53 protein-coding genes (2 of these 53 running past the window's edge) are annotated in these 57,671 nt (G+C 38.7%); 16 read left to right on the top strand and 37 right to left on the bottom strand.

Annotated features, from left to right (window positions below):
- The 3 genes from fdhF to ACFSGI_RS05035 form a co-directional block, all read left to right on the top strand.
- Positions 1-2,590 carry the 3' portion of a formate dehydrogenase subunit alpha gene (gene fdhF / locus ACFSGI_RS05045; RefSeq protein WP_204823097.1) on the top strand. It extends 350 nt beyond the left edge of the window, so the window shows 2,590 of its 2,940 coding nt (coding positions 351-2,940); its start codon lies off the left edge, out of view; the stop codon is at positions 2,588-2,590.
- Between the two features lie 417 nt (positions 2,591-3,007).
- Positions 3,008-3,502 carry a helical membrane plugin domain-containing protein gene (locus tag ACFSGI_RS05040; RefSeq protein ID WP_204823096.1) on the top strand — a complete coding sequence of 165 codons (495 nt, stop codon included), beginning with the start codon at positions 3,008-3,010 and terminating at the stop codon, positions 3,500-3,502.
- A 185-nt stretch (positions 3,503-3,687) separates the two neighbouring features.
- Positions 3,688-4,407: a stalk domain-containing protein gene (locus ACFSGI_RS05035; RefSeq protein WP_204823095.1), complete on the top strand. Its 720-nt coding sequence runs from the start codon at positions 3,688-3,690 to the stop codon at positions 4,405-4,407.
- 185 nt (positions 4,408-4,592) lie between these two features.
- Here the strand turns inward: ACFSGI_RS05035 and lpdD are convergent, their stop codons facing one another.
- Complete coding sequence (lpdD, locus tag ACFSGI_RS05030; RefSeq protein WP_204823094.1) at positions 4,593-4,937, bottom strand: prenylated flavin chaperone LpdD; 345 nt, start codon at positions 4,935-4,937, stop codon at positions 4,593-4,595.
- A gap of 231 nt (positions 4,938-5,168) precedes the next feature.
- On the bottom strand, positions 5,169-5,603 hold the full coding sequence (locus tag ACFSGI_RS05025; protein WP_204823093.1) for a LysM peptidoglycan-binding domain-containing protein: 435 nt from the start codon (positions 5,601-5,603) through the stop codon (positions 5,169-5,171).
- 335 nt (positions 5,604-5,938) lie between these two features.
- Between ACFSGI_RS05025 and fabV the strand changes: the two genes are divergently transcribed.
- Entirely contained in the window at positions 5,939-7,135 is a 1,197-nt protein-coding gene (fabV, locus tag ACFSGI_RS05020; protein ID WP_204823092.1) for an enoyl-ACP reductase FabV, read from the top strand.
- Positions 7,136-7,232: 97 nt separating this feature from the next.
- Here the strand turns inward: fabV and ACFSGI_RS05015 are convergent, their stop codons facing one another.
- The 10 genes from ACFSGI_RS05015 to ACFSGI_RS04970 all read right to left on the bottom strand — a co-directional run bounded on the left by ACFSGI_RS05015 (position 7,233) and on the right by ACFSGI_RS04970 (position 19,359).
- Positions 7,233-8,033, bottom strand: coding sequence for a hypothetical protein (locus ACFSGI_RS05015; RefSeq protein ID WP_204823091.1), 801 nt, complete (start codon positions 8,031-8,033; stop codon positions 7,233-7,235).
- A 35-nt stretch (positions 8,034-8,068) separates the two neighbouring features.
- Complete coding sequence (locus ACFSGI_RS05010) at positions 8,069-8,488, bottom strand: hypothetical protein (RefSeq protein WP_204823090.1); 420 nt, start codon at positions 8,486-8,488, stop codon at positions 8,069-8,071.
- 265 nt (positions 8,489-8,753) lie between these two features.
- Positions 8,754-10,034 (bottom strand): helix-turn-helix domain-containing protein, encoded by a 1,281-nt coding sequence (locus ACFSGI_RS05005; RefSeq protein ID WP_204823089.1) that lies wholly within the window; start codon positions 10,032-10,034, stop codon positions 8,754-8,756.
- Between the two features lie 133 nt (positions 10,035-10,167).
- Positions 10,168-11,853, bottom strand: coding sequence for a methyl-accepting chemotaxis protein (locus ACFSGI_RS05000; RefSeq protein ID WP_204823088.1), 1,686 nt, complete (start codon positions 11,851-11,853; stop codon positions 10,168-10,170).
- 188 nt (positions 11,854-12,041) lie between these two features.
- Complete coding sequence (locus ACFSGI_RS04995) at positions 12,042-13,811, bottom strand: helix-turn-helix domain-containing protein (RefSeq protein ID WP_204823087.1); 1,770 nt, start codon at positions 13,809-13,811, stop codon at positions 12,042-12,044.
- Between the two features lie 55 nt (positions 13,812-13,866).
- Entirely contained in the window at positions 13,867-15,129 is a 1,263-nt protein-coding gene (locus ACFSGI_RS04990; protein WP_204823086.1) for an amidohydrolase, read from the bottom strand.
- Between the two features lie 4 nt (positions 15,130-15,133).
- Complete coding sequence (locus tag ACFSGI_RS04985) at positions 15,134-15,853, bottom strand: DUF1028 domain-containing protein (protein WP_204823085.1); 720 nt, start codon at positions 15,851-15,853, stop codon at positions 15,134-15,136.
- A gap of 29 nt (positions 15,854-15,882) precedes the next feature.
- Complete coding sequence (locus tag ACFSGI_RS04980) at positions 15,883-16,713, bottom strand: ABC transporter permease (RefSeq protein ID WP_204823084.1); 831 nt, start codon at positions 16,711-16,713, stop codon at positions 15,883-15,885.
- Positions 16,714-16,725: 12 nt separating this feature from the next.
- Entirely contained in the window at positions 16,726-17,667 is a 942-nt protein-coding gene (locus ACFSGI_RS04975; RefSeq protein ID WP_204823083.1) for an ABC transporter permease, read from the bottom strand.
- A gap of 90 nt (positions 17,668-17,757) precedes the next feature.
- Positions 17,758-19,359: an ABC transporter substrate-binding protein gene (locus tag ACFSGI_RS04970; protein ID WP_379282593.1), complete on the bottom strand. Its 1,602-nt coding sequence runs from the start codon at positions 19,357-19,359 to the stop codon at positions 17,758-17,760.
- A 346-nt stretch (positions 19,360-19,705) separates the two neighbouring features.
- Here ACFSGI_RS04970 and ACFSGI_RS04965 point away from each other — a divergent pair, with 346 nt between their 5' ends.
- Both ACFSGI_RS04965 and ACFSGI_RS04960 read left to right on the top strand, forming a co-directional pair.
- On the top strand, positions 19,706-20,029 hold the full coding sequence (locus ACFSGI_RS04965) for a DUF3817 domain-containing protein (protein ID WP_204823081.1): 324 nt from the start codon (positions 19,706-19,708) through the stop codon (positions 20,027-20,029).
- Between the two features lie 167 nt (positions 20,030-20,196).
- Positions 20,197-21,504, top strand: coding sequence for an MFS transporter (locus ACFSGI_RS04960; protein WP_204823080.1), 1,308 nt, complete (start codon positions 20,197-20,199; stop codon positions 21,502-21,504).
- Here ACFSGI_RS04960 and ACFSGI_RS04955 read toward each other — a convergent pair.
- The gene (locus tag ACFSGI_RS04955; RefSeq protein ID WP_379282590.1) at positions 21,488-21,757 is read right to left on the bottom strand and encodes a hypothetical protein; all 270 of its coding nucleotides are present in this window, start codon (positions 21,755-21,757) and stop codon (positions 21,488-21,490) included. The two genes, ACFSGI_RS04960 and ACFSGI_RS04955, sit on opposite strands and share 17 nt — an antisense overlap.
- Positions 21,758-22,085: 328 nt before the next feature.
- Between ACFSGI_RS04955 and dctA the strand changes: the two genes are divergently transcribed.
- On the top strand, positions 22,086-23,453 hold the full coding sequence (dctA, locus tag ACFSGI_RS04950) for a C4-dicarboxylate transporter DctA (protein WP_204823079.1): 1,368 nt from the start codon (positions 22,086-22,088) through the stop codon (positions 23,451-23,453).
- Positions 23,454-23,601: 148 nt separating this feature from the next.
- Here dctA and ACFSGI_RS04945 read toward each other — a convergent pair whose 3' ends face one another.
- The 6 genes from ACFSGI_RS04945 to ACFSGI_RS04920 form a co-directional block, all read right to left on the bottom strand.
- On the bottom strand, positions 23,602-24,630 hold the full coding sequence (locus ACFSGI_RS04945) for a Gfo/Idh/MocA family protein (RefSeq protein ID WP_204823073.1): 1,029 nt from the start codon (positions 24,628-24,630) through the stop codon (positions 23,602-23,604).
- A 337-nt stretch (positions 24,631-24,967) separates the two neighbouring features.
- A complete protein-coding gene (locus ACFSGI_RS04940) occupies positions 24,968-25,705 on the bottom strand; it encodes an MORN repeat-containing protein (RefSeq protein ID WP_204823071.1) in 738 nt (245 codons plus the stop codon).
- Between the two features lie 138 nt (positions 25,706-25,843).
- A complete protein-coding gene (locus ACFSGI_RS04935) occupies positions 25,844-26,596 on the bottom strand; it encodes an amino acid ABC transporter ATP-binding protein (RefSeq protein WP_204824910.1) in 753 nt (250 codons plus the stop codon).
- Between the two features lie 49 nt (positions 26,597-26,645).
- A complete protein-coding gene (locus ACFSGI_RS04930; RefSeq protein WP_204823070.1) occupies positions 26,646-27,314 on the bottom strand; it encodes an amino acid ABC transporter permease in 669 nt (222 codons plus the stop codon).
- A 154-nt stretch (positions 27,315-27,468) separates the two neighbouring features.
- Entirely contained in the window at positions 27,469-28,320 is an 852-nt protein-coding gene (locus ACFSGI_RS04925; RefSeq protein ID WP_204823065.1) for an amino acid ABC transporter substrate-binding protein, read from the bottom strand.
- A 340-nt stretch (positions 28,321-28,660) separates the two neighbouring features.
- On the bottom strand, positions 28,661-29,278 hold the full coding sequence (locus tag ACFSGI_RS04920; RefSeq protein WP_204823064.1) for a hypothetical protein: 618 nt from the start codon (positions 29,276-29,278) through the stop codon (positions 28,661-28,663).
- 401 nt (positions 29,279-29,679) lie between these two features.
- Between ACFSGI_RS04920 and ACFSGI_RS04915 the strand changes: the two genes are divergently transcribed.
- The gene (locus ACFSGI_RS04915; protein WP_204823063.1) at positions 29,680-29,913 is read left to right on the top strand and encodes a hypothetical protein; all 234 of its coding nucleotides are present in this window, start codon (positions 29,680-29,682) and stop codon (positions 29,911-29,913) included.
- 2 nt (positions 29,914-29,915) lie between these two features.
- Here ACFSGI_RS04915 and ACFSGI_RS04910 read toward each other — a convergent pair whose 3' ends face one another.
- The 7 genes from ACFSGI_RS04910 to deoC all read right to left on the bottom strand — a co-directional run bounded on the left by ACFSGI_RS04910 (position 29,916) and on the right by deoC (position 36,770).
- Positions 29,916-30,098: a Spo0E family sporulation regulatory protein-aspartic acid phosphatase gene (locus ACFSGI_RS04910; protein WP_204823062.1), complete on the bottom strand. Its 183-nt coding sequence runs from the start codon at positions 30,096-30,098 to the stop codon at positions 29,916-29,918.
- A gap of 308 nt (positions 30,099-30,406) precedes the next feature.
- Positions 30,407-31,708: a pyrimidine-nucleoside phosphorylase gene (locus ACFSGI_RS04905; RefSeq protein ID WP_204823061.1), complete on the bottom strand. Its 1,302-nt coding sequence runs from the start codon at positions 31,706-31,708 to the stop codon at positions 30,407-30,409.
- Positions 31,709-31,732: 24 nt separating this feature from the next.
- Positions 31,733-32,446, bottom strand: coding sequence for a purine-nucleoside phosphorylase (gene deoD, locus ACFSGI_RS04900; RefSeq protein WP_069329260.1), 714 nt, complete (start codon positions 32,444-32,446; stop codon positions 31,733-31,735).
- A 366-nt stretch (positions 32,447-32,812) separates the two neighbouring features.
- The gene (gene deoB / locus ACFSGI_RS04895) at positions 32,813-33,994 is read right to left on the bottom strand and encodes a phosphopentomutase (RefSeq protein WP_204823060.1); all 1,182 of its coding nucleotides are present in this window, start codon (positions 33,992-33,994) and stop codon (positions 32,813-32,815) included.
- A gap of 246 nt (positions 33,995-34,240) precedes the next feature.
- On the bottom strand, positions 34,241-35,422 hold the full coding sequence (locus tag ACFSGI_RS04890) for a NupC/NupG family nucleoside CNT transporter (RefSeq protein ID WP_204823059.1): 1,182 nt from the start codon (positions 35,420-35,422) through the stop codon (positions 34,241-34,243).
- Between the two features lie 154 nt (positions 35,423-35,576).
- Positions 35,577-35,984, bottom strand: a complete 408-nt coding sequence (locus ACFSGI_RS04885) for a cytidine deaminase (protein WP_204823058.1) — start codon at positions 35,982-35,984, stop codon at positions 35,577-35,579.
- A 120-nt stretch (positions 35,985-36,104) separates the two neighbouring features.
- Positions 36,105-36,770 carry a deoxyribose-phosphate aldolase gene (deoC, locus tag ACFSGI_RS04880; protein WP_069329256.1) on the bottom strand — a complete coding sequence of 222 codons (666 nt, stop codon included), beginning with the start codon at positions 36,768-36,770 and terminating at the stop codon, positions 36,105-36,107.
- Positions 36,771-37,034: 264 nt separating this feature from the next.
- Here deoC and ACFSGI_RS04875 point away from each other — a divergent pair, with 264 nt between their 5' ends.
- Entirely contained in the window at positions 37,035-38,042 is a 1,008-nt protein-coding gene (locus ACFSGI_RS04875; protein WP_204823057.1) for a formylglycine-generating enzyme family protein, read from the top strand.
- Between the two features lie 97 nt (positions 38,043-38,139).
- Here the strand turns inward: ACFSGI_RS04875 and ACFSGI_RS04870 are convergent, their stop codons facing one another.
- From ACFSGI_RS04870 to ACFSGI_RS04860, 3 genes are all read right to left on the bottom strand, one after another.
- The gene (locus ACFSGI_RS04870) at positions 38,140-39,474 is read right to left on the bottom strand and encodes an MFS transporter (protein ID WP_204824909.1); all 1,335 of its coding nucleotides are present in this window, start codon (positions 39,472-39,474) and stop codon (positions 38,140-38,142) included.
- Between the two features lie 81 nt (positions 39,475-39,555).
- Positions 39,556-40,026: a MarR family winged helix-turn-helix transcriptional regulator gene (locus ACFSGI_RS04865; protein ID WP_379282582.1), complete on the bottom strand. Its 471-nt coding sequence runs from the start codon at positions 40,024-40,026 to the stop codon at positions 39,556-39,558.
- 175 nt (positions 40,027-40,201) lie between these two features.
- On the bottom strand, positions 40,202-41,137 hold the full coding sequence (locus ACFSGI_RS04860) for a sugar-binding transcriptional regulator (RefSeq protein ID WP_204823056.1): 936 nt from the start codon (positions 41,135-41,137) through the stop codon (positions 40,202-40,204).
- A gap of 348 nt (positions 41,138-41,485) precedes the next feature.
- On the opposite strand from ACFSGI_RS04860, the gene ACFSGI_RS04855 reads away from it, so the two are divergent.
- The 3 genes from ACFSGI_RS04855 to ACFSGI_RS04845 all read left to right on the top strand — a co-directional run bounded on the left by ACFSGI_RS04855 (position 41,486) and on the right by ACFSGI_RS04845 (position 44,151).
- Positions 41,486-42,388 carry a manganese catalase family protein gene (locus tag ACFSGI_RS04855; protein ID WP_204823055.1) on the top strand — a complete coding sequence of 301 codons (903 nt, stop codon included), beginning with the start codon at positions 41,486-41,488 and terminating at the stop codon, positions 42,386-42,388.
- 265 nt (positions 42,389-42,653) lie between these two features.
- On the top strand, positions 42,654-42,911 hold the full coding sequence (locus ACFSGI_RS04850) for a GlsB/YeaQ/YmgE family stress response membrane protein (RefSeq protein ID WP_069329254.1): 258 nt from the start codon (positions 42,654-42,656) through the stop codon (positions 42,909-42,911).
- Positions 42,912-43,071: 160 nt separating this feature from the next.
- Positions 43,072-44,151 (top strand): mechanosensitive ion channel family protein, encoded by a 1,080-nt coding sequence (locus ACFSGI_RS04845; protein WP_379282578.1) that lies wholly within the window; start codon positions 43,072-43,074, stop codon positions 44,149-44,151.
- A 119-nt stretch (positions 44,152-44,270) separates the two neighbouring features.
- On the opposite strand, the gene ACFSGI_RS04840 is transcribed toward ACFSGI_RS04845, so the two are convergent.
- Together ACFSGI_RS04840 and ACFSGI_RS04835 are read right to left on the bottom strand one after the other, a co-directional pair.
- Complete coding sequence (locus ACFSGI_RS04840) at positions 44,271-45,062, bottom strand: alpha/beta hydrolase (protein WP_204823053.1); 792 nt, start codon at positions 45,060-45,062, stop codon at positions 44,271-44,273.
- 252 nt (positions 45,063-45,314) lie between these two features.
- Positions 45,315-45,461 (bottom strand): hypothetical protein, encoded by a 147-nt coding sequence (locus ACFSGI_RS04835; RefSeq protein WP_274172105.1) that lies wholly within the window; start codon positions 45,459-45,461, stop codon positions 45,315-45,317.
- Positions 45,462-45,862: 401 nt separating this feature from the next.
- On the opposite strand from ACFSGI_RS04835, the gene ACFSGI_RS04830 reads away from it, so the two are divergent.
- Entirely contained in the window at positions 45,863-46,585 is a 723-nt protein-coding gene (locus tag ACFSGI_RS04830) for an S-layer homology domain-containing protein (RefSeq protein ID WP_204823052.1), read from the top strand.
- A 194-nt stretch (positions 46,586-46,779) separates the two neighbouring features.
- Here ACFSGI_RS04830 and ACFSGI_RS04825 read toward each other — a convergent pair whose 3' ends face one another.
- The 6 genes from ACFSGI_RS04825 to ACFSGI_RS04800 form a co-directional block, all read right to left on the bottom strand.
- Positions 46,780-47,316: a GNAT family N-acetyltransferase gene (locus ACFSGI_RS04825; protein ID WP_204823051.1), complete on the bottom strand. Its 537-nt coding sequence runs from the start codon at positions 47,314-47,316 to the stop codon at positions 46,780-46,782.
- A gap of 51 nt (positions 47,317-47,367) precedes the next feature.
- Positions 47,368-49,395, bottom strand: a complete 2,028-nt coding sequence (locus ACFSGI_RS04820) for an alpha/beta hydrolase family protein (RefSeq protein ID WP_204823050.1) — start codon at positions 49,393-49,395, stop codon at positions 47,368-47,370.
- Between the two features lie 141 nt (positions 49,396-49,536).
- Positions 49,537-50,496 (bottom strand): DNA-3-methyladenine glycosylase family protein, encoded by a 960-nt coding sequence (locus tag ACFSGI_RS04815; protein ID WP_204823049.1) that lies wholly within the window; start codon positions 50,494-50,496, stop codon positions 49,537-49,539.
- A gap of 194 nt (positions 50,497-50,690) precedes the next feature.
- A complete protein-coding gene (locus tag ACFSGI_RS04810; protein ID WP_204823048.1) occupies positions 50,691-51,737 on the bottom strand; it encodes an HD-GYP domain-containing protein in 1,047 nt (348 codons plus the stop codon).
- A 394-nt stretch (positions 51,738-52,131) separates the two neighbouring features.
- On the bottom strand, positions 52,132-53,601 hold the full coding sequence (locus tag ACFSGI_RS04805) for a carboxylesterase/lipase family protein (protein ID WP_204823047.1): 1,470 nt from the start codon (positions 53,599-53,601) through the stop codon (positions 52,132-52,134).
- Positions 53,602-53,859: 258 nt separating this feature from the next.
- A complete protein-coding gene (locus ACFSGI_RS04800) occupies positions 53,860-54,747 on the bottom strand; it encodes a LysR family transcriptional regulator (RefSeq protein WP_204823046.1) in 888 nt (295 codons plus the stop codon).
- Positions 54,748-54,919: 172 nt separating this feature from the next.
- Here ACFSGI_RS04800 and ACFSGI_RS04795 point away from each other — a divergent pair, with 172 nt between their 5' ends.
- The 3 genes from ACFSGI_RS04795 to ACFSGI_RS04785 all read left to right on the top strand — a co-directional run.
- The gene (locus tag ACFSGI_RS04795; protein WP_204823045.1) at positions 54,920-55,666 is read left to right on the top strand and encodes an acetoacetate decarboxylase; all 747 of its coding nucleotides are present in this window, start codon (positions 54,920-54,922) and stop codon (positions 55,664-55,666) included.
- 11 nt (positions 55,667-55,677) lie between these two features.
- Positions 55,678-56,712: a ketopantoate reductase family protein gene (locus ACFSGI_RS04790; RefSeq protein ID WP_204823044.1), complete on the top strand. Its 1,035-nt coding sequence runs from the start codon at positions 55,678-55,680 to the stop codon at positions 56,710-56,712.
- A gap of 90 nt (positions 56,713-56,802) precedes the next feature.
- On the top strand, positions 56,803-57,671 hold the 5' portion of the coding sequence (locus ACFSGI_RS04785; RefSeq protein WP_204823043.1) for an alpha/beta hydrolase fold domain-containing protein. It continues 55 nt past the right edge of the window; only the first 869 of its 924 coding nucleotides appear in the window; it begins with the start codon at positions 56,803-56,805; its stop codon lies off the right edge, out of view.

Raw genomic sequence — 57,671 nt, 5'->3', positions numbered from 1 at the left:
AGCTATGGGTATCGAACATCAAAAATACCCTTTCCAACCTAAAGTTCCTGCAAGCGAAGTGGATATGTCTCATCCATTCTATCGCTATGATCCTAATCAATGTATCGCTTGTGGTCAATGTGTAGAGGTATGTCAGAACTTGCAAGTCAATGAGACGTTATCGATCAATTGGGAAGCAGAACGTCCATACGTGATGTGGGATGAAGGTGTTCCTATTAATGAATCTTCCTGTGTTAGTTGCGGACAATGTGTCACGATCTGTCCATGTAATGCTTTGATGGAGAAATCGATGCTAGGTGAAGCTGGATTTATGTCCAGGATTGGCGAAGAAATGCTTAATCCAATGATCGATCTCATCAAAGATGTAGAACCAGGATACAGCGGTATTTTTGCTATTTCTGAGATTGAAGCAGCTATGCGTGATACACGAACTCGCAAAACCAAAACCGTCTGTACCTTCTGCGGTGTCGGTTGTTCGTTTGAAGTATGGACAAAAGGTCGTGAGATTCTGAAAGTTCAGCCTTCTCACGATGCACCGGTGAATGCTATTTCTACTTGTGTGAAAGGTAAATTCGGTTGGGACTTTGTAAACAGTGACCAACGTTTAACCACTCCACTGATCCGTCGCAACGGGGAATTTGTAGAAGCATCATGGGATGAAGCTTTGGATCTTGTAGCGGAAAAAATGTCAGCGATTCGCAAAGAACATGGCAGTGATAAATTAGGCTTTATTTCATCTTCCAAAATCACCAATGAAGAAAACTATGTGATCCAAAAATTAGCTCGTCAAGTTTTTGAAACCAACAATGTCGATAACTGTTCTCGTTATTGCCAATCCCCTGCTTCGGATGGTCTGATGTCTACAGTAGGTATTGGTGGAGATGCAGGTACGATCAAAGATATTGCTTCCGCAGGTCTGGTGATTCTGATCGGTTGTTCTCCTGCTGAAGGGCATCCTGTTCTAGCTACTCGTATCAAACGAGCACACAAATTGCATGGTCAACAATTAGTCGTAGCCGATCTACGCAAACATGAAATGGCGGAACGTGCAGATTTATTTATTCGTCCACAACAAGGAACAGACTTTGTCTGGATTACAGCGATTATGAACTACATGGTTGAACAAGGCTGGCATGCAGCAGACTTTATTCAACAAAATGTGAATCAATTTGACGAATACCTCAAAGCTTCTGAACCGTATACGCTTGCTTATGCAGAAGAAGTCACTGGAATTGCTCAAGCGGAATTAATCCGCATTGCTGAAATGATTCGTGATGCAGACGGTACTGTGATTTGTTGGGGTATGGGAGTGACGCAAAATATTGCTGGATCACATACTTCTGCGGCTATTTCCAATCTATTATTAGCGACAGGTAACTATATGCGTCCAGGCGCAGGTGCTTATCCACTTCGTGGTCATAACAATGTACAAGGTGCTTGTGATATGGGTACTTTACCACCGTGGTTGCCAGGTTATCAGCATGTCTCTAATGATGAAGCACGCGCTAAATTTGAAAAAGCATATGGCGTACCGATCTCTCCTGCTCCGGGTAAAGATAATATCGCAATGGTTGATGATATTGCTCGCGGCGAACTTAAAGCGATGTATCTTGTCGGCGAAGATATGGCATGGGTCGATTCCAATGTAAATCATGTACATGAAATGCTTGCTCAACTTGAGTTTTTCGTTGTTCAAGATGTCTTTTTGTCCAAAACAGCTCAATTTGCAGATGTAGTCTTACCTGCGGCTCCATCACTTGAAAAAGACGGTACATTCTCAAATACAGAGCGTCGTGTACAGCGTCTATATCAAGTTCTTGAACCTTTGGGTGATTCCAAGCCAGACTGGTGGATTACTACACAACTTGCCAAACGTTTAGGATTCGATTGGGGTTACACGCATCCTTCTGATATTTTTGATGAAATGGCAAGTCTGACTCCTTTCTTCTCTGGTTGTAATTATGAGGTGTTGGAAGGTTGGGGAAGCTTCTTATGGGGTTCTGATACAGGCGAAAGTACACCTTTGCTCTACACCGACGGTTTCCATTTCCCTGATAAAAAAGCTCGCTTCTCTCTTGTACAATATGTACCTGCGGTAGAGTTCCCTGCTGAATTCGATCTAGTGCTCAATAATGGACGTTTGCTTGAACATTTCCATGAAGGCAATATGACCAACAAGTCTACAGGAATTAATCGTAAATTACCGGAAGTGTTTGTTGAAGTCTCGCCTGAATTGGCAGTAGAACGCGGTGTCGAAGATGGTACACTGGTTCGTCTAGAGTCTCCATATGGAGCAATTAAATTAAGAGCAGTTGTGACTGATCGAGTACGTGGTAATGAAATCTATGTGCCAATGCATTCTACCAGTCATGAGACCGCCGTCAATTTGTTAACAGGTTCTGCTGTAGATGTACGTACACATACCCCTGCTTACAAACAAGCCAAAGTACGTATGATGGTCTTGAATGTGAAAGGAATAAATCCATTACCTTCATCCAATCCCCGTAACAAAAAACGCCATCCGCAAAATGGTGTTGAGGTGCAACGCAAATGGAATCGGGATGATTATGTTTCGTTAGTGGATATGTAGGTGGATGAAAGGTGCTGGCGCTTCGGGAGTGAATTGTTCTTGTCGTCGCTGGTGTAACGGAATCCCCTGATTTACCGCTTAGCGGTAGGGATTTCGTTACAAAGGCGAGCGCTTCGCTCTTTCAGAACAATTTCACTCCCTTCGCTGGTGCAACTTTGGGGGTTGGGGCAGTGGAAAAGCATTTAAGACCTTTAACCTTTAATAAATTTTAAATATTTAATGCTTTGCTCTTAATGTTTTATTATTTGTAAAGATGTAATAACTTAGTTCTTTAATATTGGAAGGTGTAATGCTTTTCATAATTTTGAGTGGTAGTAGTTATGTTTTTGATAGTGTTTTTTGATAGAGATTGATATCTAGTGCATATGACCATATATCTGAACTAATCTTTATACAGAAGAAAGGAGAATGAATGTTATGGCGACTCCGATTACTACGATTCGTAAGCGGGTGCTTACGGAAGAAGAGCAACAACAGCAGACGATTGATGAATTGAAAAAGGAATTGGCGGAATCGAATGCAGCGTTAGCGCGGTCAATGTCGATATTGCGTGAGTTGAATGATAGTGGGATTTTGGAAGCGGCGGAATCAATGCTCAAAGCCAAAGCACATATTGCCGAAATTGCGTTAGGGCAAATCTCGCGTAAAGAAATTACCAATCTTATTAATAACGGTATGGCGGCAGCTGGTGCCTTAACTACAGTTGATCCAGCGCAAACGACTCAATTAATGAATAGTGTTACCAAAGGATTAGGAGAAGCAGGTAAAGAAGATAACACTAAAATAGGTGTATTTTCGCTGATGAAAGCATTGAAAGACCCTGATATCAATCGAGCAATTCGATTTGGTATGCGATTTATGAAGGGACTTGGTCAAGGATTGAACGAAAAAAATCCTGCTGATCACTCTTAATTCATCGTATTATATATACCAGACAGTACAAAGCCTATTCGCTTTGTGCTGTTTTTTTATATCTAATTAGTCATATTACAAATATCAAATCATACATATTCTACGATGTAAAAAACTTGACAATTGGTTGTTAATCGTTTATTTATAGTAGTGATTGTTACTTTATAACTCAGGAGGGATATTTAATGAACAAAAAGGTTGGTTTGGGGATTCTAGCAGCTACATTGACATTTGGCATAGGGACAGGTGCTCTGGCAGCAACAGGATTAGAACCTATCAAAGCTTATTTGAACAGTACGATTTCTCTGAAAATGAATGGCACTACAGTTACTCCTAAAGATGCGAATGGCAAAGCTGTTCTCCCTATTACTTACAATGGTACTACTTACTTACCTGTACGTGCAGTTGGTACTCTAATGGGAACTTCCATTACTTACGATCCCACTTCTTCTTCTGTTATTATTGGTAGTTCAGGTAACACAGGAACACCTACCACCCCTATCGAAAATAGCTCTCAATCCCTTAGTACACTAGGCACTAAAGTATTAGGTAGCTCTGATTGGCATACCAAAGATCCAAGCAGTACTGTTTACAAAGATAAAGATTACAAAGATGTTTTCCTCTATACAGGTGTAAATAATCAAAGTAAAAGCTTTCAAATCATGACAGAAAACAAATATTCTAAATTACATTTAGAGCTAGCTTCACTTAGTGGTAATCAAAAAATAGTTATTATGAATCAAGATAATACAACACTCAAAACGTTATCTGTTACTCCTGCTAATGGCATGGTTAGTGTTGACGTAGATGTTACTAATACCAAAGCCGTTTATCTTGAAATCACTGATGCTGATAATGATTCCAAATTATTTGTGCCACTCACCACTTCTTCACTAACTAAATAAGCAAGAATTGACTTGATTTGTAGACAAACGAGATCATTGTGTTAACGATAGATATCCTATTCGTTGATCGATCATCTCGTTCTTTTTTTGTATACCTGCACCTTTATTTATATATTTACTTTATTTGAATAGTTGATCCTGACCTTTACTATCACTTTATCTGCTTTCTATTGTCCTATCTATTTCTATTTCTGCAAATATAGTGTCAATTCGTTCCCCATCTCTATGACCATTTCGATCAGTTGGTTAATTTCTTCGCGATTAATCTGATCGATATGAATCCCTCCACAGATCGCAAAATTCCCATGCCATTGTTTTCGTAAAGATATGGCGATTTCCTCAGTGATATAAAATTCTTGATGTTGCTGAAATTGAATCGTTTGCAACGGTTGATTTTGAGTACCTGCGGTAATTGTTCCTAAATGAGGTCGATCGCCTCCACTGATTAAGATCACTATATCTTCTGTACCCATATGGTAAGCATCCATTTGGATATAAATTCTTCCTCTATTTTTATGGATATGAATCATAGTCTCTCCTCGCTTTCTTCCTTCATTAAAAGCGAATACATAGTATGACACAATGAACTTTATAACAGTGGTCTTGATCTATGTCGTTATCAAACAAAACAAAAAAAGCCAACGCTCGGGGGAACGTCAGCTTTTTTATATATAAACTACGCTATAAGCATTTGGCAGATACTTATAGGTAGATAATATTTTGGCCGATCAGATGGCAGTTGATCGAAAATGTCTAAATTCTTATTTTTGAGGAATAGTCAATTGGTATCCAGCAGGTAGAAGGTTGTTGGCAGCAACCAATTCGTCTACAGTTACACCATATTGAGCAGCGATTTCAGTAAGGCTAGCACCTTGTGGAAGAACTACAGTAATTTTGTTGTTTGTTACTGGCTCAGTTGTTTTTGTAGGCTCAGTAGTTGTGTTGTCTGTTGGTGTAGTAGGTTCAGTTGTTTCGTTAGCTGTTCCGAACATAGAATTGATTTGTGCACTTACAGAATCTACATAAGCTTGGTTGTTAGCGCGTTGTTCTGCTTTGTCTTTGTTTTTCTCGTGGTTGCTTTGATCGTTAGAAGCGGCAGATACTTGATTAGCTCCGATTGGTGCTACAACTGCTACTGCTCCAAGACCTAGTGCTAAAGTAGTTGACAATAAAACTTTTTGAAATTTGGTATTCATGATTAATTTCTCCTTTGGGATGTTAGCTGTTTTTTGGTAACTAATTTTCTCTTAGTAACCTTATGAATTAATAATAACATTAATTAAAGAATATTGCAATACTATTTAAAAATATTTTATTATATTTTGTGCAATTATTCTTCGATACTATTTATTAACCAACCTATCTAAATTTTAAACAGCATTTTGTGACTATTTGCGTACTATTTTCACTTTCTAATCACGCTTCTATTCCCTCTTACTGGAAGCGATAGTAAGGGATACAGTGTACTCATTCACAAAAAATGCTACAATACGAAAGATGATGTAAAAAGTGAAAGCGAGGAATCCTCTCTATGATTATTAAACCTAGAACACGGGGCTTTATTTGCACGACCGCTCATCCTATTGGCTGTGCACGTCAAGTTCAAGAACAAATTGAATATGTACAATCTCAACCGAAAATTAGTGGCCCGCGCAATGTACTTGTGATTGGTGCTTCTACTGGATACGGATTGGCTTCTCGCATTGTAGCAGCGTTCGGTGCAGGTGCTAATACAATTGGTGTTTATCGCGATGGTAGTTCTGTTAAAGGACGCACTGCTTCTGCCGGTTGGTATAACTCGGCTGCTTTTGAACAAGAAGCTCAAAAAGCAGGTCTGAAATCTTGCAGTGTTATTGGTGATGCTTTTACAAACGAAATTAAAGCAAAAACGATCGAAGCGATTCGCAAAGAATTCGGTCAAGTTGATACAGTGATCTATAGTGTGGCGGCTCCACGTCGTACTGATCCACAAACAGGTGAAACATTCAGTTCTGTTCTTAAACCGATCGGTGCTGAATATACGAATAAAACAGTTAACTTCCATAATGGCGAAGTCACTCCTATTACAATCGAGCCTGCTTCTGAGCAAGAAGTACAAGATACAGTCAAAGTCATGGGCGGTGAAGATTGGAAATTATGGATGGATCAATTACAAGAAGCCGGTGTATTAACTGAAGATGTCACTACAGTGGCGTATTCTTATATCGGCTCCGATATTACACAAGCGATCTATCGTCAAGGTTCAATCGGACAAGCGAAAGATCATTTGGAACGCACAGCACAGGAAATGAATGATCAATTAAGCGCTACAGGTGGACGTGCTTTTGTATCTGTTAGTAAAGGATTGGTGACTCAATCGAGTTCAGCGATTCCTGTGGTTCCTCTGTATATCTCAGCACTGTACAAAGTTATGAAAGAAAAAGGCATTCACGAAGGTTGTATTGAACAAATGTATCGTCTATTTGCAGATCGTTTGTATACAGATGGCCCTGCTCCTGTCGATGAGAAAAATCGGATTCGTATCGATGACTGGGAATTGCGCGAAGATGTTCAAGCAGAAGTTGCTGAAATCTGGGATAACTTAACGTCTGAAAATATTTATGAACTGACAGACTTAGAAGGCTATCGTCGTGAATTCTTCCAATTGTTCGGTTTTGAGACAGATCATGTTGATTATGAAGCTGATGTAGAACCCGATGTAAAAATTGCTCATCTTTATTCTGAATAAGCTTTCTATAGCAAAAAGCACATACCTATATGATGTAGGATGTGCTTTTTGTGTATCGATATAACATACGTATGCAAATGGGTCATCTCTATATATCTCATCGACTGGCTCCAAAAACATGTTGTAGATCAGCAGAATCGGATTGCAGTGATAACACTAACTTGGATGGATCTTCAGGTAAATAGACAACACGAATAATCTGCCCTTGTTGAACTTGAGAAAGACTGCTTTTAAAAATCTCTTTTTGCACATCTACAGTAATTACCTCTCCTGACGGTTCAGTAATACCAAGTGTAAGTTGAAGACTTATTTTGTGTGCGTCTATTTCTCCTAGAGGGACAACATCTATTATTTTAGCGTATGCTTGTTGACCCTGTGTAGCGATATTCATCATTTCTGGTGATACGCCTTGTTTGATCATTTGCTCATTTAGTAATTGCTGTGCTTCCGCTTGAGAGACCTGCCCTTTCCAATCGATCCCTACTTTAGATGGATCTTTAGAAGAAACCAGTAGTGGAATAAGTGCACCCGGTTGAAATTGAGCTAGCGATGTCAGTGGCACTACCGCTCGCAATTCAGCAGGATATGAATCTTCACCCTGACAGGTCACGATAACTTTACATAGAATCTGTGGTTGCTCATTAATATAAGTGCCTGTTTGTTGAACCGATTCAATAAGACCGATTGCTGACTTTCCAGATTTGACTGTTTTGAGACTGAATACAGTTGATAGGATCGTCGGTACAAAGATAAGCGCCATTCCGATATAAATCAACGGATGATACCAGCGTTGATCGATCACTTCCAGCACATCTCCCCCGGTCAGATTCAAGTACATTGGTAATCCCCATACGGTTACTAGGCATAGTATACCTATTGTTATCAGAATTTTCCTCATAATGATTACTCCTTATTTGTTGAATAGATAGCTGGTTATGAAGAAGAAATGATCCCCATATAAATAAAGTCAGCAGGTGAAGATGGATGAACTCCTAATCCTATACAATCACCTGAACGTGGAATATGCATTTTGGATACCAGTGTTTCTAATGTTTTCTGATATCGGGTTCCACTGTTCTCTGTTACATCCAACACCAGAACAATAATCGGATCGAAATTTACTAGCTTGCCTGTATCTTGAACAGAAATAACCTGTGCGGTAGCTGTAATTGGAATTTGTCCACTTGCAGATGATTGCGCTTGGCGTGCCATTTCTAAGCTAGCATTGATCTGATCTCGCTGTTCTTTAGGAACTATACTTTTCATAAATAATCCGCTTAATCCTTTGTTAACGACTTGATCTGCCTGCTCGATATGATCTTGCTCTTTTTTATTTCGTTTAAAAAATCCCATACGTGTATGCTCCTTTATTGAGGTGTATTGTGGTTCTGCTTTTATTATATAAATGCCGTTGCCACACAACAATACATACAAGCACATACAAAAAAAGCAGACAAATCGTCTGCTTAATCTGCTTTTTATATCAAAACATTGCTCGATTCAGTAAGTATTCACAAACATGATATGCAAATCTTTGCTTTAATTCGTTTTCTATTTGATCTATTTGTGATTAAATCGTTATTTTTATCTTATTTACATAGATAGCTGTACACAAAAATTAAGATGTACGTAATAAATAGACTAATTTTCGATAATAATGAGTGGCTTCTTTGTATCGCCGTTGATCTTCTGATACGACTGCTAATGCTTCATATAATATACTGAGTCGTGTCGATTGGTGGATTGATTCAAAATAAGGCAAACACATCAACGCTTTTTCGATAAAACGTTCAGACTGTCCTTGAGACAAAGCTATCTGACTTTCATAAAAAGTTACAGCCATCTGTTGATCATGATGTAGGCTAAGAACATTCAATTGTTCGATATAATCTATTACTAACGCCCAATCTTTGGTGGCAAGTGCCAGCTCACAACGGTAGATTAGTAACACAGGCAACATATTTTGCTTGGTTTCTTCAGGTTGATTATCTACAATCTCTTCAAACCGTACAATTTCTGCTTCTGCTTGTTCCAGTTGTTCTGTCATCGTTAACATTATAATCCGATTATTCATAATTGCACTTAACATATCACTTTGATGTTCCGCATAGACCAGATGAGCTTCTGCCATAGATAGAGCCGTTAGCGATTCCTGAACAAATTTCATCGAAAAGCAATATCCACTATAGATAATATAAAGACCGGATAATCGGTGAAACCATCGCTGTTCATACACTTGCTTCGTAATCTGTTCAAATGTCTTTTTAGCTTCTTCAAATTGTTTGGTATGTACATAGGCTTCCATCCGAATATGTTGCGCAGTCAGCCAGGTTTCGCTACCGGTCTGAAGTAGTGCAATCCAGCGTTCCACTTGATGCAGTACATCGTAATATTGATGTTTGGAGCGGAAATGTTGAATTTTATAAAACCCTAAAGCTTTGAGTAGCGGAATAGGCAATAGAATATCATCCGGTCGTCCAAACTTATCCAGATAAAAATTCAAATACGATTGATGCACATAATCATAAGCATGATGATCATTCAATTGTTGAAAATAGGTCGCTTTCATCAAAGCCGTCGTCAATTCTATCGTTAACGTATCATCACGATCGGGCAAGTCGTTGACTTCTTGTTCAGGAATACTCGAAGCCTGCATCGATAAACGTTCAAAAATCTGTTCCGCACGTTGTAAGGTGGCCAGATCATCAGCCGCTGTGCGCTCCAAATAAACCGCTGTGACACCTAGCCGTTCTGCAATCTGCTCTGCCAGATCTTCTGGTAATGGATAGCGTTCTGCTAAAATATTAGCGAAATGAGCTTGAGTGACTAATCCTTCGACCAAGTCTTTACGAGCAATATTCTTTTTTTTACACAAATAATCAATACGTTCTTTTAGCATCTGATGACCTCCTTGAACGATTATGATAGACAAGTAGCTACTGCCTATTTTAATCAAAAACAACCTGATGGTCACCTATTCTGTTTGTTTATTCACAGAACACGTATGATCATCAGGTTGTTACGGAGATAGATTAGATTTTGAAGCGACTTACTAATGCTTGTAAATCTTCTGCAAGACTTGTTAAGGCTACCGCAGAATGTAGAATTTCTTCACTGGAAGCCAATTGCTCTTCGGTTGCCGCTGCAATTTCCTGTGTACTATCGGATATTTCTTGCGTACCTTTAGTCATTGTTTGCATCGAATCGGCAGAATTGGCAAATGAATCGTTAACCTGTGAAGCATTGGTAGCAATACTTTCCGTTTTGGCAGAAATTTCTTCAACTGCATGTAAAATATCATGGAATTGCTGTACTGTTTCTTTAGTCATCTGATTACCTGTTGCGACATCTATTTGGACAGTTTGAATAGCCGACATTGTAGATTGTGTCTCTAACTGAATATGACTAACCAGTTCTTTGATCTGTCTACCTGCATTAGCTGATTGTTCCGCCAATTTTCTCACTTCTTCTGCTACAACTGCGAATCCACGTCCATGTTCTCCCGAACGAGCTGCTTCTATAGAAGCATTTAAAGCAAGTAAGTTGGTTTGAGAAGAAATTTCATTGATTAATGTGGTCACCGTATCAATCTTGGTCGCATGCCCTGCAAGTACACCCACACTTTGATCTGCACGAGACACTGAATGTTGAATCGAAGTCATTTGCTCGCCTACACGTTCTATAGACTCTGTGCCTTTTTCAGATTGCTGTTTCATCAATTGAGAGAAAGTAGCCATCTGAGCTGTATTTGCTGAAATTTCAGACAATTTGTGGAATGAATTTTGTAACGATGTAGATTGATAACCCAATTGTTTGGCTTGTCCGCCTGTCTGATCGGCAATCACCTGCATCGATTCAGCAACCTGTTGCGAAGTAGACTTGGATTGCTCTGCACTTGCTGAAAATTCTTCTGCTGAAGCTGCAACCATATCGGATGATACCCCAATCTGACTAACAATCGAATGTAATGTAGCAACAAAAAGATTAAAGCTAGCAGCCAGTGTACCAAATTCATCTTTTTGCTTCAATACAATCGTTTGAGTCAAATCTGCTTCGCCTTGAGCAATCTCTAACATTTGGCGATTTAATAAACGTAATGGTTTGAGAATAGCACGCAATAAAAGAAGACCTAGAATAATACCGATTAAAGAAGAAACAATAATAACCACAATAATAACTGTTTTACTAATATATGCTTGTTTTTCATTTTGTGCTTGTAATTGAGTGACTTCTTGATCGAGTTTTGTAACGACATCGTTTACAACCGGTGTCAAAGCTGTTTTGCGAAGTGTACGTTCTTCGCCGAAATGATATTGACTCGCAGCGGTTGGATTTTCGCTTTGTAATTTGACTACATTGGCATTCAAGTCAACTACTTTTGCAAAAGTAGTACTGATTTCTTGCAAAGACGTTTTGTAAGGCACGCCTGCGGATGATTGTTGCAATGATTGCAATACACTGTTGATTTCAGTGATTTTTTTCTGCATTTCTGTTACGTATTCTTGTTCACCCGTAAGTAAGTAACCACGTTCATCATTTGAAAGTCCTGCTAATCTAAAATTGATTTGTTTCATATTTTTTTGCATTTCCATTTTGGATTGCAATAAGGCACTCTGTTCAATCGTATTCGAGATTGTGACAAAAGATAATATTCCACTCCCCAAAATAGTAATAATCAACAAGCTAATAGTGGTAATCAATCGTGCTCTGACTGTCATGATGTATCTGCCTCCGGTTATTCTGGTATAAAACTATTAGTTAATAAGACCTATTATTATTATCGAATTTTGTCATATTATGTATTAGCTTTTTTTGAAATTTTTACACTGTGTTAACAAATAAAAAAACTTTATCTCTGTTTCGATAAAGTTTTGTGTGTAATAGATATGTTTTTTGCATATTTCGGTTAGTCTTCATACAAATACAAGTAAATTTGACAAGCCATACGCACGTTAAACCATTCATCTCCATGATCAAATGAGTAACCTAATAATTCTTGAATCCGTCCCAGACGATAATATAGCGTATTGTGATGAATACGTAACGATTGAGTAGTATTTTTGAGATTACGGTCATATTTTACAAAAGAAACTAATGTGTTCATTAGATTGGCCTTTTTTTGCTGATCATACTGAATAATCGGTTCTAAGACATCATTCAAATATTCTTCTAATTCTTCCCGTGATTGTTGCATAAAAAAGCGAATTACACCCAGATCGCCAAAATAGATCAACCGCTGTTGATTGCCTTCTTTAAGTAGCAACTGCATACATTGTTCTGCATCTTTGTAAGATCGATTTACTTTATCTAACCCCTGATACATTCTACCGATACCCGAGGACAATTGACGATCTCGACGAAGCTCACGTAACAATAATTGAAATTGGTTGTGTCGTTCTTCTCTTTTCAGATTCCCTGCCATATTAACAATAACAATTGTACGATGATGCCGTTCGACCAATAAATAATGAATAGGTAGCTGACTCATAATAGCTTCAAATGAATGTCTTGCACTCTTTGGCAGAGGTTGCATCAATATCACTATATAATGATCTTCCTGTTCAAATCCAAGTACACGAGCCTGTTCTTGTAAAGACATATTCATTTCACCGGATAGAATACTTTCAACAAAAGCATCTTTGGCACGCATCTGAGATTGTTGAACAGCTTCTTTTTTTACCCAATCTAATGCAAGTACAGTCGCACTATATTCAAAAATCATTTTATTCGTACTCATAAATTCCTGACTTCCTGTCCATGCACACAAATAACCGAGCAATCGATCTGTACCTACAATTGGAGTGACAATAATCGATTGAGAAGCATCTTCTTCCAAGACAATCCGTTGCCACTTTTTGCTACGTTGTACCCACTGCATCGCAGGATGTTGGAGAAAATGATCAGGTAAATGAGGTTTTACTTCAGCAGGCAAATAATCGATCGGTGTTAGCAGTAGATCGAATACAGCGATAGGCATTTTAACATTACGATATAGAGCAGATAGAATTTCAGGGGTTCCATATCCTTTGGCTGCCAAGTTATTAATCTGATTATGAAAATCCATTGTGACTTGTAAACGTTCATGTTCTTGACGTAACGCATCATGGGTCAAAAACAGTTCATGATTCTGCTCTTGAACCTGCCGAAATAAACGATGATGCTCAATCGCCATCGTTGCTAGATCACAATAGATTTGTAGCGATTGAAGATCATCTTCAGTCAATGCTTGGGCATCGGTAAAATTATCAAGCGTCACTACACCGATACAACGATCTTCTGACAATAAAGGTACTGAAATACAACAACAAGGGATTTCTCCTTGAGTCGATGATTCTACATAGTATTTGTAATTAAAAGCACTCATATTATCCATCGCCGTTTGTAAAGCAAGAGGATTGTTTATCCGAATAGGATTACGTTCTGCAAAAACTTTGCCTGATATCCCTTCACCTGAAGATAAGCGGGTCATCATCATCACTGCTGGAAGATAGCCTACAGTGGCTTGAATAATTAATTTATTGATTAATGGATCATGCAAAAATAAAAATCCTGCTTCTGCGGTTGGAATACTCTCCATCGCTGTCTGCAAAATCAGTTGAAGCATTTGTTCTTCATGAACAGGAGACATAATCGTCTTCATGAAGCGCATAAGAGACTGAATCGGGGGATGCTCCATCGGTTACGCCTCCTTTAAGTTCACTTTGTGCTATATATAGGTATTTCTTTTCTGTCTATAGTTGTGATTCAGACTGCTCAAATGTAATTTGACCACCTGCTATCGTTAGTGCCACTTCGCCTGAATCTGTTAGTGGATGTGTATTCCAGATCACGATATCAGCATCTTTGCCTACTTTTAATGAACCGGTAGAATCTGCTAGATGCAAATGACGAGCCGCTTGAATCGTCAACGCTTCCCATGCGACATCCAGTGGTAATCCTGCTTGAATAGCCATTTTGGCAGACGTTGGTAAATATTGAATAGGTAAAACCGGATGATCGGTTGTGATCGATATCGGCACTCCTGCTTGATACAAAGCAGGATACGTTTCCCATGAAAGGTTACGCAGTTCTACTTTACTACGTGAAGATAAAGTGGGGCCTATGCTGCAATATCGACCAGATACTGCTAATTCTTGAGCGATCTTAATCCCATCGGTTGTATGTTCAATCGTAATATCCAATTCAAATTCTTGCCCCAATCGTAGTGCTGTAGCAATATCATCGGCGCGATGTGCATGAAAACGTACCGGGATTTTCTTTTCTAAAGCAAGACCTAGAGCTTCCATACGTAAATTGCGTGGATATAGAGCTTGGCTTGCTTTGTTGGATTGTTGCTGTGCTAAATAGTGCTGTGCTTGTACTAATTGTTCACGAATGATACCAGCTATGCCCATACGAGTCAATGGTGCACGACCACTAGCTGCTCCATGATATTTTTTAGGATTTTCGCCTAATGCCATTTTCAGACCTGATGGATGAAGTACCGTCATCTGCTCTACGGTTGATCCTGGAAGAACTTTGAGACAACACATTAAGCCTCCAATCACATTAGCACTACCCGGTAAGATTTGAACAGTAGTCACGCCTGTTCTAGCGGCATCGACAAATCCTTCATCATACGGATTGATTCCATCTAACGCACGTAAATGAGGAGTCACAGCTTCAGATGTCTCATTATAATCTGCACCTTCCCAACCGATACCTTCTTCATCTATTCCGATATGTGTATGAGGGTCGATCAAGCCGGGAGAAACTAAGCGATTCTGTGCATCAATCATTCGAATACTGGATATATTATTTACTTGTTGCTTATAAGCTTCCCATTCGTCATTATGCCCTAAACCGGCAATTTTGTTATCTACGATATGAATCCAACCTGAATTTATCGTTGATCCTTCCATCGTTAACAGATTTGCATTTGTAATCAGGATCGAAGATGTGTTAGCAGATTGTACTGTAGTTAAAGAAGGTTCATTTTCCGGAAAATAACTCATCGACTCAACCTTTCTTTTCGAGGGGAATACCTTTCATAACGGTATCCACCCAGTCGTAGTATTGTTCAATTAGTACAGAGCGATTGCTATAATAAATTCGTTCTAATTCAAGAATAGGTTCAGGATGGTCATCTACACGAAAATCGACATAAGGGAATCCTGGTGTAGCTGCTACTTTGAGTACCGATGCTTGTTTGCCGCGACGATCTCCACCTGCATCTGAGCCTGCTTTGAGAGCAGCAAGTAGACGTTCTGCTAGCTCCAAATCTGCACTCTGTTCAAAAGCTTGTTCCATAGCAGGCAATACGTCCTCATTCGCAAGTAGATTGCCAGATAGACAAAATTGATCACCGATCAAATGCCCTTTGACATCATCATTTTCACTACCTGTAAAAGCAGCACAATGACCAAAGCGATCAATCACAGCAACCTGTCTCAAATCTCGACCGGGATCTTCCATCAGTAGATCATCCAGTACTTTATTAGCGGTAAGCCCTTGTCGTAACAATTCAATACCACGAGGCCCAAGTGCTGGATTCATCCATCCCTGAGTAGCCACCACACCGTATTCAGGATCAACACAAGGAGAGAATGCGCCCACACCTGGAAATTTAGAAGCTGCTGCTGCGCCAAACCGCTTGGTTTGGGGACAACGAGCAATAATAGCAAATGTATTACACTTAGAATCAGCTAAAGGTCGATCTGTTGGATAAAAAATAGGCATCAAACAGCACTCCTTTCTTCTAAGATGATTTAATGTTTATTGGATTTGGGATCAAGTGCATCGCGCAGACCATCTCCCAAAATATTAAAACTTAATACAGCAATTGTAATCGCCAGACCGGGAAATACAGCGATCCACCATGCCGATTCCATCCAGTCTTTGCCTTCATTAAGCATTGTTCCCCATGATGGAGTATCTGGCTCTGCGCCCAATCCCAGAAAGCTAAGAGCGGCTTCTGCTAGAATCGCAAATGCAAAAGATAAAGTAATCTGTACAATCAATGGAGCCATGATATTAGGTAATACATGTTTGAACATGATTCGAATATGCCCTACACCGATCGAGCGAGCGGCTTCAATATAAAGCGAACTTTTGATCGATAATACAGCGCTACGAGCAATACGGGCAAATATCGGCGTATATACAATACCGATCGCGATCATTAAGTTTGTTGTACTTGCCCCTAGAATCGCCATAATCGATAATGCTAACAAAATATCAGGAATCGAAAACAGCACATCAGTAATGCGTGAAATGATCGCATCGACCCATTTGCCAAAATAACCTGCAAGGATACCCATCGTTGCGCCAATAAGCAAAGCAACCCCAACAGCAATAACACCTACTCGCAATGATATCCTTGCTCCATAAATAATGCGAGAAAGAATATCACGCCCTAACTGATCTGTACCTAGCCAGTGATGAATACTGGGTTTACCCAACATTTCGGTTCCCAGTGCATAAGGATCAAATGGAGCTATCCAGCCTGCACCCAATGCAATCAGCACAAAACAACTAATAAATAGGAGACCCGTCATGGCGAGTTTGTTTTTGCTAAAACGATACCAAATCTCTTTCATGCAGAGCTCCTCCTAATAACGAATTTTGGGATTTAAAATCGAATACAGAATATCTACAATCAGATTAATGACAACAAAACAAAAGCCTACAAACAATATCGTTCCTTGCATCAAAGCATAATCTCGATTCGTAATCGCTTGTAATGCTAATCGCCCAATTCCGGGTAACGAAAAGATTTGCTCAATCACAACCGATCCACCGATCAAATAACCAATCTGGATACCGAGCACTGTAATAATAGGAATCATCGCATTTTTGAGTGCGTGTCTTATCAGTAATCGCAAAGGCGACATTCCTTTGGCGCGCGCCATTTTCATATAATCTTCACTCAGCACTTCAAGCATCGTAGAACGTGTCATCCGCATAACGACTGCTGAGACTGCGGCTCCAAGCGCAATACCTGGCATCCACATATGATGTAAGTTTTCCAATGGATTTTCCCAGAAAGAGATATATCCGCTGGAAGGAGCCCAACCTAACTTCAATGCAAATAACAAAATAAAGATCGTACCCAACCAGAATCCTGGAATCGAAATTCCCAATAGACCTACAACTGTTGCCATATAATCAGGTAATCGATTATGACGATACGCTGCCCATATACCGAGTGGAATCCCTACGAGACTGGCAATTAATACACTGATTAATGTTAATTCTAGAGTTACAGGTAAGCGTTCGATAATCGATTGCATCACCGAATCTCCGCTAAATGAAGAACGTCCTAGATCACCACGTAGTACATTTCCAATCCAGATTAAATATTGAATATAAAGAGGCTTATCAAGCCCGTAATAAGCTTTCAATTGTACGGCTTGTTCTTCGCTATAACGCGTTCCCAATAGAGCGGTAACTGTATCTCCGGGCACTAAGCGAATCATAAAAAAAGTAACGATTGAGATTCCGAATAACACAGGAATAGAAACCAGAATCCGCCGGACAATATAGTTCAACATCGTATCCCTCCTTTAACCAAACAGGAACTGATAAGGACAAGCCCTTCAGTTCCTACATGTATCTCTAGTAAATACACTCTACACTTGAATCTACTCTACTTTGGTTTGTTTTAAGAAAATAGAAGTGACTGTCGGCTCTACGATAAAGCCTGTAACATTATTACGATAAGCGGCTGCACGTTCATTCATATACAGAAATACCATCGGTGCTTCATCAGCTACAGTAGTCTCAATTTGTTTGTAAATGTCTTTACGAGCGGCTTCATCCGCAGTCGTGCGACCTTTTTCAAGTAAAGCATCTACTTCTGGATTGGAGTAACCTTGTTGGTTATACGCTTCACCGGTATGGAACAGGTTATACGTGTATTCGTCTGGATCTACGAATCCTTGCCAACCGACAACTGCCATCTGGAAATCACCTTTACCCAAAGCATCAAAAAAGACGCTAGATTCTTGAGATTCTACTTTAACTGTAATACCTACTTCGGCTAATTGTTGCTTAATCACTTGAGCGGCTTGTACCTGATAATCGTATTCAGAACCAACTTTAAGCGTGAGCGAAATAGCTGGACTTCCTGCTGCTTGCAACAATTGTTTGGCTTTTTCGACATTACGCTGAGCATATGGATGAATATCAGGATATGCCCAGTGATTCGGAGGAATATTGCCACCATCAAGCACTGTTGCTTTGCCTAACTTCACCAATTGATTGATTTGATTGCGATCTACCGCATTCGCAATCGCTTGACGAACACGAACATCACGTAATGCAGGGTCTTTAACATTTAGACCGATATATTCCCAGAATGTACCCGGTTCTGACTTCAAGGTAATTCCTTCGACATTTTCTAATACTTTATTTTCTTTTTCTGTCGTTTCTAAAATTAGATCGATCTCATTGTTACGAAGAGCGGTTGTACGAGCAGTTGCATCTGCAATTGGCTTGAAGTCCACTTCATCCAGATACGGTAATCCTTTTTCATAATAATCAGGGTTCTTCTTCAACGTGAGCTGTTGATCTTTATCCCATTTGACCAATTCAAAAGGCCCTGTTCCTGCATCTACATTATCCAGACTGTTGTTATTGGCTTTTACAATATCGCTATCTACAATGCCATTCATCGGGTTCGCTAGATAGGTCAGAAACGGAGACATCGGTTGTTTTAAATGAAATACAACTGTATATGGATCAGTTGCCTCTATACTTTTGACTGCGGTAAATTGATTAGCTCGTACTCCTTTATCAATAATCCGTTCAATAGAATATTTCACATCGGCTGAAGTCATTTCTTTACCAGAACTGTGAAACTTCACCCCTTGATGTAGCTTAAATGTATAGGTAAGTAGATCATCCGAAACGGTATATGATTCAGCAAGTCCGGGTTCAATTTCACCGTATTTGCCATTATATTGCATCAATGTACTGTACATATTTTCGATATAATGCATTGAGCCTGCATCTGTAGCAGTATGAGGATCAAGCGTTTTGCCATCCGACTGCACTGCTACTCTAATCACATTTGAAGCTGTTGATGGATCGGCACTTGTGGAAGAAGGGGCTGTTGTCGCCGTATTTGGAGCTGAACTAGAACATGCTGTCAACATAATTAACATTACAATCAAAACTGCACCTGTAATTTTTCTCAATATACTCACCTCATCATATAATTTCTTGTGTTTGATGTTTTTCATGTTAACAATGTTCACTTTTTAAACATACGTTAAATCTACTGAAATGAGAGAGTTCTATTTGGGATAATTACCAAACAAACTATTGACCGATGTCTAAATAAACTATTTTACAGCCAAAATATATGTATTCTTATCCAATAGAATCTATTTATTGATTGTTAGTATGAAGAAAATCATTCTTAGATGTATGATTATTTGTCAGCTAAGTTATCATATGTACTTATTATGTATATAATCACTTATTAAAGCGTACTTTCGATATTTTGTAACTTTTTATCATACTTTTAACAGAAGATTTACGTTATATTTGAATTATTAAAATTGTAATAAAGGAGATTGTATCGATATGATCAAAAATGCGTTAAGCATGTTACGTGTGATCGGTAACGTGGAAGCGGTATCTTATCTTGCTCTAGTACTGATTGCGATGCCTCTTAAATATTTTGCAGATATGCCTCTTGCAGTAACTTATGTAGGAATGATTCATGGTGTACTGTTTGTAGCTTATGTAGCCGCGATCGGATTAACATTGATTTTGCGTAAAATATCGTTCAAGCAAGCTGTGTTGGGATTGATTGCTTCGGTTCTTCCTTTTGGCCCATTTGTATTTGATCGTTATTTGCACCGTCAACATCAACGTGATGAGGTAGAACAGACTCAAATTTCCTAATGATTAACCAGATCATCATGAGTGAATATACATAAAAAGAGATAGATTATCTTTATTTTAGAAAAGACAATTCTTTGAAGAGAATTGTCTTTTTTGTATAGTATGTTATATAGAAGATGAACGAACTTAAATACAAAGATAACTTTCGCAAAAAGGAGATATGTACTATGCAACTGGAGCAAGAATCTCAAGACTCTGCAATAAGGCGCTTTCTTTCACCTGTACGTCAATCCAGAGCATTTACATATCTGTGGTTAGGTCAGTTGATAGCGATGCTAGGTAGCTCGGTCACTATGATTATTTTACCGATTCTAGTCTACAGCTTAACCGGTTCTTCTACGATCATGGGTCTTGCGATGACGATCTATATGTTGCCGATCGTTATTATTTTACCGATATCCGGTTGGATTGTAGATCATACCGATCGTGTACGCTTGATTTTAGTGACCAATAGTGTTCGATTTGTATTGATGCTTAGTGGAGCGATTTTGATTTTTACAGACCATCTATCTTTATCTGTATTGTATGTAGGGCTGGCTCTGTATGGATTGATGGAAGGTATATTTCAACCTGCTTACTCTGCTTTGCGTGCAGAAATATTTACACCTGATATTCGAAATGCGGCAAATGCTCTTACTCAAGTCAGTATCCAATTTGTGCGTTTATTAGGCCCAACGTTGGGAGGAATCCTTGTTACAGTTGCTTCTCCTGGAAGCGGATTTGCGCTTGATTCACTTACATATCTATGTTCATTGCTTTGTTTTACATTACTTAGTAAGCACTTTATATCTCAACGTCAACAGCGACGGGCAAATCAACAGACTGCCACCAATACAGATAGTTCAGATTCTCTACCCCCTGCTGTCAAAACATCAGTCTGGCACGAGTTTACCGCAGGCTTTGTCATTTTGAAAAAACAACCGTGGTTATGGATTACGATTGTAATTTTCTCGCTACTAAATATTTGTTATGTTGGAATTACAAGCGTTCTGATTCCCTGGCTTTTCAAAATCCATCATCAATTAGACCCTGTTGTCTATGGACTGGCTATGACATCTGCTGGAGTCGGTGCTATTATTGGAGCCGTTTTATTTGGCAGTCGAAAGCACTGGCGCAAACGAGGTTGGATTGGCTATGGTGGAGCTTTGTTAAGCGGGATCGCTTTATTTCTATTATCTGTGATTACATGGCCACCGGGTATGGTAATGATTATGGCTTTGGAAGGATTCGGCTTGATGATGTTCTCACTTGTATGGGAAACAAGTCTGCAAGAATTAGTCCCTGTCGAAAGTTTTGGTCGGGTCGCTAGTCTGGATATGTTTGGTTCGTTTGCTTTTTTACCTATTGGGTTTCTAATTATTGGTTGGTTAGCAGATCAAATTGGAGGGCTGATTACGATTAGCTTGTTTTCGGGGATTGGGATGTTACTGGTTATTATCGGATTATGTGTACCTGCGATCAGGCGATTTGACTAAACATAGTTTTCGCTCTCATACGATCTTCAATCGCGTTCATTGTTATAACTAAAAGACACAAAAAAGAAGCATCATCGTGTATGATATGCTTCTTGTGTTTTACTTTTTGTAATCGTTCTTGTTTGGTAGATGTAAGGCGAGTATGTTGAGAAATTGCAGCATAATCTTCGTTTGCTTTGCGATTATACTCTGGAATCCAACTGCCACTGCGTGTTGCTTTGCGAATTGCTTTTTGAGTCTGGGTACGTGCCATAAATCATTCACTCTCCTGAATATAAATAATATTGTTCTTCCATAGTATACCATATTTCTCCAAATAGAATAAGCAGTTGAATAAGCGAATGATATGTTAAGTATTTTTACATATTATTCGCTTATTTTTGTATAAAACTCAAAATTTGACGTTCTGAATTGTGAAATATACAAAAAAGAATAAAATCTATAGTATCCACTTTATTCAAATGTTATAAAATGCTACATAAGATAATTGCAGATTAGCGATAACAACACAACGTATTATTCTTTTTTTATGCAATGATAACGTATGGTAGCCAAGCATTTGAATATCAAGGAGGTTTATTATGAATTTTTTTAAATCGTTGTTTTTTCAAATTATTGTAGCTGTGGTCATCGGTATTGGTGTAGGAATAGCCTTCCCCAACTTCGGAGAACAGTTACAACCGCTTGGAACTGGATTTATCAAACTAATCAAAATGTTAATTGCCCCTTTAATCTTCTTCGTTGTAGTAGCCGGTATTGCCAAAGCGGGCGATCTCAAAGCAGTCGGTCGGATCGGGCTTAAAGCGATTCTCTGGTTTGAACTTGCCACAACGGTAGCCTTGATGCTCGGTCTGGTCGCTGCTCGTGTGTTACGTCCGGGAGATGGAATGAATATCAATGCCAGTACACTTGACCCTAATGCAGTCGCAGCCAAAACAGGTGGTGCAGAACTTCCACATACTGTAGACTTCATTCTCAATATTATCCCTACCAGTGCTGTCGATGCTTTTGCTCAAAATGCACTGTTGCAAGTTCTATTGCTTGCTTGTCTATTTGGAACAGCGCTGGCTGCAAGTGAAAGTAAATTAAAAGATAACGTATTAACACTGGTTGATCAGATTATGGAACTTATTTTCAAAGTAGTCGGTTATATTATGAAATTAGCACCTCTTGGAGCGTTCGGGGCGATAGCTTATACTGTAGGCGCTTATGGCGCAGCTACTCTGGCCTCTTACGGGATGCTGATTGTTGCCTGCTATCTATCGGCAATCTTATTCCTAGTGTGTCTGGGACTTGCTGCATGGTGGATTACCGGTATGAATCTATTGCAATTTATTAAATACACTCGTTCAGAAATTATGCTTGCTATCGGAACAGCTTCATCCGAAGTGGTAATGCCGCGTATGATGGAAAAGCTTAATAAAGCGGGTTGCGATAAAGCAGTTGTCGGATTAGTCGTCCCTACAGGATATTCATTCAATCTCGATGGAGCTTCAATCTACTTATCACTTGCTACCGTTTTTCTTGCTCAAGCTGTAGGTATCGATCTAACATTAGGACAAGAGATTACAATCTTAGCTGTATTGATGCTTAGTTCAAAAGGAATGGCAGGTGTACCAGGTTCCGCATTTCTAGCACTATCTGCTACAGCCGCAGCACTTAATGCTTTCCCTGTAGCAGTGGTCGCGTTATTGCTTGGTGCCGATCGATTTATGGATACTATGCGCGTCTTTACCAATCTTATGGGGAATTGTGTAGCTGCTTTTGTTGTAGCAAAATGGGAAGGAATGTTAGATATATCGAAAATGAAAGCTGTACTTTCAGGAGAATGGACAGAAGAAGAAAGTGAACCTATGGCAACTACCAAACCTACGAAGTCACCAGAACCGATCCACTCTCCACTCGGTCATCCGTTGGCTCAATCGTATAACGTCTACGATAAAACATAAATGGATTGATATATTCAAGCATTCATTGATTATGTATTTGAAAATAACCACTAACTTAATCTTCAACCCATACCAAAAAGCTGTTCCTTTTTAATACAGGGTAACAGCTTTTTGGTGTAATCATTTTATAGTAATCCGGGTACAACTTTTACTTATGATCTAAAGAAATGGTTTTGTTATCCGCTTGCGATTGGAAAGCAGACAAAATCACTGATAATGATTTTTTACCTTCTTCTCCTGAAATAGATGGTGGTGTATTCGTCACGATCGATTCGATAAATGCGTCTACCACACCGCTTACTTCTTGTTTCTCATTGGTTGAAATCGCGCCAACACGATATTTCTCTACTGTACCATCACGAAGTTCTACAATTACTTGATCATCAGGATCGGTACCAATTTTCATAATACCATTCTCGCACCACAAGTAAGTGCCGTTATCTTCTCCGCGATAAGCTGTCCAGCTCGCTACCAGTGTACCGATTGCACCACTCTTCATACGAAGCAAGCAGATCGCATTATCATCTACATCGGTATCTTTTTTATCTAACGTACCGATAAATGCACTCACATCAACCACTTCATCATCTAGCAACCAGCGAATCATATCTGACTTATGTACGCCTAGATCACCCATCGCGCCCATGATTGCTTCATTTTTGCGGAAAAACCAGCTTTCTTTACCATCGATACTCCAAAATTCTGGACCACCATGACTAAAAGCCGTACGGAACGTCAATACACGTCCTAATTTGCCTGTTTGTAATACTTCTTTCGCTTTTACATGCGGTGGCATAAGGCGTTGATTATGACCTACCATCAAATACACATTATTCTTTTTCGCTGCATCAATCATCGCTTGTGCTTCTTCTTCCGACACAGCCATTGGTTTTTCAACCAATACATGTGCACCAGCATTTGCAGCCGCAATCGACATTTCAGCATGGAAAATATTCGGAGTGCACACGCTTACAGCATCGAACCCACCAGCTGCTAATAATTCTTTGTAATCACTATATGCTTTGGCATCGAAACGTTTCGCATAACCTTCAGCACGTTCTATAATTGGGTCAGCAAACGCTACCAATTCTACATTCGGATGTTCTGCATACTCTGGAATATGGCGACGTTCCGCGATACTTCCACAACCTATAACTGCTACTCTGACTTTAGTCATCGTTACATTCCTCCTGAAAGTTGAAGTTAAGTGTTCCACAGCTATCTTATAGTAATCCGCTCAAATTATCTACCTCTTGTGATTAAGATTCTGCTTTTTGAGCGCCATAAAACAGATTTTTTCTGGAAAAAAGTAACCCCCTATCTACTATATATAGAATGATTTCATTTTTACGTTCCAAATATAGGTCGAATATTTAGAGTATTTCGACAAAAAAATCTGTATATTTATTTTCAAATGTACCACTATTTGCAGACAAAAACGACAAAAATGTAGCTCAATCCTGCTATAGTACAGACAGGTCGAACTACATTTTTATAATCGTTTATATCTCTATTTACTTGGAAGCGATCGGTACTTTGGTCGATAATGTTTGGAATGTTTTGAGATAAGTAGCAACTTGAGGTTGGATTTTTTTGAAATATTTCAAATTCGCTTGATTTTCTACTTTTTTTGTAGCATTATTTTCAGGGAAAATGGAGTATTCTTTATCTATTTTTCCTTTACGATACTGAATTTGAACCAACTTTCCGGTAGCCCAGTATTCAGCTAGATTCTGGTTATCTCCATAAATCTGCAACGAGGTATCTTTATCTTTGTAATTAAAACTAAACGGAGGATCTGCTAATGCTTGAGTAACAGTATAACCGGTTTGAAAAATATCATTTTCATATTGACCTTGTTGGATCAAATTCGCTTCTGTCTGACCGGCTTTATTTTTAATAATTTGTCTGACTTCGCCCAGACCATTGCGTTGATCTTTGCTCCATTCGCCTTTGTAAGTAACGACAAATGTCCGTCCTTTGACTGTATATTTGTTGACGTATTTTCCTGTACCTTGACGGATTCCATCGACCCATTGCCCAGCGTAAGATTTGGAATCGCCCCAGCGAATCGTACCTGTCCCATTCGGCTTTCCATTTTCCACCTGCCCGTAGTAAGAAGCACGTCCTGAAAGCTGAATAGATTCTTTCTCCGTAGCCGCATATGTTGTTGGCACAAATAGTCCTATCGAAGTTGCAATCATCATTGAAGTTAACATGATCTTTGTATATGTATGTAATCGTGTTGCCATTGCGTTATCCCCTTTCGCGTCTCTAATGATAGAAAAAAAGAAAACCATACATATTCGTCTGTACGATTTTCTTCTTTCTCAAGCAAGTGACCTTTATGCTATTTTATACCCTGAACAAGTCATTTATAATCTAGCCAATTAGATATCTTCACCAGTCAGACGATTAAGAAACTGCTTAGCACGATCGCTTTGTGGGTTGTTGAGTACATCTTTGGGATGTCCTTGTTCTATAATATATCCGCCGTCCATCAGAAGCACATGGTCAGCCACATCTGCGGCAAATTTCATTTCATGGGTGACAATCACCATTGTTCTGCCTTCGATCGCTAATTGCTTGATAACTTTAAGCACTTCACTAACCAATTCAGGATCAAGTGCAGATGTAGGCTCATCAAAAAGCAGTACATCAGGCTCAACAGCCATCGCACGCGCAATACCGACACGTTGTTGTTGTCCACCGGATAATTGATGTGGATATGAATTGCCGCGGTCGCCTAAGCCTACTTTGGTAAGTAATTCCTGGCTGGACTTGCGAGCTTCTTCTTTACTTTTTTTCTGTACGGTAATTTGAGCTTCCATTACGTTCTCGATCACTGTTTTATGAGGAAACAGATTGTACGATTGAAAAACCATCCCTGTCCGTTTGCGAAGTTCGGTCACTTCTTTGCTAGACACTTTACGACCTTTTTGAAAATCTAATGAACGATCGCTTAACTTGATGGTTCCTTGATCTGGAGTCTCTAATAGATTCATACAGCGAAGTAATGTCGTTTTACCTGAACCGGATGGCCCAATAATCACCAGCACTTTTCCTTTGTCTAAGCTTACATCGATACCTTTAAGTACTTCCAATGCACCGAATGACTTGTGCAAATTACGAATCTCAATCATCATCGGCTAATCTCTCCTTTACTTCTTCAATGGCTACCCTGTATGATAGTTAGTCCGCTGACGAGCGACCTAATCTTTTTTCTAATTTATTTTGGAAAAACGATAAAATTGAAGTGAATACAAGATATATCACTGCTGCTTCGGAATATACTAACAAATATTCATACGTAGTTGCTACGATTTCTTCAGACTTACGAAATAATTCTACATAAGTAACTGTTCCTGCTAGAGATGTATCTTTTACCAAGCTAATAAATGAATTAGATAATGGTGGTAAGGATACACGTGCTGCTTGAGGAAGAATAATTCGGCGTAACGCTTGTCCACGCGTCATTCCTAGAGAATAAGCTGCTTCCCATTGACCTTTATGAATCGATTGAATCGCTGCGCGTACAATCTCAGAACCATATGCCCCTACACTTAAGGAGAAACCTATCAATGCTGCTGGAAAAGGATCTAACTCAATCCCGATCGTAGGCAATCCGTAAAAAATGATCGCTAACTGCACAATTAAAGGAGTTCCACGTATAATCCAAATATAAAAACGTGCAATAAAATCTAAAATTTTCACACCGGATAATCGAGCTAAAGCTGTTAATACAGCTAAAATCAAACCAATAATAAATGAAAAAATAGCTAATGGAATCGTGAATCGTATCCCTGCTTCAAGCATAGGCCAAAAAGAATTCACAAGTATCTCTATTTGACGATCGTCCATATTCTAACATCCTTTATTTCAACAATTTGGATTTGTACAACATATACACTGAGTACATATCTTAGAAAGGCTTACAACGAACAAATATCTTGACGAGTATTTATTCGTCAAGATATCGTTATCGTTGCATATATACAAAATCAAACTAAACGTATTATTTAGATACATCTTCTCCAAAATATTTCTCAGAGATTTTCAAATAAGTTCCGTCATCTACCATATCTTTTAACGCTTTATTTACAGCTTGAACCAAATCTTCTCCGCCTTTATTGAAAATAGCTCCACTTTGCGAAGCATTTGCTTCTTCAGCTACAACTTTGATCGGTGCATCTGGTTGTTGTTTTTTCAAATCAAGATAAGATAAGTTGTCGTTAATTGTAGCTTGAGCACGATTGGAAGTTAACAATCCTATCGCTTGTGTAAAGCCGTCTACTGAAACGATTTCTGCTCCATTGTCTTTAGCAATTTGTGCAAGGTTACTTGTTAAAGATTGAGCCGATTTTTTACCTTTTAAGTCAGCAAACGATTTAATATCTGTATTATCATCACGTACAATTAATACTGCTTTAGAAGCGATGTATGGATCAGAGAATAAAAATGTTTTTTGACGTTCTTCAGTAATACCTACTTCATTAAAAACGGTATCAAAACGTTTGGATTCCAAACCACCGAGTAAGCTATCCCAAGCTGCTTCAGTAAATTCAGGTTCTACACCAAGACGTTTGCTTACTTCTGTTGCGATGTCTACATCAAAACCAGTCAATTTACCACTTGCATCATGAAATGTAAACGGCGCATACGTTCCTTCTGTACCGATACGTAGTTTACCGCTTGCTTTGACAGACTCTAATGTAGCTACTTTCCCAGAAGAAGCTGTATTGTCTGTTGTAGCCGCTCCTGATGTATCTGTACTGCCTGTCGTTGCTGTATTAGAACTGTTACCACATGCTGCAAGAACAAGCATGGTCAGTATCATAACCAGTGTAAAAGAACCCCATTTTTTCATTTAAAAAGACCCCTCTCAGATGTTGGTGAGTACGCTTATCGTTGGTGATTCACTACTTATTAATAACGTACTGCAAATTGTATAGTACACTGTCTTTCAACCCACGTCAACTCTTTTTCCGATAAAAATACTTGGTTTTATTAAATGGGATATAATTCCGCCATATTTCTTACCCTTTATACGTTGATTTGAATACTATTGCGATCTTTTAAGACCATCTATACACTGCAAAATACACATAAAAAAGCATCTTGCTATTGTCAAAGATTGAACATGTGCTGTGTTCAGTTCTATGAGCAAGATGCTTTTGGTATATCATCATTTTGAAATATCCAGTTCATCAAAAGTTCTGCTTTAATTGATCAAATTGATGGCGTATTCGATCTCGTACATCATCTGACCCATTTTTGAAATAAGCCTGACGCTGGTTATTCATTCTTTGTCTAGCTTCACGTTGCAATTCACGTTCTACTTCATACGATTGATCAATCTCTGCTTCTACATCGATCACATCATAGCGACAAACGAATTGAGAACCTAATTGACTCAATACGTAGTTGAATACGCTTACATTATTTTCTTGTACAATACTGATCAAAGCCATTTGTCCTTCATCCAGTGAATAAAGTGTAGATTGAATCAGTCCCATCTCTTGTTCTGCTACTTCGTGGGTAAATGGCATACTAATAATCGAATCAATACTACGTTCCAATAACACACCCAAAGGCCCTGCAAAAATACCGATCATTGATCCTAACAAGCCACCTGTCGTCCATTCCCCTGCAAGCGATCCCTGTGTACCAAATCCATCCCAAAATACGACTTTGCCTTTCTCGCGTGCTACAATAGCAGCTTCCAGTACAGCATATCCTTCGGTGATGCGACTATGCCGAAGTGTAGATAACGCTCGATAGGCTTTACACTCATCTGTAAAAATAACGGACACTACATTTTCCATAGGACACCCACTTTCTTTTGCTTATCAAGTTGTAAACGTTCTCAATTATAGTGAAATAGCTAGAGTTAGAAGTTGGAATAGAGATCGTCAAAGTATCGTTTCTTTTATATTATTCTATTTTACCATGAAAGCAACTTATTTTATTGTGAAATAGTAAGAATAACGATAAATTGAAATATATTTCATTTTTAGTATATTATTTAATATAAAGGAGGGAATACAATGTTACAAGGTGTAGGTATATACGGGCTTATTTTATCGATTATTGTATTGATTGCTTTTGTGCTTGCGGTACGTTGGTTAGTTGCGAAGGTATTTCGAAAAAGCTCTTAGTCGATTAGCTTGATCATTATAAGATACGTAGTTTACATATTCGATAGATAAGAACGGAGTGAACAAAAATGACACAACCTCATCATCCATCTGCTGACTCAAGATCGACCGTAGAAGTGAACCCTGATTCTTCTTTTAATAGTGTGACCGAGTACAATCATACGATTCTAGGTGTTCCCCGTACTGGAAATATCGAAAATATTTCCGATATGCCTGCTCCTATACGTTGGTTTGGCTATATTGCTTTTGGCGCTATTGCTGTAGGCGGTGTAGCTATTCTGGCTATTGGATTATTGATGTAGTGTTAGAATATATTCATATGTGTTCTTTGATAGAGAATAGCATATTGATTATATTCATTTAGAGTTACGTCTAATTGTTGCGATTTGTCTAACACACGATCATCTGAGAAACCATACATTTCAGCTAATTGATGCATCTCTTGACGTTGTTGTTCTATTTTCTGTAGGCATTGGTGTAAGTTCAAGGTGCCACTCTACTCCCTCTCATTTTTTTAATGTATACATGATCTCTCTGGTCTTGTGTTATTTCGTTTTTTTTAAAATGCAATCTATAGTAGGCATATGACAATCGATTATTCTTTTTTCTATATACTTTATATCGAGCCATTTCGGTCGCTATGTGAATAGTTCCGAAGTCCACTTTATTCGACATTATAATCAGAACTTCGATTAACTTCGTATCCTTAAACCCCAAAAACCCCCGACTATAGTGAACGCAATGTTCAATAGTCGAGGGTTTTATTTATGTTACGCTATTCGGAAAGTATATCTATTATTCAGTAACTGTTCCGTATACCAATGTTGGAGCGTCTGCATGATCTGCGATACGAATACTTTCGTATAGTTTTTTCAATACATCGTCTACATTTTCACGATTGGCATGGATCGTTACCAAAGAGTCGCCCACTTTAACAGCGTCGCCTACTTTTTTGTTTAACATTAGACCTACAGCAAGATCGATTTCGGATTCTTTTGTTGCACGACCAGCGCCTAACAACATTGCTGCTGTACCGATCTCATCTGCTACCAATTCAGCAACAAATCCATCTTCTTTAGCAGGTACTTCGATCAAGAATTTCGCTTGTGGCAAACGTTCTGGTTGATCGACAACAGATGCATCTCCACCTTGGCTTGCAAGGAATAATTTGAATTTCTCCAACGCTTTACCGTTAGCGATAACTTCTTTCAATTTTTCTCTTGCTTCGTCAAGTGAACTTGCTTTACCTGCAAGGTATACCATTTGGCTTCCAAGTGCCAAGCACAATTCTTCCAAATCCGCAGGGCCTTCACCTTTTAGTGTATCGATTGCTTCTTTCACTTCCAGAGAGTTACCGATTGCTAGACCTAGTGGTTGGCTCATATCAGAAATAACAGCCATTGTTTTACGTCCTACGTTGTTACCGATACTTACCATTGCATGAGCCAATTCTTTCGCATCTTCTGCTGTTTTCATAAATGCGCCAGCACCTGTTTTAACATCCAATACGATAGCGTCTGATCCAGCAGCGATTTTTTTACTCATAATAGAACTTGCAATCAATGGAATCGAGTTCACTGTTGCTGTTACATCACGCAAACCGTATAGCTTTTTATCAGCAGGTGTTAAGTTACCACTTTGTCCGATAACAGCGATTTTGTTTTCATTCACTAATTTGATAAATTCTTCGTTGGTGATTTCTACGTGGAAACCTTCTACTGCTTCTAATTTATCGACTGTACCACCAGTGTGACCTAGACCACGACCGGACATTTTAGCAACTGGAATATCCAACGCTGCTACAAGAGGAGCCAATACCAATGTTGTTGTATCGCCTACGCCGCCTGTGGAGTGCTTATCGACTTTGATACCTTCGATAGCAGATAGATCGATCGTATCACCAGAGTTCACCATAGCCATTGTCAGGTCTGCACGTTCGCGTTCAGTCATGTCTTTGAAAAAGACAGCCATTGCAAATGCACTCATTTGGTAATCTGGAATTTCGTCATGTGTGTAGCCATTAATAATAAAGTTAATTTCTTCTGTTGTTAGTTCTTTACCATCACGTTTTTTTTCAATAAGGTCTACCATTCTCATAATTATTCTAGCTCCTTGTACGTTTTATTTTTGGAAAGAGATTGCTGCGTCTAAAGCAACTTCCATCATTTCGTTAAATGTCGATTGTCTTTCTTCAGACGTTGTTTCTTCCCCTGTTAGCAAGTGATCACTTACTGTCAGAATCGTCAAAGCATTCACACCGAACTTCGCTGCTAATGTGTACAATGCGCTTGTTTCCATTTCAACGCCTAGTACGCCGTATTGCATCAATAATCCTGTTACTGTTTTGTCGTCGCGGTAGAATGAATCTGAACTGAATACGTTACCGACATGCAAGTTCAAACCTTTTTCTACACCACGATCATAAGCAGCTTTGAGTAAAGGGAAACTAGCTACAGGTGAGAAATCGTATCCGCCGAAAATATGACGGTTCATACTGGAATCTGTACAACATGCTTGTGCCAAAATAACGTCACGAACACGTACATTTTCTTGCATTCCACCACATGTACCGACACGGATCAAGTTTTTAACGCCGTATTCGCTGATCAATTCGTTGACATAGATGCTGATGGATGGCAAGCCCATTCCTGTACCTTGTACAGAGATACGGTTGCCTTTGTATGTTCCTGTAAATCCAAGCATACCGCGCACCTGGTTATAGCAGACAACATCTTCAAGATACGTATCTGCAATGTATTTAGCACGTAATGGATCGCCTGGTAGAAGGATCGTTTCAGCGATTTCGCCAGCTTTTGCTTCAATATGAACGCTCATTTTATAAAAACCTCCAAGTGTGTTTTTAGATGGTGTTTGCTTGGGTGTACCGCTACGGCTAAGGGATTGGGTTCCGCTCTCTGGTAAGGATAGATATCTTGAAAGACTGCTGGTGCAGTCGATATCTATCCTTACGAGGAGAGACTACACTCCAATCACTTAGCCTTCGCTCTGTGCGGATGCAATAGTATACCAAACAAAAAGATTGGGGGTCAGCGCTGGGGACTCGCTTGACCGGGAAAATGAAATTATTAAATATTTAACAGTAAGAATAAGTTTTTTATAGAAATGGGTTTAGGTTATCGTTCAACCTTAGGATTTCTATAATCTCTAGCATTTCTTAACAACTTAATCCATGTTTTGATATTACTTGAGATCAGACAGGAAGCTTGTTCCGTATTCTGGGCTTTTTACACCAAAGTTTTCGGCTACTGTAGCAGCGATGTCTGAGAATGTTGTGCGTAATGGCAATTCTTTACCACCGTTAGCAAAACGTTTGGAATAGACAAGTAATGGTACATATTCACGAGTATGATCTGTTCCTGTGTAGGTTGGATCGTTACCATGATCGGCTGTAATGATCAATAGATCATCTTCTTCCATACCTGCAAATACTTCTGGTAAGCGAGCATCGTATTCTTCCAGTGCGTCAGCATATCCTTTAGGATCGCGGCGGTGCCCGAATAGTGCATCGAAGTCAACCAGATTCAAGAAACTTAGTCCGTGGAAAGGCTTCGCTAGAACGTTTACCAGTTGATCCATACCGTCCATATTGGACTTGGTGCGAATCGATTCTGTTACACCTTCGCCATCGTAGATATCAGCAATTTTGCCGATAGCGATAACATCTAGACCTGCATCTTGCAAAGCGTTCATTGTCGTCGGTTGGAACGGTTTGAGTGCATAGTCATGACGATTAGATGTGCGTTGGAAGTTACCGACTTCGCCGATAAATGGACGAGCGATAATGCGTCCCAACATGTACGGATCTTCAAGTGTGATCTCACGACAGAACTCACAGATTTCATACAATTCTTTTAAAGGAACTACATCTTCATGTGCTGCAATCTGCAATACTGAATCTGCGGAAGTATAGATGATTAATGCGCCTGTTTTCACATGTTCTTCGCCTAGCTCATCCATAATTTCAGTTCCACTTGCAGGTTTGTTACCAATGACTTTACGACCTGTTTTTTCTTCAATACGCTGAATCAATTCATCCGGGAATCCGTCTGGAAATACACGAAAAGGTGTATCGATATACAAGCCCATGATCTCCCAGTGTCCTGTCATCGTATCTTTACCGCGGGATGCTTCTTGCATTTTAGTGTAATAAGCAAGCGGTTGATCGGCTACAGGTACTCCTTGAATTTCGCTGATATTTGATAATCCTAGACTTGCCATATGTGGCATGTTGAGACCGCCATTTTCACGTGCAATATGTCCGAATGTATCAACATCAACATCTCCAAATTCAGCCGCATCCGGTGCTTCTCCGATACCTACTGAATCCATAACTACTAGATGAATACGTTTAAATTCGCTCATTTGTATTACCCCTTTCAACTTTGTACAGATTCTATTGTGCTCGTTGCTCATATACAATGCCATATCCAAAATGCGCAGTAGAGCATTTGGCTGCTATCATGCTTATGCAAAAATAGTGTACCAAATGCTCTATGTTATACCTATATCTGCTTTTTGAAAAGTCGGTTCATGATATGAAGATGTAACATTGCTCCTCTAATTATAAACCAAACTGTATTGATGGTAACAACTGTAGAGACATCTTACTTATTTTAAGAACAAACCTGTAATTGTAGCAGAAAGCACACTTACCAGTGTAGCACCATATAATAGTTTCAGTCCAAAACGAGCTACCACGTTACCTTGTTTCTCGTGTAGACCTTTCACAGCACCAGCAATAATACCGATTGAAGAGAAGTTAGCGAAAGATACTAAGAATACAGAAACGATACCTAGTGTACGTGAGCTAAGTTCTGTGTGTTTTACAAGATCTAGCATCGCTACGAATTCATTCGATACCAGTTTGGTTGCCATAATACTACCTGCTGTTACTGCTTCACTCCAAGGCACACCCATCATGAATGCAAATGGTGAGAAGATATAACCTAGAATTTGTTGGAACGTAATACCGAAGATTAATCCGAATACACCATTAATCATACCGATCAAAGCAACAAATCCGATCAACATAGCAGCTACAATAATCGCAACTTTGAATCCATCTAGAATATATTCGCCCAACATTTCGAAGAAGGATTGTTTCTCTTCTTCTTGGACTTCTAAAATATCTTCTTCTGGAGTTACAACGTAAGGGTTGATGATAGAAGCAATAATGAAACCACCGAATAAGTTAAGCACTAATGCAGTTACAACATATTCAGGTTTAAGCATTTGCATATATGCACCTACGATAGACATCGATACGGTAGACATTGCAGATGCACAAAGTGTATACAGACGGTTTTTAGGAAGTGCACCGATTTGTTTTTTTACAGAGATAAATACTTCAGATTGACCTAAGATCGCAGATGCAACCGCATTGTATGATTCAAGTCTACCCATACCATTCACTTTACTTAATACAAGACCAATGTATTTGATAATAAACGGTAGAATTTTGAAGTATTGCAGAATACCGATCAATGCTGAGATAAATACGATAGGCATCAATACGCCTAAGAAGAACGGTGAAGAACCTTCATTAGCGATACCACCAAATACAAAGCTAATACCTTCACCAGCATACTCTAATAAATGTGTAAATACTGCGGCAAATCCTCCGATAATCCATGTACCTACTACAGTATTTAGAAGTAAGAAAGCTAAAATAGCTTGCAGTACAATCATGACAATTAATGGACGATAACGGATACCTTTTTTATTGTTACTCCCCAAATAAGCTAACGCAAACACCACAAGAATACCTAAAATTGCGATAATATAACTCATAAATAATTAGCTCCCATTCTGCACTCTGCTTCATAATCATAACCACTTATTTAAAATCTTTTGAAACAACTTGAAATAATCAGAAATTATACATTAAGCGCTTACATTATTCGTAAAAAAGAACAAATCCTTGCGGATATATTCTTTTTTTGGATTATTCAGCAGGCTGACTGTGATCCATATCATGTGCCTGGAAATATCCTGGTAACATTTGAGATATAGTCCACTCGGTAACGTCACCTTTAAGGTTAGTCAGGTATACTTTCGTATTCTCATCACTGAATTCAGCAATGACTTGACGACAAGCACCACAAGGAGAGACCGGACCTTCTGTATCCGCTACGATTGCAATCGCTTCGATCTTGCGTTGACCTTCAGACGCAGCTTTGAAAATAGCGGTACGCTCTGCACAATTGGTAAGACCATAAGAAGCATTTTCTACATTACATCCCCCGTAGACTTTGCCATCTGCCAGCAGAGCAGCACCTACTTGAAACTTGGAATAAGGTACATACGCATTTTTACGTGCTTCGATTGCTGCTTGAATCAATTGATCTTTCATGGATAGGTCTCTCCTCTAACGGATAAGATATTAAATTGCCAAACGCTTAGTAAGATATTTTGCTTTGCAAAAATCATTTTTGATTCTAATAGAAGAAGTCGCGTTTATAATGCCAAACGCTTAGTAAGAAGAAGTTCCTTCTTCGCCTTCAACGATTTTGACACCAGAGCTTGCACCGATGCGTGTTGCACCTGCTTCAACCATGTTGTTCAAGTCTTGAAGGTTACGTACGCCACCGGATGCTTTTACGCCAACATCAGGTCCTACTGTTTTGCGCATCAACGCTACGTCTGCTGGTGTTGCTCCACCTGTAGAGAAACCTGTTGATGTTTTCACGAAATCTGCTCCAGCTTTAACAGACAATTCAGAAGCACGAACTTTTTCTTCGTCTGTCAGCAAGCAAGTTTCGATAATTACTTTAACTAAAGCTTTACCTTTAGCAGCATCGACAACAGCTTGGATATCACGTTGCACTAGCTCATTGTTACCATCTTTCAATGCGCCGATGTTGATAACCATATCTACTTCTGTAGCACCATTTGCTATTGCATTGCTAGCTTCAAAAGCTTTTACTTCTGGAGTAGTTGCTCCTAAAGGGAATCCGATTACTGTACATACTTTGACAGGGCTACCTTTTAATTGTTCTGCACAATAAGCTACCCATGTTGGGTTAACACATACAGATGCGAACTCATATTTTCTAGCTTCTTCTGTCAATTTAGTCACTTCTGCTTGTGTAGCATCCGCTTTCAATAACGTATGGTCGATCAATTTTGCCAAATTCATATTTTTAAGCTCCTTTGAGTAAATTAGATAGGAAACATAGTAGTAAATCGCTTCAATATCCACATCATAACACCAACATGAACATATGTAAAATTATTTTTGAAATTATGTTCAGACACAATTTGATGATCCCGTAAACATTCTTTCGCTGATTGCATTACTCTGTCCGCTAGCCGCATATCAGTGTAACAGGAAAGTAGGATTGATGCTATTTTTTCGTTATAATACGATATCATATATCTTTTTTTATGAAAGGAAGATTAGATGACTGACTGGACACGTTTTGCATGGAATACGCTTAGTAGCGAGCAACGACTTCAATGGTTGCAAGAATTGCTCACCCGTCTTCCAGAAGGATTTGCGTTGGAAAAGATCCAATCCTTTGACAGATATGGACAACAGATCGAAACGGGGATTTTTTCATATCAACAATCGGAGTTTGTTTTTGTACCTGGCGATAAAGTTACACTCGGCTGGAATGATGTTCATGTATCATGGGATCAACCTACGTTAGAGGACTTGGAACGTGGATTAGAGGAAATAGAGCTAACATTAAAAGAAGCTACACCGATGATAGCCAAGCAAATGTCTCCTATACGAACAGCACATATTCCATCGTTATTGGTAGAATGCCATACTCATTCTGTAGGCTGGCAAGAATATACTTTACACGAACTTGATCCTGTAGAAGATCAAGAGATTATAGATGCTCTTTCTACGTTTTCACTTTCCAATTACAGCAGTTATGAAATGGATCAAGATTATCGCTTTGTACGAGATGGACAACAGATCCGTATTTATTTATTTGAAGAAACCGAAGATGCACATGAATGGCAAAGTCTTTCTCTAGAACATCCGTTTACGATTCTGACTGAAGATGAATGGGAATATGTATATGGTGGTGGAGTCAGAACATTATTTCCCTGGGGAGATCACTTTGACTACACCATGAATGTCAAACATTTCGGCAATCTCAATCAAGCTGAACATAACCTCTCTGATAAAGACTCTGCACTTCCTTACGACTTGGAACAACCGAACGGATTTGGCATTTGTTTTCTTGGTGATCCTTATGAAGCAGAATTAACAATTACCGCAGATGGCGAGGTCATCGATAAAGGAAGTGACGGCGGTAGTGGTATCTGTGGCGGTGTCGGTACGTTATTAGGTTACTTACCTGTAGCAACGTATTACCGTAATCCTTATCAAGATCAATTGGAGTGGAATGAGCGTATCAGTTCTATGCATTATCGACGCATTATCCGTTTGTAAAAATAATTCTCTGACCAGCTTACTCACAACCCATGTATTACAAATATATCTATACCAAAAACCCCGTTCGCTTTGAGAGCTAACGGGGTTTGATTGGTTATTTGGAAATAGCAGGCCGAGTAATTATGCGAGATTGTACATAATATAAAACAATAATCACAACTGCCAGCAATGCTTGTATGGAGAAAATATTGCTGAATACATAGCCATCTGTATATATCGCCAAAGGATTCAAATGAACCGAGCCATGATTAGCTTCTATCATTTTACCAATAATACTGGTAGCTGTAGCGCCTGCGATAAAGTTCAACAATGAGAATAATCCCATCCCGACACCGACTTGATCTTTGGTCAATGTGCGTGAGATGGTGTTAGACATCGCTATCTGCATAAAGGTCTGTCCGACATTACCGAAAATGAGAATAAACAGTACAATATACGGAGAAATCCCGACCACGATCGATAAGGATACAAAACAAATAAAGATCAATGTTGTCGCAATATACACCAGTAATGGATTTCCTTTACGATCTGCTAATTTTCCGCCTTGACGACCTAGAAATGCTGAACAGATAGCCGCCGGGAACATTATCAATCCGATCATTGCTGGAGATAGTCCATTTAATGCACTTAGAAATTGTGGCGTTACATATGGTAAGCCAAAGCTAAGACCTGTCGCCAAAAAAGCAATTAATAATCCAAAAGAATATTGCTTATTGCTAAACAACTTGGGCTGGATAAAAGGCTCTGCTGCTGTACGTATACGAATAATAAATAAGATCAGTAAAATGACTCCAATAACCGCAAACAACCAATTTCCTTGTGAAATCGATAATAGTAACATCGCTACTGTTCCACTTAATAATAATCCACCGATAAAATCGATCTTTTGCGCTTCGCCTCGATAATCATCTAGATATTTACGGAAAAATGGTAAAGCGATCAAAGGGAAAAGAGATAACAAAAATAAAAAGCGCCAGCTTCCAAAGCTTGTAATTAGACCTGCAACAATCGGTGCGATCGCTGTTCCGAGAGATAAACCAATCGCTGTTGTACCCAGTGCCCTACCCCTTTTTTCTGGAGAAAAATAACGTACAGGCACAATCATGGCTGTTGCTGGAATCACAGCAGCTCCGGCGGCTTGTAAAACACGTCCAACCACCATCATCCAAAATTCAGTTGCGACTAATCCGACCACCGATCCTAATGCAAAAAAGATCAGTCCGAACGTTAATAAATCTTTTAGCCGATATTTATCAGCAAGCTTACCATATACTACCGAACCTACAGCGTACACAATCATATAACCGGTCAATAACCAGGTCACATCTGCGGCTCCAATATGAAATTCTTTACTAATTGTAGGCATTACTACATTGAACATAGAAGCATTCATTACCGAAAATACTAATGTAAATGCGAGTACACGCATTAATTTATCCCCATTAGGATAGACTCGTTCTTGTTGTGTAGACACTTATACTGTCATCCTCTCTACTCCTACCATTACTGCTTATCTTTCATTTGATTGATACACATCGATTAATTTTTGCAATAACACTTTAAGCTGGTCTAACTCTTGATCTGTAAATGTATGAGTGGAACGACTTTTCACTTCATTAACGGCTTGTTGAGCTTGAATATGCTTTTGCTGACCTGCCGGAGTGAGCGTTATCTGCTTCATACGAGCATCATTCGGATGAGAGTTGCGTACAATCCAGCCTCTTTTTTCGATACCATTCACCAGACTAGTTACACTGGATTTCTCTATCAATAATTGATGTTCTAGCTCATGATTGGTAATACCGGGTTGGGTCGCTATTTCATGTAAAGCCTGACTTTGCTGTGAAGTCATATCCAAAGATCGTAAAGACTGCTCGATCTGACGTTTAATCGTTATATATGTCTTTTTGATTAATGGCGTAGGACTATTCAAAGCAGCTCGTGCATATTGTTGATGTTGTTCACTATCTTTTGAACTCAATAATGTCTCCTTCTCTCTTAGTTCGAATTCGAACTAATTTTATTTCAAAATAAAATTATTGTCAATACAAGTTTGGTGATTGTATTTTCCGTCTGATGTTATAACAAGCACACAAAAACAGCCTTTTGAAAAGAAGTCAAAGGCTGTTAGTAGATAATAAGTATTATTTTGTGTTTTATGTTAATAATGCTTGAGCTGTAAATTGATCTGTCACCAAAATGTTAGCGTATTTGCCAATTAGCGCGGCTTCAATAGCTTCAATTTTGCGTTGACCGCCAGCGACCAGTATTGATTTCTCTTTTTTCCGCAAATCCACCAGATCTATTCCTACGGTACGATCATTGATTGCAGGACTACAGATATTGCCTTCTTTATCAAAAAAGCGAGAGCAAATATCGCCAGCACCTGTTTGTTGTAACAATCGCTGTTCTTCTTCATTAAAATAACCAAGTCTGAATAGAAGCGCATCTTCTTTCACTGTACCTACTGTAAAAACAGCGATATTCGCTTGTCTACCTAATTCAATAATACGCTGAATATGACGATCTTCATCCACCATTTTTTTAAGCTCGATACTATCGAAAATAACAGGTAATGGTAAATAACGAGCAATCGTATGATAAGCCTCTGCAAACAGGTTAACAGTCTCTGCGGCGTATGTGTTTACATGCGAGTGACTGACCCCACCTTTGAGCTGTACCACTTCTACTCCGCGTACTTGTTTCTGTTCCAGATGTTCTGCTACTGCGTGCATGGTTGTGCCCCATGTGACTCCAATAATATCTGTATCTTTGACGGTATCATATAAATAATCTGCTGCACGTTTGCTAATATGCTTTTGGATTTCTTTATACTCATTAATCGGTGAGTAACAGACATGTACTGTATCTAAGCTGTAGCGTTTTTTCAATTGTTCTCCGAGTGCATCCAAATCTTCTAAAGGATCTACAATATCTATGCGCACATAACCTTTTTCTTTAGCATACTGGAGCAATCTAGATACCGTTGGCCTAGATACACCTAGCTTCGTCGCTATTTCTTGTTGACTATAATCAGAAAGGTAATACAACCTTGCTGTTTCTATACTCAAACGCTGTTTGTCATTATCCACGCTTTTATCATCCCACATCTCTATCAGAATCTAGTTGAACAGTTCAAAGCATCTCATTTCACATATTATACATTTTTTATACATTTTTTAAAAATATATTTCAAAAACGTGTCTAATCATCTTTTCTTCTCACTTTCCAGTTGTTAACAGCTTTGTATACTTCCTTTATATTTGGAGCGACTTCTTATTTACCAATGGTTGGTTATGATTTCCTTATTAGGAGACGTTTGCTTTTGACAATATAGGGTATGGATTAGTAGGGCCTTTTATTTCAACAATTTGGTTATATAGCCATTGTTGAACATTTTATAAAAGGGCTACAAATAGAATAATACTGGAGGTAAGATAATGTTCACACGTCTTGACCAAATCATGATTGAAATTCCCGATGTCAAAAAACCAGATCCTAATGCAGCGGCAGCTGTACAAGAATTGCTAGGTGGTAAATTCGGTGAAATGTCGACTTTGAACAACTATCTATTCCAATCTTTTAACTTCCGTAACAAATCCAAGTTAAAGCCTTTTTATGACTTGGTAACCAGTATTACAGCAGAAGAATTGGGCCACGTTGAATTAGTTGCTCATGGTATTAACAAAATTTTAGCAGGTTCTAGCTTACCAGGTGAACCTGATTCCACACCGCTTGATCCGCTTAAAGATGTTCGTCTCAGCTATCATCATTTAGCAGGCGCACAAGGCGCAATGCCTCGTGATTCGATGGGTCGTCCTTGGACAGGTGATAATGTATTTAACAGCGGTAATCTTGTAGAAGATTTGTTGCATAACTTCTTCTTAGAGTGCGGCGCAAGAACACATAAAATGAAAGTCTATGAAACAACTGACCATCCAGCGGCACGCGAAGTTGTTGGTTTCCTTCTTGTACGTGGCGGTGTACACGTTGTTGCTTACGCTAAAGCCCTTGAAATTGCAACAGGCGTAAATGTGACCAAACTTGTACCTGTTCCTTCATTAAGCAATAAGTCGTTTAATGAAGCACGTAAATACGAGGAAAAAGGCGTTCATACTCGTCTGTATACACATAGCACAGAGGACTTCAAAGCTATTGATCAGATCTGGAAAGGAACGCATCCAGAAGATGGTTTGCCACTTGAAGTGATTCATGGATTCCCTCAAGGTGTGCCTGTTCCCGAGTATCCTCCATTGGATGAAGAGTTCGCTCCAGGGATTTCTCAAGAAGATTTTAAAGAAATTGCGAAGCGTCTCAAAATGGCTGGTAATATTACAGACTAAAGCAGAAAAGGCTGGTTTCCAGCCTTTTTTTACATAATTCATTTTCTAAATAGAGCGAATAACACGTAGGATTTTTAGTTATTTATTTATTAAATTTTGAACATATGGTTTCGATTGCTAAACAATGGTTAATAAATAGACGAGAAGAGATTGCTGAATAAATCTTCTAAGTGCTTGTTGTAACACAAATGTTATGAATCAAGTGATTTAGTGTAGTTATTCAACTATCTTAAAAAAGACATTCAATTATTAGGAGGCGACAACAATGGGTTGGTTATGGGCATTAATCGTAGGTGGTATTATTGGTTGGATCGCAGGTATGATCGTAGGACGTGACGTTCCAGGCGGTATTATTGGTAACATCATCGCAGGTTTCATCGGTGGTTGGTTAGGTAACATGTTGCTTGGTACTTGGGGTCCTGAAATCGGTGGATTCTTTATTATTCAAGCGATTATCGGTGCAGTGATCGTAATTGCTATCGTGAGTGCTATCATGCGTTCTTCTAGAAGATCACGCGGTTAACACAAAACATACTTAACTTGAATATCATATTCAATTAAAAGCCTGTTCCTTTGGAGCAGGCTTTTTTTATGATTTTGGAAATAATTCAATCGCACACTGGAAAATCGGTTAATACTATGTAACAACATAGAAGATGTAGCAAGGGATGGGGGATATGTATTTGTATTCGTTTTGGGACAATATCGTTGCGTGGTATTACAATATCCGCTGGATAGATTTTTTGGTATCAGTCGTTATACTTATTATTTTTCTCGCTTTTCGCAAATTATTTACCCGTTATTTATTTACTTTTGTTTTACGGCGATTTGATAGTCATCTCGCGATGCTTCGCTGGTTACAGGCTTTTGAACGACCGTTACAAGCTTTTTTTACACTGATCGGAACGTATTTAGCTTTACGTTATTTTATGCACGAACAATGGACATTTATTATCGGGATTGATCGGATTTATCGAAGTATCGGGATTATTTTGTTAGGCTGGGGAATTTATAATGTATCTGCCTCCTCTTCGATCATGCTTGAAGGCATGAGTAAGCGATTTGGATTAGATGCTACCAGTATGATTATTCCTTTTTTATCTAAAGTACTGCGTGTGATCGTGGTAGTGCTTGTTATAACAATTGTTGGTGGTGAATGGGGATTCAGTATCAACGGCGTTGTCGCGGGCATGGGACTGGGTAGTCTGGCTGTGGCTCTTGCGGCTCAGGAGACATTAAGTAATGTAATTGCCGGAATTATTATTATTTTGGAAAGGCCTTTCTCAAAAGGCGATTGGATCTCTACACCGGATATTGAAGGGATCGTCGAAGATATTACATTCCGTAGTTCCAAAATCCGTACATTTACCGATGCACTGGTGATTGTACCGAATTCCAAATTAGCAGCACAGCCGATTACAAATGGTAGCCAGATGGGCAAACGTAAAATTTCTTTTCCATTACGTGTTGCTCTGGATTCTAATCGTGATGCTTTATCAAGAGTCGTGTCACGTATCCAATCTCAGCTAGAAACGGATGATAATGTCGTAGATGATTCAGCAATGGTCAAATTTAATGAATTTAATGAAAGTAGTCTGGGTATCTTAGTACAATGCTTTACCAAAACAGCCGCCTGGGGCGAAAATTTAGAATACCGTCAATATCTTAATTTGATGATTCTGGATATATTAGAGGAAGAAAAAGTAAAATTAGCTTATCCAACACAACGTATCGTCATGCAGGAAGCCGAAGCTACTTCATAATATATACAATCAGATCATGATACTTATCAAATGATAACTACACAGCAAAACCACCTGTCTGGTGCACAAAGCTAGACAGGTGGTTTTGGTTATAGATTGTATACGTGTTATAACAGCAACTAGACTGATTTGCGAAGAGGCAACCATTCCAGTACACGCTGAATTTTGGTATCCCAGTATCCCCATTCATGCTCTCCTGGCTCTTCTTCATACGTTAATTGCAATCCAAGCCCTTTCACATGATCACGAAAACGAATATTATGGTCATACAAAAAATCTTCTGTTCCACAGCATTGATATAATTGCGGAGCTTCTTTATCGGTAGCTGAAGCTAATTGCTCTGCTAAATGAAATAAATCATTGTCAGAACCACGTAATTCTTCTACGGTTCCAAAAATACGTTCCAATTCTTGTGTATATGCTACATCACCACGTTCAAATAAAGCACACGCATCCGTAGCACCCGACAGACTTGCTGCTGCTGCATAACGATCAGGTAAGCGTAAACCTAGCTTGAGCGCTCCGTACCCGCCCATTGATAGACCTGCTACAAACCGATCTTCACGACGATCAGATAGCGGGAAAAACGATTCTGCGAGCTGTGGTAATTCTTCACTGACAAACTTGAAGTAATCGCCACCTTGCTTCATATCTGTATAAAAACTACGATGCGCCGCTGGCATAACAACAGCAATGCCATACTCTGCTGCATAACGCTCAATCGATGTCCGTCGTAACCAGATCGAATGATCATCAGAAAGACCATGTAATAAATATAATGTAGGATGCTTCCCTCCGGTGACTTTACCTTCCATCCCGATCTGAGAACGAGTTGCCTGCGGTAAAATAACATTCATTGTTGATGAAAGCCCTAGCACTTCTGAATAAAAATCACATTGAATCAAAGCCATTATGATATCCTCCTCGAACTTATGCTTATGTGTCATTTGTTGAGACATCTATTCTTCTGTTCTATCATACCTTTTTTTATTAATGAAAGCGATATCATCATTGAATAAAGAAAAGCAAACAAAAAAAGTAACCGTTGGTGATTACATTCACCGGGTTACTTTTGCAGGTGTTCTATGGTATGCATAACGGTAAGCATGTATTCATAAAGAAACATGCTTAATATGTATATATTTTATGTTATAGGATTTGGATTAAGCACGAGTTTTAACAGGAATTCGTGTAGAACTCAATTGGGCATTCAAGATGTCTTGAAAGCTTTTAGGTGTTTCTTTGTCTACAGCTTTTTGAACGGTTGCGTTAGATTGCTGTCTGAAGTGGTTGTGGTTGTATGGTGTCATGTGATGGATACTCATATTCATTTGCTTCACGCTTCCTTTCGTTCATCGAATTTGTTTGTTTTTGTTTTGTATCTTGTAATGTGTATATACCCCTGCTTTTTGAGAATGAAAACATAAATAACACATATTTTAGTATATTTTTGGTAATTGATTCTATAGACCCTGATCCAAGTTCAAAAGGGTTATGTTAACCAGGATTGCATTTGTCGGATGCTGTAGAAAACAAATTCTAAAGTCCTACAATCGACAATATGAATTTATTTACATATTTTAACTGTTTTTATATTCCTAAAATTAATTTATTTAATTTTAACTATCTTTTTGCAACTTATTTCAAATTGATTGCGTCTGTAACGATAAGCAAGCCAAATTAGGCTAATAACTTATTGAGGTGATAAATGATGAAAAACAAACAAAAATGGATGACCGTAGTAGCTGCTTCTGTATTAACATTATCATTAAGTGCTCCCACATTTGCCGCGAGTGGAGATTTTACAGATATCAGTAAAGTTCCTGGACATGAAAAGATTGAATCGTTAAAAGATCGTGGATTTATTAACGGAGTTACTGGAGATCAATTCAAACCTAATCAAACCATCAATTCTGCACAAGGCGTGCAAATGATCGTCAATAGTTTCCAATTAAGTCTTGCTGCTTTTACATTTATTAAAGCTCCAGAAGCAAAAGATTCATATGATAATGTAAAAGATGATGTATGGTATTCAGATGCTTTTATTATTGCCAAGCTTAACGGAGTAGATATTCCTGAAAATGTGAATCCTGCCGCTAAAATGACCAAAGAACAATTTACAACATTTATGATGCAAGCGATGGAAAAAGCAGGTAATCTGCCAATGATCAATATTAAGCCTGTTGATATCAAAGACGATAGCAAAATCAATCCTTCGTATCAGGGAGCGATTCAGCGTTCATTAGCACTGAATATTAACACGTTAGATAGCAAAGGCAACTTTGATCCGAAAAGCGATGTTACCCGCGCAGAAGCAGCCGTTATGATCTATAATGCACTCGAATATATGAGTAAAATCAAAACGCCTGTTGTTGATCCAATACCTGAACCATCTCCAGCTCCTTCTCCATCCGACGATAGTTTGGATAAATAAAAGTCATTTTTACCTGCTGGTAAATATTCTGTTGAGCTCATTTGCCAATCTACTAGGTCAATCACGCTTGATGATTGATCCGAATAAAAACACAAAGAGTCTATCCCTATCACAATATAGGAATAGACTCTTTTGTTGTGGTAATATATGCTAATTTATCATCAATATCTGTTATCTACCTTCTAGTTTTTAGGCTATGCTTCATGATTCCATTCTTCACGTAAAATGCCCATACGAATCGAATCATAATAGACTCCATTATACAATCGACATTTACGTAGACGAGCTTCCATCGTCATACCTAATTTGTAAGCGACTGCGATCATCCGTTCATTACCTGACCAGGTGGTTAATCCTACACGTACCAATGGCATTGCTGTAAATAAATGATCGATCCATAGCGTTAATGCTCTGGTACCGTATCCTCCACTCCAGTAAGCAGGATCATGAATAACAATTCCTATTTCTAACCATAGTGAAGGTTCATGCTCCCAATAGTAACTCACAATACCAATAATTTGTTGCTTCACTTCTATCACCCAGAAGCTTGGACTGTTGATGATACTATTGCGATCTTTCCAGTATTGTTCATACGGAATCTGTACATGTTCATAATAAGGAGCATCCCACTTTTTCCATTCTGGAGATACTTCGCTATACATCAATTCCCATAGCTTTGGAATATCGGCTTCTGTTATTGAGCGAATACGTAATTCTTGATCACTATGCACAATAGGACTCCATCTCCTTCAAACTTACTTGGTCAATCATCCCTTGAATATTTACAAATACTGATTGAACCAATCTGCAATATGATTCAATCGTTGGATTCGTAGTTGTGGATGACCGCTACGAGAAAGCTCATGATTGGCATCAGGAAAACGAACAAATGTAGTTACAGCACCTAATCGCTTCAAAGCAATAAACCATTGTTCTGCTTGTTCAATCGGACAACGCAAATCTTTTTCTCCATGCAAAATGAGGATAGGCGTTTTGACATTAGCAACATAAGCTAATGGCGAATGATCCCATAATGTATTCAAATGATCCCATGGATTGCCGGCAATCTGATCTTCTACAAAATGAAAACCAATATCACTTACACCATACATTGAAATCCAGTTACTAATCGAACGCTGAGTGACTGCCGCTTTGAAACGATCGGTATGCCCTACAATCCAGTTGGTCATAAATCCACCATAACTACCACCGGTTACACCTAATCGGTCTTTATCGATCCAGTCATAATGTTCCAGTGCATAATCTGTGATTTCCATCAAATCTTGATAATCTCCACCACCATAATCATGACGGCACGCATTCACAAATAATTGCCCGTAGCCATGACTACCACGCGGATTACCGTAAATGACAGCATATCCTTGTGATACTAACAATTGAAATTCAAGCATAAACGTATACCCGTACATTGCATGAGGGCCACCATGAATTTCCAAAATCGTCGGTACTTTTGCCTGATCTGCTTGATCGCCTGCCGGACGCATCATCCAAGCTTGTAGACGTTTGCCATCTACAGAGGTTACAGTCATTTCTTCAGGCTTGCTCAAAATCAGTTCATGTAGCAAATCATCATTATGATGAGTAAGACGTGTCTCTACTTCTGTCTCTACATTCCAGTAAAACAATTCGCCCGGTTGTAACGGATCAGACGCTATAAATACAAGATGCTGTTCAGCAGTACGCGCAAAATAATGAATATTACGCTGTCCACCTAATATCGTCTGAACTCCTGATCCATCTGTAGCAATCGATAGCAGATGGCACGATCCAAATGTAGTGCATAACACATCGATAGCTTGACCGTTCGATTGATAGATCGGCTTATACGTAGAGCTTAATCCGGTATCACCTACAACAGCATTCAAAAGCATAATATCTTCATGATCACATAAGCCGGTGATCTTTCCTGTCGCTAAGGACAATTGATACAATCGATTCAAAGTCGCATTATAATAAGACTGATCGTCTGCGATCATAGCGATAGACTGTCCATCTGGTGACCAATTCAGACTTGAAATTACATATTGATGTTGTGTCCACTGATGGCGCTCATGACCTTCTATATTGATTGTAAACAGATCATTTTTACGAGAAAAATCGGGATCGCCTTCTTCTGCTGACGGAATATGAGCAGTATACGCGATAGTCTTGCCATCCGGTGACCATGCAAAATCATCAACATCATAATCTCCTGCTGTAATCCAAGTTCCAGACTGGTCTGCTATCTTATGTACATATAAATGCGTTCGACCGCCATCCGATAGTCCACCGCTATCTGATTTGTAAATGATGCGATTGATTTCAACCGCCTTTTTCGATAAAGGAACCGATTCTTCATTGGTATGATCTGTATTTGGAGATGTTGAATGAACGGATAGATTTGATAATGAGAGTTTATTTGTTGCTGCAATTAATAACAATTGACTGTCCGGCGACCATAGAAAAGTATCTACGCCGTCAGTGATATCTGTTACTTGATGCGCTTCTCCACCATACGCAGACATCATCCAGATTTGCGGATGTTGATCTGACCCGCTTTTCCGTAAAAAAGCAAGCTGTTTGCCATCGGGTGACCATGCAGGTGAACGATCACTTTGTCCAGCCGTCCATTGTATATCTTCACTACCATCTGCCTGTATTCGACGCAAGTGCGAATCATATCCGTCTTGCTTGGCATTAACTTTTTGCGTCTCATATACAATAGTACCGTCTAACGGAGAGATGACCGGATTTTTGACCCAGTTAAAGCGATATAAATCTTCAGCGATGACTCCACGTCTACTTCCCATATTTTGTGATCCCCCATCATATTAGAGTGTACTTCATGTATGCGTATTCTTGCTTACATACTATCCTACAACAATTTGAGTCTTGAAGAGTACCTATACTACGATCTTTTTTACCATCACTATTGAATACTTTTTGCACTTTCAATATAAAAATCGCCATAAATAAAACGTCGCATATGACTCCCATAACGTCCAACCTGCGGAAAGTTCTAAAATATGAGCTTTGGTCGGTTTGGCATCCATTTTCAATACGTGCTTAATCGAATTGTGTAAACCTACATCATCAATTGGAAAAGCTGACGGCATCCGTAGACAGCGCATCAATACATAATGAGCAGTCCATGGGCCTATACCACGAATTTTCACCAGCAATTTTTCTGCTTGTTTGACATCTGTAACTTGTAACAATTGTTCTTTAGATAATGTGCCATCTACAATTAATCTAGCCGTGTCGATTAAATATTCGCACTTTTTCACTGTAGTCATGCCTGCGGCAGATAGTTCATCTACAGTAAGAGTAGCGATAGTTGTAGCTGTTGGAAAAAGCCAGTATGTCTCACCTTCATACGTAAGCGCTCGTCCAAAATGCTCTACAAAACGCCTTTTTAAAGTGTAAGCAAATCCTAAATTGATCTGTTGACCGAGAATCCCCCAGCATATCGCTTCATATAGATCAGGGATACCCATATTTCGCAATCCATAAAAGGACACAACAGCTTGTTCCAGCAAAGGATCATGAGCTGCCATTGTATAAAAAGGAGCCAAGTCTGTACCTAGATCGAACCAATCGTATACATATTGAGCAACGCCTAGACGTAATGCAGGCGAGATTGATTGATGTTCATCTACAAACCGAATCAACATATGATGTTCATCGTAATTACTAATCTCTACAATAGTTGCTTCCTGGTCTACAGCAATGGCTTTGTAAATCATACCGTCTCGTAAGGTATACAGACTTTCATTTGTAGCTGTGGATAAATGGCTATAATTTTCTGTAAAGCTAAATTCTTTGGGTACAGAGATCAATATATCTTGTCCATGATCTTGTATGTGATTAGTTACCGATAGATTAGAGTGAGGATGAAGTTCATGTTGCATAACGTTAGAATGCCTCCATTCATATCCTTGATCTGCAAAATAAGCATATATTCGTATCAGGATGTATCAACCTATTAACCATCTCTGTCTATTCGTTAACGAGATTCTATCCAATCTCAACTGCTAACTGTAGATAACACAAAAAGGAACTTACTATTACAAGTCCCTTAGATACTGCGTATTATAGTCAGCTATTACACAAAAATTTCTTCTATATGCAATGCTCTTACTTTGGTCAAATCTACAAATTGATCATTAACCTGTACCAATGGTCTAAAAATATCGAGCGGATTGTTCAAAATAATTGTGCCCTGTTCTCCATTGGTTAATTGAACTTTTTTGCCAATCAAGTTAGGCGCAAGATGATGAATCAACGCTTGAGCAGGCTTTTCATTTAATTTGGAAAATCCTAATTCATAAATACTTTGCAGGACAGCTACAAATCCCTGTTTGTTTTGTTTATTTTTGGCGGCAGTCATATTTACAAATACATCCGCGACTGAAACGATCTGTGTAAACGGATGGATTCCTCTTTTGTACAGACGATTCGGATATCCTGAACCATCTCCACGTTCATGATGCTGTAGAGCAACAGAGGCTGTCACTTTATCGTTCATTGATTCCATAATAATATCGTAACCGTATGTGGTATGATTTTTGTATTCTTTTAACTCTGAAGCATTCAACTGTTCAGGATGACTACGCAAAATAGAAGGCAAACGGCTTTTACCGATATCATGCAAATAACCGGCTTTGCTGATTCGATAACAATCATGTTTGGAGTAATCAAGCCATTCTGCGATATAGTAACTCAACAATCCCACTTTGAGCGAGTGACTATAAAGGTGATCGTCTTCTTTTTCTAAATTTAGTAATAAAGCGACCACATCTTTTTGTGCATCCAGATCTAACAATAACGGTTGCAACAATTCGTCAACAACGTCAGCATTGAATTTGCCTTTCGTCAAAGCTTCCAAAAAAATCGATTGATACGCATCGATGGAACGATTGATTTTCTCTTTCAATACAGGTGATAATCCTGTAATCGCTACCATATCAGCGACAGGTTTGATTTCTTCTTTGGCTTCAATATCAACATATTCTACTTTATGACGTAATAATAAGGTGATATCTTCTTCTTTAACATCTACCCCTTTTTTCAACAATGGTACACCCGAGCTATTAAATGTATCACTGCTTAACCGTTGACCTTGCTTGAGTTCGGTAATATGTATAATCAAACATCATTCCCCATTTCATCATTTTATATATACATGTCAAAAATCAAAATAGCGTATATACGAGTAAATAGAAGCCGAATCTGTAACTATAGGTAGAAGGTAAATGATACATAGATGTTTTCTAAAATTATGTATACCTTTTTCTGATATTTACTCTATTATATCGACAAATTACTGAAATATTGTATAGCCCTTAATCCTCAATTCTAGGTAAAACGACCTTCGCTTTTATGCAAATATACATTTGTAGTATGTATAATCTCTTTTCGATCAAAATCTCTTATTTGCGAATTATCGTTTTAGACAGCATCTAAAAAAAAGATGAACCGCATCAAACGGTTCATCTCTGATAATCAAATGGGATCGTAAGATCCACTATTTTGGTACCAATAGATTAAGAATAAGCGATAAACTGTTGACGTTTTTCACTTTCTGGATCATGTACCACATTTAATTGTCGATCAAAAAGCATAGTGGAGCGCTCTTTGAGGTCATAATCAGACCAAGGCAAATTGCTGGTCACAGGCATACTATTATGTGCAAAATTAATCCAAGCAGTCTGCATTTGCTCTGCTAGATTATACGTATCTTCATCTATTTCTAATCCTAGATGGGCGAATAAAGGTAGATTGTTAAAAGCAAACGCAATTTCAGCACCATGTGTAGCTGTGCCTAACAACGGATGCCCCGGTTGAGACCAATCGAATCGGTACATCCATACTGGAGCATGTCCATTCTGTGCTTCTGCATATTGCAATGCGGAACGCCAGAAGAACAAATCAGTTAAAAGATCAGCATGACCTCTTACCGTTAAAGGATATTGAGTTGCTATATGACTCAAATGTTCACCGAGCAGTGCTTGTACAATATTGGTAATCTGTGTCTGATTCATCAACTGAGCCGGTTGATTGAAAAATAATGTACCTTCTTCTAAATTAGTACCAATAATCAAAGGAATATGTTTGGCAGAGCCGTCTTTAATCGCTTGTACAGGCTCAACAGGTAACGTATGAGGATGAATTACCGGTTGGAATAATAATGACCACGTATCATTATCCAGCATTTGACTGACACGATTGCCTGCTTGTAATATCTCTTCAGTCGAAGCAGTATACAACTTGGATAAGTCTTGCTCTCCTACACCAAGTGCCTGAACAAACCCATCTGCAATTTGTCGACTAACTTCTGCTGGCATCGTCTGAGATGCTCCACTTTGCATAATTGCGCTTTGAAATAATCCTTTAGCGGCAGGCATTGCTAACAAAGCCGCTATACTCATCGCTCCCGCAGACTCACCGAACACTGTAACCCGTTCAGGATCGCCACCAAATGCTTCAATATTATTTTTGACCCATTCTAACGCTGCAATCTGATCCAGCAGACCAATATTAGCATGATAATCATCGCCATACGATGACAAATTCAAAAATCCAAATGGCCCTAATCTATAATTAATCGTAATCACAATCATATCTCCATTGACTGCAAGTGATGTTCCATCATATAAAGGAATACTACCTGCACCTGTTACAAAAGAACCTCCATGAATCCAAACCATCACAGGTCTTTTTTGAGTAGACTTATCAGAAGCCCATATATTCAAGTACAAACAATCTTCTGATTGTACAGGAGGTTCGCTTCCAGAACCAAACATGCTAGCTCCTTCATATACCGGTTGAGGACAAATCGGACCGAATTGTAGTGCTTCTTTTACACCTTGCCATGGTTGCGGCGGTCTTGGAGATTGAAAACGCAGTTCTCCAACAGGTGGTTCTGCATAAGGAACCCCTTTCCAGATCACTGCTCCATGTTCACGTATACCTTGTAATTCTCCGTATTGTGTATGAATTTGTGTCGTTTCCATCTTTTTCTCATCCTCTCTAATACGTTGCAACAACAATCTATCAAATGGTCATTTATACATAATGACTATCTTTATTATAGTACACTTCTTCTGTGTATATAAAACCTCAGTCATATTCTTGTACTGGAGACGCAAATTATGAACACCACTAAAACAGATAGAAATAGAACATGTTCCAAAAAACTTTGAAATGAACGAACTCTACTTCCTAATCATCAACTCAGATGATCTAAGTTCGCGAAATAAATACAAAGAAAGTTAATTCACCTTGAACATTTTATGGTTGTGTTGATAATACGAAATAATAAAATCGCGAAAATGTTGTGCTGAAGAAGATAATGTTTTGTGTTTTACCCAGGATAAGCTAACAGGATAGGTAGTGGAGTCCTCTGTAATTTGTATATAATTTAACCCCAATGTTCTACAAACAGAAATAGGAATCAAAGCCACGCCCTGATCAAGCTTTATAATTTCGACTAGCAAATGGGAATCGACCTCAAATGCAATATTGGGGCTAAAGCCAGCTTTCTCACAAAGAAAAGTAGTAAAAGCACTATACTCTACATTATTAGCGAGAGTGATAAATGGTTCATCAGCAAAAAGACTTAAAGAAACTTCATTGTTCCCCGTCAATCTGTGGTTGGAAGGTAACACGAGAACAATATCTTCATTGATCAGTAGGCAACTTTCTAACTCGTCATCTTGAATAGGATGACTGGTGATCCCTAACTCAATATCCCCTTTTTTCAAACTTGTTAATATGTCACTTTTCACTCCAATAGATTGAAGAATTTTTGAAGTAGGAAAAAGGTTAATATGTTCACTGATTAGACCGCTAAGGAATCTAGGATTAGAAATAGCTATTTTTATAGTGTTACAAATATGCTGTTCCTCTGATTGAATAGCCATTTGTGAATTTTCAAGCTCGATAAAAATCCGGTTGACATGCTTTAGAAAAATGTGTCCTGATGCACTCAATTGAATATTTCTTCCTTTGCGATCAAAAAGGATGGTTCCCAATTCATCCTCAAGCCTTTTGATAGTCAGGCTTAAAGACGGCTGAGCGATATTCAATTGTTTGGCTGCTTTAGAAATGTGTTCTGTATAGGCAACAGTCTGAAAGTATTTGAGCTGAAGTAATTCCATAGATATCCCCCACTCATTTATTAGAATAAATGTATATATACGTTAATATGTATTAGATTATATATAATAATAGATGTAAGATAAAGATAGAAAAAGACAATATATAGAAGTAAAGACTGATAATCAAGCCAAATAAATACAAAAAACTTTGAGTGAAAAAGGAAGGTGCATCATGAGAATTGACGTAAATCAAATAGCAAAAAATCTCACTACACCATTAACTGCCCCTGCTTATCCTATGCCACCTTATAAATTTGTTAACCGTGAATATTTGAATATTGTTTACCGAACAGATCCAAAAGCTTTACGAGCAGCAGTACCAGAACCTCTTGAAATTGATGAACCATTAGTTAGATTTGAAGTGATGTGGATGCCGGATGTGTCTGGATTAGGTGCTTATACTGAAGCTGGACAAGTCATTCCTGTTCGATTTAATGGTGAAGAAGGAGATTATTTGCATTCAATGTACGTGGATAACTTTCCCGCGATTGCAAGTGGTCGAGAGCTTACCGCGTATCCCAAAAAGTTAGGTGCGCCCAAGCTTTATGTAGATTCAGATACTCTAGTAGGCACGCTTGATTACGGTTCACTTCGTGTCGCAACTGCCACTATGGGATATAAGCATGCGGAGCTGGATAAAGAAATAGCGAAAAATGAAATTTGTCGACCTAATTTTATGGTGAAGATTGCTACAGATTACAATGGAGATTTACGAATTTGTGATTTGGTACGCACACAAATAACGAATATAGAGATTAAAGGGGCATGGACTGGCCCTGCTAGACTTCAATTATTTGAACATGCACTGGCACCACTTGCCGATTTGCCTGTATTGGAAGTCGTTTCAGCATCTCATATTCTTACCGATTTAACGTTAAATGCTGCACTACCTGTATATAACTATCTAGAGGAAAGATGAGGAGATTTCAAATGAGAATTGCCGTTTTAGGAGCCGGTTCTTTGGGAACCATCGTTGGAGCGTATCTTGCTGCTGGAGGAGTCGATGTGGAATTGATTGATACCTACAAAGAACATGTAGATATGCTCAATCAAGAGGGTGCTAAAGTAACAGGGACTACCGAATTTCACGCTAAGGTGAAAGCTATTACCCCTGAGAATAAGTCAGGAAAGTACGATTTAGTTTTACTGTTAACCAAACAATTATATAACGATTCTGTTCTGACAGAGTTGCTTCCATTTTTGAAAGAAGATAGTGTGGTCTGTTCTTTGCAAAACGGTATCCCTGAAAAAAACGTGGCTTCGATTGTGGGTGAAGAACGTGTTATAGCAGGTTCTGTTGAATTTGGTGCTACATTTATTGCACCCGGCGTATCTCAACTGACAATCGAGTATAGTCAATTCAAAGAGTACGCTTTTCAAATTGGAGAATTAAATGGTGAAATAACGGAACGAATCCAGCAGATCAAAAAAGTGTTAGACCTTGTAGGCGGAACTCATATTTCCGATAATCTGGTTGGAACAAAGTGGTCGAAATTACTGATCAATAATGCATTCAGTGGCTTATCGGCAGCATTAAACTCAGAATATGGAACTATTCTTGATCATGAGATTGGTATTGTTAGTGCTGTTCATATTGCAGATGAGACGATAAAAGTTGGACACGCCAATGGAATCAAATTTGCTACAATGGGTAAATTTGAGATAGAGTCGTTAGAATTAACAAGCGAAAATGATATCCCTGCACGTATCCAAACATTGAGAGTATCAATGGAACCATCCAGACTGCTAAGAGCGAGTATGCTGCAAGATCTGGAGAAAAAACGCCAAACGGAAATCGATTATATTAATGGAGTGGTTCCAAAAATGGCAAAAGGCACTGGAATTCCAACACCTTTTAACGATTTGGTGGTAAAACAAGTCAAACATGCCGAACAATCTCAAACGGTTCCTACATTTGATACCAATATCAAAGCTTTTGAACAGTTATTGAATAATAAACATTAAATATGATATATATATAAAATATGTAAAATAACGAAGTCCTCTTACTTTGAAAGACATTTTCAATATTAAAATGGAAGAGAGGAATAACAAATGAGTGTAGAAGTTTATGACGGAGAACGTTCTGAAGAAAGTATTCAAATTGAAAAAGTTTTAGCTACTGAAAGCAATAAAAAGAGCTTTTCCAGTATAGAAAATACCAAACTTTTTCTTGAGCAAAAAGGAACTGAAAATACGAAGCCTTATGTTATCGGTAAAGATGTCAAATTCTCAAGCGATGTTCAGGAGCAGACAGTCGATGACATACAAATCTTCACATTGAATAACCAAAAGTCCTCAAAACAAAAAGTTATTCTCTATATACATGGTGGTGCTTGGACAAGCCAACCTTTAGATTTACACTGGTTGTTCATGGATAACATGGCACACTCTTTAGATGCCAAAGTCATTGCTCCTATTTATCCCAAACTACCTCATTTCAACTATCAGCATACTTATCCAAAAATCTTGAAGCTTTACAAAGACATTCTTGCAACTGTTGAAAGCCCTGATCAATTGACCATTATGGGAGATTCGGCTGGCGGAAATATTTCACTTGGTCTGGTACATCTTTTAAAAGTAGAAAATGTGCCTCAACCGAAAGATATTATTTTATTATCTGCATGTGTGAATATGATTTTTGATAATCCTCTTATACCTGAATACGAAGAAAATGATCCTATTTTGGCTCGTAAAGGATTGCAAGAAGTTGCACAGAAATGGGCAGCCGACAGAAGTTTAAATGACCCGTTGATCAATCCGATGTACGGTGACTTCAAAGGCAGTGGGAAAATCACTCATTTTATTGGAACACACGAAGCTCTATATCCAGATGCTATCAAATTTGATAAAAAACTAACAGAACAAGGAGTTCAGATCAACACTTTGGTGTATCCTAAAATGAATCATGTGTTTGTTGTTAT

Source organism: Paenibacillus nicotianae (assembly GCF_042681745.1).
In the GTDB taxonomy this organism is placed as follows: domain Bacteria; phylum Bacillota; class Bacilli; order Paenibacillales; family Paenibacillaceae; genus Saccharibacillus; species Saccharibacillus nicotianae.
Note: the sequence above shows the minus strand (reverse complement) of the source record. Positions and strands in the feature narration are given on the sequence as shown.

Bases quoted from the DNA above. Each gene is read 5' to 3' on its own strand.
- ACFSGI_RS05040 (WP_204823096.1), top strand. From the start codon at position 3,008: ATGGCGACTCCGATTACTACGATTCGTAAGCGGGTGCTTACGGAAGAA.
- ACFSGI_RS05035 (WP_204823095.1), top strand. From the start codon at position 3,688: ATGAACAAAAAGGTTGGTTTGGGGATTCTAGCAGCTACATTGACATTT.
- lpdD (WP_204823094.1), bottom strand. From the start codon at position 4,937: ATGATTCATATCCATAAAAATAGAGGAAGAATTTATATCCAAATGGAT.
- ACFSGI_RS05025 (WP_204823093.1), bottom strand. From the start codon at position 5,603: ATGAATACCAAATTTCAAAAAGTTTTATTGTCAACTACTTTAGCACTA.
- fabV (WP_204823092.1), top strand. From the start codon at position 5,939: ATGATTATTAAACCTAGAACACGGGGCTTTATTTGCACGACCGCTCAT.
- ACFSGI_RS05015 (WP_204823091.1), bottom strand. From the start codon at position 8,033: ATGAGGAAAATTCTGATAACAATAGGTATACTATGCCTAGTAACCGTA.
- ACFSGI_RS05010 (WP_204823090.1), bottom strand. From the start codon at position 8,488: ATGGGATTTTTTAAACGAAATAAAAAAGAGCAAGATCATATCGAGCAG.
- ACFSGI_RS05005 (WP_204823089.1), bottom strand. From the start codon at position 10,034: ATGCTAAAAGAACGTATTGATTATTTGTGTAAAAAAAAGAATATTGCT.
- ACFSGI_RS05000 (WP_204823088.1), bottom strand. From the start codon at position 11,853: ATGACAGTCAGAGCACGATTGATTACCACTATTAGCTTGTTGATTATT.
- ACFSGI_RS04995 (WP_204823087.1), bottom strand. From the start codon at position 13,811: ATGGAGCATCCCCCGATTCAGTCTCTTATGCGCTTCATGAAGACGATT.
- ACFSGI_RS04990 (WP_204823086.1), bottom strand. From the start codon at position 15,129: ATGAGTTATTTTCCGGAAAATGAACCTTCTTTAACTACAGTACAATCT.
- ACFSGI_RS04985 (WP_204823085.1), bottom strand. From the start codon at position 15,853: ATGCCTATTTTTTATCCAACAGATCGACCTTTAGCTGATTCTAAGTGT.
- ACFSGI_RS04980 (WP_204823084.1), bottom strand. From the start codon at position 16,713: ATGAAAGAGATTTGGTATCGTTTTAGCAAAAACAAACTCGCCATGACG.
- ACFSGI_RS04975 (WP_204823083.1), bottom strand. From the start codon at position 17,667: ATGTTGAACTATATTGTCCGGCGGATTCTGGTTTCTATTCCTGTGTTA.
- ACFSGI_RS04970 (WP_379282593.1), bottom strand. From the start codon at position 19,359: ATGAAAAACATCAAACACAAGAAATTATATGATGAGGTGAGTATATTG.
- ACFSGI_RS04965 (WP_204823081.1), top strand. From the start codon at position 19,706: ATGATCAAAAATGCGTTAAGCATGTTACGTGTGATCGGTAACGTGGAA.
- ACFSGI_RS04960 (WP_204823080.1), top strand. From the start codon at position 20,197: ATGCAACTGGAGCAAGAATCTCAAGACTCTGCAATAAGGCGCTTTCTT.
- ACFSGI_RS04955 (WP_379282590.1), bottom strand. From the start codon at position 21,757: ATGGCACGTACCCAGACTCAAAAAGCAATTCGCAAAGCAACACGCAGT.
- dctA (WP_204823079.1), top strand. From the start codon at position 22,086: ATGAATTTTTTTAAATCGTTGTTTTTTCAAATTATTGTAGCTGTGGTC.
- ACFSGI_RS04945 (WP_204823073.1), bottom strand. From the start codon at position 24,630: ATGACTAAAGTCAGAGTAGCAGTTATAGGTTGTGGAAGTATCGCGGAA.
- ACFSGI_RS04940 (WP_204823071.1), bottom strand. From the start codon at position 25,705: ATGGCAACACGATTACATACATATACAAAGATCATGTTAACTTCAATG.
- ACFSGI_RS04935 (WP_204824910.1), bottom strand. From the start codon at position 26,596: ATGATTGAGATTCGTAATTTGCACAAGTCATTCGGTGCATTGGAAGTA.
- ACFSGI_RS04930 (WP_204823070.1), bottom strand. From the start codon at position 27,314: ATGGACGATCGTCAAATAGAGATACTTGTGAATTCTTTTTGGCCTATG.
- ACFSGI_RS04925 (WP_204823065.1), bottom strand. From the start codon at position 28,320: ATGAAAAAATGGGGTTCTTTTACACTGGTTATGATACTGACCATGCTT.
- ACFSGI_RS04920 (WP_204823064.1), bottom strand. From the start codon at position 29,278: ATGGAAAATGTAGTGTCCGTTATTTTTACAGATGAGTGTAAAGCCTAT.
- ACFSGI_RS04915 (WP_204823063.1), top strand. From the start codon at position 29,680: ATGACACAACCTCATCATCCATCTGCTGACTCAAGATCGACCGTAGAA.
- ACFSGI_RS04905 (WP_204823061.1), bottom strand. From the start codon at position 31,708: ATGAGAATGGTAGACCTTATTGAAAAAAAACGTGATGGTAAAGAACTA.
- deoD (WP_069329260.1), bottom strand. From the start codon at position 32,446: ATGAGCGTTCATATTGAAGCAAAAGCTGGCGAAATCGCTGAAACGATC.
- deoB (WP_204823060.1), bottom strand. From the start codon at position 33,994: ATGAGCGAATTTAAACGTATTCATCTAGTAGTTATGGATTCAGTAGGT.
- ACFSGI_RS04890 (WP_204823059.1), bottom strand. From the start codon at position 35,422: ATGAGTTATATTATCGCAATTTTAGGTATTCTTGTGGTGTTTGCGTTA.
- ACFSGI_RS04885 (WP_204823058.1), bottom strand. From the start codon at position 35,984: ATGAAAGATCAATTGATTCAAGCAGCAATCGAAGCACGTAAAAATGCG.
- deoC (WP_069329256.1), bottom strand. From the start codon at position 36,770: ATGAATTTGGCAAAATTGATCGACCATACGTTATTGAAAGCGGATGCT.
- ACFSGI_RS04875 (WP_204823057.1), top strand. From the start codon at position 37,035: ATGACTGACTGGACACGTTTTGCATGGAATACGCTTAGTAGCGAGCAA.
- ACFSGI_RS04870 (WP_204824909.1), bottom strand. From the start codon at position 39,474: ATGCGTGTACTCGCATTTACATTAGTATTTTCGGTAATGAATGCTTCT.
- ACFSGI_RS04855 (WP_204823055.1), top strand. From the start codon at position 41,486: ATGTTCACACGTCTTGACCAAATCATGATTGAAATTCCCGATGTCAAA.
- ACFSGI_RS04850 (WP_069329254.1), top strand. From the start codon at position 42,654: ATGGGTTGGTTATGGGCATTAATCGTAGGTGGTATTATTGGTTGGATC.
- ACFSGI_RS04840 (WP_204823053.1), bottom strand. From the start codon at position 45,062: ATGGCTTTGATTCAATGTGATTTTTATTCAGAAGTGCTAGGGCTTTCA.
- ACFSGI_RS04835 (WP_274172105.1), bottom strand. From the start codon at position 45,461: ATGACACCATACAACCACAACCACTTCAGACAGCAATCTAACGCAACC.
- ACFSGI_RS04830 (WP_204823052.1), top strand. From the start codon at position 45,863: ATGAAAAACAAACAAAAATGGATGACCGTAGTAGCTGCTTCTGTATTA.
- ACFSGI_RS04820 (WP_204823050.1), bottom strand. From the start codon at position 49,395: ATGGGAAGTAGACGTGGAGTCATCGCTGAAGATTTATATCGCTTTAAC.
- ACFSGI_RS04815 (WP_204823049.1), bottom strand. From the start codon at position 50,496: ATGCAACATGAACTTCATCCTCACTCTAATCTATCGGTAACTAATCAC.
- ACFSGI_RS04805 (WP_204823047.1), bottom strand. From the start codon at position 53,601: ATGGAAACGACACAAATTCATACACAATACGGAGAATTACAAGGTATA.
- ACFSGI_RS04800 (WP_204823046.1), bottom strand. From the start codon at position 54,747: ATGGAATTACTTCAGCTCAAATACTTTCAGACTGTTGCCTATACAGAA.
- ACFSGI_RS04795 (WP_204823045.1), top strand. From the start codon at position 54,920: ATGAGAATTGACGTAAATCAAATAGCAAAAAATCTCACTACACCATTA.
- ACFSGI_RS04790 (WP_204823044.1), top strand. From the start codon at position 55,678: ATGAGAATTGCCGTTTTAGGAGCCGGTTCTTTGGGAACCATCGTTGGA.